This is a genomic window from Corallococcus sp. EGB (genome assembly GCF_019968905.1).
GTDB lineage: Bacteria > Myxococcota > Myxococcia > Myxococcales > Myxococcaceae > Corallococcus.
This window is the reverse complement of sequence record NZ_CP079946.1, coordinates 3,363,325-3,420,210: the sequence shown is the minus strand read 5'-3', so window position 1 is coordinate 3,420,210 and position 56,886 is coordinate 3,363,325. Positions and strand designations below refer to the sequence as shown.

51 protein-coding genes and 1 pseudogene (2 of these 52 cut by a window edge) are annotated in these 56,886 nt (G+C 70.8%); 6 read left to right on the top strand and 46 right to left on the bottom strand.

Going from position 1 to position 56,886, the window contains the following annotated elements:
• The 4 genes in view from KYK13_RS14355 to KYK13_RS14340 are tightly spaced (at most 20 nt apart) and all read right to left on the bottom strand, a layout consistent with a single transcriptional unit that may run on beyond the window.
• Positions 1-404, bottom strand: the start of a protein-coding gene (locus KYK13_RS14355) for a 3-deoxy-D-manno-octulosonic acid transferase (RefSeq protein ID WP_223645005.1). It extends 880 nt beyond the left edge of the window; 404 of the gene's 1,284 nt are visible here — the first part of the coding sequence; its start codon is at positions 402-404; its stop codon lies beyond the left edge, outside the window.
• A gap of 20 nt (positions 405-424) precedes the next feature.
• Positions 425-1,600 carry a PHP domain-containing protein gene (locus KYK13_RS14350; RefSeq protein ID WP_223645004.1) on the bottom strand — a complete coding sequence of 392 codons (1,176 nt, stop codon included), beginning with the start codon at positions 1,598-1,600 and terminating at the stop codon, positions 425-427.
• A complete protein-coding gene (locus KYK13_RS14345) occupies positions 1,597-3,381 on the bottom strand; it encodes an ABC transporter ATP-binding protein (RefSeq protein WP_223645003.1) in 1,785 nt (594 codons plus the stop codon). Before KYK13_RS14345 ends, KYK13_RS14350 begins: the two co-directional genes overlap by 4 nt.
• 2 nt (positions 3,382-3,383) lie before the next feature.
• Complete coding sequence (locus KYK13_RS14340; protein ID WP_223645002.1) at positions 3,384-5,270, bottom strand: DUF4388 domain-containing protein; 1,887 nt, start codon at positions 5,268-5,270, stop codon at positions 3,384-3,386.
• Between the two features lie 63 nt (positions 5,271-5,333).
• Between KYK13_RS14340 and lpxB the strand changes: the two genes are divergently transcribed.
• From lpxB to KYK13_RS14325, 3 genes are all read left to right on the top strand, one after another.
• Entirely contained in the window at positions 5,334-6,494 is a 1,161-nt protein-coding gene (gene lpxB, locus KYK13_RS14335; RefSeq protein ID WP_223645001.1) for a lipid-A-disaccharide synthase, read from the top strand.
• A gap of 71 nt (positions 6,495-6,565) precedes the next feature.
• Positions 6,566-7,273 carry a polyprenol monophosphomannose synthase gene (locus tag KYK13_RS14330; protein WP_223645000.1) on the top strand — a complete coding sequence of 236 codons (708 nt, stop codon included), beginning with the start codon at positions 6,566-6,568 and terminating at the stop codon, positions 7,271-7,273.
• A 12-nt stretch (positions 7,274-7,285) separates the two neighbouring features.
• Entirely contained in the window at positions 7,286-7,915 is a 630-nt protein-coding gene (locus tag KYK13_RS14325; protein ID WP_223646618.1) for a MarC family protein, read from the top strand.
• On the opposite strand, the gene KYK13_RS14320 is transcribed toward KYK13_RS14325, so the two are convergent.
• From KYK13_RS14320 to KYK13_RS14225, 20 genes are all read right to left on the bottom strand, one after another.
• The gene (locus KYK13_RS14320) at positions 7,908-8,378 is read right to left on the bottom strand and encodes a hypothetical protein (RefSeq protein ID WP_223644999.1); all 471 of its coding nucleotides are present in this window, start codon (positions 8,376-8,378) and stop codon (positions 7,908-7,910) included. The two genes, KYK13_RS14325 and KYK13_RS14320, sit on opposite strands and share 8 nt — an antisense overlap.
• Positions 8,379-8,386: 8 nt before the next feature.
• A complete protein-coding gene (locus KYK13_RS14315) occupies positions 8,387-9,412 on the bottom strand; it encodes an OmpA family protein (RefSeq protein WP_223644998.1) in 1,026 nt (341 codons plus the stop codon).
• 73 nt (positions 9,413-9,485) lie between these two features.
• A complete protein-coding gene (locus KYK13_RS14310; protein ID WP_223644997.1) occupies positions 9,486-10,289 on the bottom strand; it encodes an LpxI family protein in 804 nt (267 codons plus the stop codon).
• A gap of 33 nt (positions 10,290-10,322) precedes the next feature.
• Entirely contained in the window at positions 10,323-11,099 is a 777-nt protein-coding gene (lpxA, locus tag KYK13_RS14305) for an acyl-ACP--UDP-N-acetylglucosamine O-acyltransferase (protein ID WP_223644996.1), read from the bottom strand.
• Positions 11,100-11,133: 34 nt separating this feature from the next.
• Positions 11,134-11,604 (bottom strand): 3-hydroxyacyl-ACP dehydratase FabZ, encoded by a 471-nt coding sequence (fabZ, locus tag KYK13_RS14300; RefSeq protein WP_370645354.1) that lies wholly within the window; start codon positions 11,602-11,604, stop codon positions 11,134-11,136.
• Positions 11,601-12,665, bottom strand: coding sequence for a UDP-3-O-(3-hydroxymyristoyl)glucosamine N-acyltransferase (gene lpxD / locus KYK13_RS14295; RefSeq protein WP_223644995.1), 1,065 nt, complete (start codon positions 12,663-12,665; stop codon positions 11,601-11,603). Before lpxD ends, fabZ begins: the two co-directional genes overlap by 4 nt.
• Before the next feature lie 15 nt (positions 12,666-12,680).
• On the bottom strand, positions 12,681-13,250 hold the full coding sequence (locus KYK13_RS14290; RefSeq protein ID WP_223644994.1) for an OmpH family outer membrane protein: 570 nt from the start codon (positions 13,248-13,250) through the stop codon (positions 12,681-12,683).
• Between the two features lie 119 nt (positions 13,251-13,369).
• Complete coding sequence (gene bamA, locus KYK13_RS14285) at positions 13,370-15,835, bottom strand: outer membrane protein assembly factor BamA (RefSeq protein WP_223644993.1); 2,466 nt, start codon at positions 15,833-15,835, stop codon at positions 13,370-13,372.
• 76 nt (positions 15,836-15,911) lie between these two features.
• Positions 15,912-16,586 carry an ABC transporter ATP-binding protein gene (locus KYK13_RS14280; RefSeq protein ID WP_223644992.1) on the bottom strand — a complete coding sequence of 225 codons (675 nt, stop codon included), beginning with the start codon at positions 16,584-16,586 and terminating at the stop codon, positions 15,912-15,914.
• A gap of 2 nt (positions 16,587-16,588) precedes the next feature.
• Entirely contained in the window at positions 16,589-18,955 is a 2,367-nt protein-coding gene (locus tag KYK13_RS14275; RefSeq protein WP_223644991.1) for an ABC transporter permease, read from the bottom strand.
• 12 nt (positions 18,956-18,967) lie between these two features.
• A complete protein-coding gene (gene lysS / locus KYK13_RS14270) occupies positions 18,968-20,527 on the bottom strand; it encodes a lysine--tRNA ligase (RefSeq protein WP_223644990.1) in 1,560 nt (519 codons plus the stop codon).
• A 72-nt stretch (positions 20,528-20,599) separates the two neighbouring features.
• Complete coding sequence (locus tag KYK13_RS14265) at positions 20,600-20,980, bottom strand: anti-sigma factor (protein WP_370645353.1); 381 nt, start codon at positions 20,978-20,980, stop codon at positions 20,600-20,602.
• Entirely contained in the window at positions 20,977-21,624 is a 648-nt protein-coding gene (locus KYK13_RS14260; protein ID WP_223644988.1) for an RNA polymerase sigma factor, read from the bottom strand. Before KYK13_RS14260 ends, KYK13_RS14265 begins: the two co-directional genes overlap by 4 nt.
• 155 nt (positions 21,625-21,779) lie before the next feature.
• Positions 21,780-22,902, bottom strand: a protein-coding gene (gene prfB, locus KYK13_RS14255) for a peptide chain release factor 2 (protein ID WP_223644987.1) whose coding sequence is annotated in 2 segments (ribosomal slippage) — positions 21,780-22,832 and positions 22,834-22,902 — 1,122 coding nt in all. Because the reading frame shifts where the segments join, the coding sequence is not laid out codon by codon here.
• A 49-nt stretch (positions 22,903-22,951) separates the two neighbouring features.
• Positions 22,952-24,274 (bottom strand): DUF4105 domain-containing protein, encoded by a 1,323-nt coding sequence (locus tag KYK13_RS14250; RefSeq protein WP_223644986.1) that lies wholly within the window; start codon positions 24,272-24,274, stop codon positions 22,952-22,954.
• A gap of 132 nt (positions 24,275-24,406) precedes the next feature.
• A complete protein-coding gene (gene ybeY / locus KYK13_RS14245) occupies positions 24,407-25,288 on the bottom strand; it encodes an rRNA maturation RNase YbeY (protein WP_223644985.1) in 882 nt (293 codons plus the stop codon).
• Positions 25,285-27,798, bottom strand: coding sequence for an HD family phosphohydrolase (locus tag KYK13_RS14240; RefSeq protein WP_223644984.1), 2,514 nt, complete (start codon positions 27,796-27,798; stop codon positions 25,285-25,287). The genes ybeY and KYK13_RS14240 overlap by 4 nt, the downstream gene beginning before the upstream one ends.
• Positions 27,799-28,012: 214 nt before the next feature.
• Entirely contained in the window at positions 28,013-29,092 is a 1,080-nt protein-coding gene (locus KYK13_RS14235; RefSeq protein WP_223644983.1) for a PhoH family protein, read from the bottom strand.
• A gap of 96 nt (positions 29,093-29,188) precedes the next feature.
• A complete protein-coding gene (locus KYK13_RS14230) occupies positions 29,189-30,307 on the bottom strand; it encodes a DUF4388 domain-containing protein (protein ID WP_223644982.1) in 1,119 nt (372 codons plus the stop codon).
• A gap of 3 nt (positions 30,308-30,310) precedes the next feature.
• Complete coding sequence (locus KYK13_RS14225) at positions 30,311-32,461, bottom strand: tetratricopeptide repeat protein (protein ID WP_223644981.1); 2,151 nt, start codon at positions 32,459-32,461, stop codon at positions 30,311-30,313.
• Positions 32,462-32,568: 107 nt separating this feature from the next.
• Here KYK13_RS14225 and mazG point away from each other — a divergent pair, with 107 nt between their 5' ends.
• Together mazG and rpsT are read left to right on the top strand one after the other, a co-directional pair.
• Positions 32,569-33,753 (top strand): nucleoside triphosphate pyrophosphohydrolase, encoded by a 1,185-nt coding sequence (gene mazG, locus KYK13_RS14220; protein WP_223644980.1) that lies wholly within the window; start codon positions 32,569-32,571, stop codon positions 33,751-33,753.
• A 172-nt stretch (positions 33,754-33,925) separates the two neighbouring features.
• Positions 33,926-34,192 (top strand): 30S ribosomal protein S20, encoded by a 267-nt coding sequence (gene rpsT / locus KYK13_RS14215; RefSeq protein WP_223644978.1) that lies wholly within the window; start codon positions 33,926-33,928, stop codon positions 34,190-34,192.
• Between the two features lie 48 nt (positions 34,193-34,240).
• Here rpsT and lptE read toward each other — a convergent pair whose 3' ends face one another.
• The 3 genes from lptE to leuS are packed head-to-tail and all read right to left on the bottom strand — an operon-like array spanning position 34,241 to position 37,933.
• Positions 34,241-34,762, bottom strand: a complete 522-nt coding sequence (gene lptE / locus KYK13_RS14210; RefSeq protein ID WP_223644976.1) for an LPS assembly lipoprotein LptE — start codon at positions 34,760-34,762, stop codon at positions 34,241-34,243.
• Between the two features lie 57 nt (positions 34,763-34,819).
• Positions 34,820-35,410: a hypothetical protein gene (locus KYK13_RS14205; protein WP_223644974.1), complete on the bottom strand. Its 591-nt coding sequence runs from the start codon at positions 35,408-35,410 to the stop codon at positions 34,820-34,822.
• 21 nt (positions 35,411-35,431) lie between these two features.
• The gene (gene leuS, locus KYK13_RS14200; RefSeq protein ID WP_223644973.1) at positions 35,432-37,933 is read right to left on the bottom strand and encodes a leucine--tRNA ligase; all 2,502 of its coding nucleotides are present in this window, start codon (positions 37,931-37,933) and stop codon (positions 35,432-35,434) included.
• A gap of 220 nt (positions 37,934-38,153) precedes the next feature.
• Here leuS and asnS point away from each other — a divergent pair, with 220 nt between their 5' ends.
• Positions 38,154-39,554: an asparagine--tRNA ligase gene (asnS, locus tag KYK13_RS14195; protein ID WP_223644971.1), complete on the top strand. Its 1,401-nt coding sequence runs from the start codon at positions 38,154-38,156 to the stop codon at positions 39,552-39,554.
• A gap of 65 nt (positions 39,555-39,619) precedes the next feature.
• On the opposite strand, the gene KYK13_RS14190 is transcribed toward asnS, so the two are convergent.
• The 19 genes and pseudogenes from KYK13_RS14190 to glyA form a co-directional block, all read right to left on the bottom strand.
• Complete coding sequence (locus KYK13_RS14190) at positions 39,620-40,510, bottom strand: NAD(P)-dependent oxidoreductase (protein ID WP_370645352.1); 891 nt, start codon at positions 40,508-40,510, stop codon at positions 39,620-39,622.
• Between the two features lie 25 nt (positions 40,511-40,535).
• Positions 40,536-42,257 (bottom strand): putative ABC exporter domain-containing protein, encoded by a 1,722-nt coding sequence (locus KYK13_RS14185; protein WP_223644967.1) that lies wholly within the window; start codon positions 42,255-42,257, stop codon positions 40,536-40,538.
• Entirely contained in the window at positions 42,254-43,024 is a 771-nt protein-coding gene (locus KYK13_RS14180; RefSeq protein ID WP_223644965.1) for an ABC transporter ATP-binding protein, read from the bottom strand. The genes KYK13_RS14185 and KYK13_RS14180 overlap by 4 nt, the downstream gene beginning before the upstream one ends.
• Positions 43,025-43,051: 27 nt before the next feature.
• The gene (locus KYK13_RS14175) at positions 43,052-43,438 is read right to left on the bottom strand and encodes a response regulator (protein WP_223644963.1); all 387 of its coding nucleotides are present in this window, start codon (positions 43,436-43,438) and stop codon (positions 43,052-43,054) included.
• A gap of 69 nt (positions 43,439-43,507) precedes the next feature.
• Positions 43,508-44,551 (bottom strand): chemotaxis-specific protein-glutamate methyltransferase CheB, encoded by a 1,044-nt coding sequence (gene cheB / locus KYK13_RS14170; protein WP_223644961.1) that lies wholly within the window; start codon positions 44,549-44,551, stop codon positions 43,508-43,510.
• The gene (locus KYK13_RS14165; protein ID WP_223644959.1) at positions 44,551-45,423 is read right to left on the bottom strand and encodes a protein-glutamate O-methyltransferase CheR; all 873 of its coding nucleotides are present in this window, start codon (positions 45,421-45,423) and stop codon (positions 44,551-44,553) included. Before KYK13_RS14165 ends, cheB begins: the two co-directional genes overlap by 1 nt.
• Positions 45,424-45,436: 13 nt before the next feature.
• On the bottom strand, positions 45,437-47,428 hold the full coding sequence (locus tag KYK13_RS14160; protein ID WP_223644957.1) for a HEAT repeat domain-containing protein: 1,992 nt from the start codon (positions 47,426-47,428) through the stop codon (positions 45,437-45,439).
• Positions 47,429-47,584: 156 nt separating this feature from the next.
• Complete coding sequence (locus KYK13_RS14155; protein WP_223644955.1) at positions 47,585-47,974, bottom strand: hypothetical protein; 390 nt, start codon at positions 47,972-47,974, stop codon at positions 47,585-47,587.
• Between the two features lie 46 nt (positions 47,975-48,020).
• Positions 48,021-48,548, bottom strand: a complete 528-nt coding sequence (locus tag KYK13_RS14150; RefSeq protein WP_223644953.1) for a chemotaxis protein CheW — start codon at positions 48,546-48,548, stop codon at positions 48,021-48,023.
• On the bottom strand, positions 48,545-49,108 hold the full coding sequence (locus KYK13_RS14145) for a chemotaxis protein CheW (protein WP_223644951.1): 564 nt from the start codon (positions 49,106-49,108) through the stop codon (positions 48,545-48,547). The genes KYK13_RS14150 and KYK13_RS14145 overlap by 4 nt, the downstream gene beginning before the upstream one ends.
• Positions 49,109-49,142: 34 nt before the next feature.
• Positions 49,143-51,371, bottom strand: coding sequence for a chemotaxis protein CheA (locus tag KYK13_RS14140; protein ID WP_223644949.1), 2,229 nt, complete (start codon positions 51,369-51,371; stop codon positions 49,143-49,145).
• On the bottom strand, positions 51,368-51,742 hold the full coding sequence (locus tag KYK13_RS14135) for a response regulator (protein ID WP_223644947.1): 375 nt from the start codon (positions 51,740-51,742) through the stop codon (positions 51,368-51,370). Before KYK13_RS14135 ends, KYK13_RS14140 begins: the two co-directional genes overlap by 4 nt.
• A gap of 54 nt (positions 51,743-51,796) precedes the next feature.
• Positions 51,797-52,288 carry a M17 family peptidase N-terminal domain-containing protein gene (locus KYK13_RS14130; protein ID WP_223644945.1) on the bottom strand — a complete coding sequence of 164 codons (492 nt, stop codon included), beginning with the start codon at positions 52,286-52,288 and terminating at the stop codon, positions 51,797-51,799.
• Positions 52,285-52,710, bottom strand: a complete 426-nt coding sequence (gene nusB, locus KYK13_RS14125; protein WP_223644943.1) for a transcription antitermination factor NusB — start codon at positions 52,708-52,710, stop codon at positions 52,285-52,287. Before nusB ends, KYK13_RS14130 begins: the two co-directional genes overlap by 4 nt.
• 5 nt (positions 52,711-52,715) lie before the next feature.
• Positions 52,716-53,216 carry a 6,7-dimethyl-8-ribityllumazine synthase gene (ribE, locus tag KYK13_RS14120; protein ID WP_223644941.1) on the bottom strand — a complete coding sequence of 167 codons (501 nt, stop codon included), beginning with the start codon at positions 53,214-53,216 and terminating at the stop codon, positions 52,716-52,718.
• Positions 53,217-53,242: 26 nt separating this feature from the next.
• Positions 53,243-53,908: a riboflavin synthase gene (locus tag KYK13_RS14115; RefSeq protein WP_223644939.1), complete on the bottom strand. Its 666-nt coding sequence runs from the start codon at positions 53,906-53,908 to the stop codon at positions 53,243-53,245.
• 39 nt (positions 53,909-53,947) lie between these two features.
• The gene (ribD, locus tag KYK13_RS14110) at positions 53,948-55,111 is read right to left on the bottom strand and encodes a bifunctional diaminohydroxyphosphoribosylaminopyrimidine deaminase/5-amino-6-(5-phosphoribosylamino)uracil reductase RibD (RefSeq protein WP_223644937.1); all 1,164 of its coding nucleotides are present in this window, start codon (positions 55,109-55,111) and stop codon (positions 53,948-53,950) included.
• 10 nt (positions 55,112-55,121) lie between these two features.
• Positions 55,122-55,616: pseudogene (gene nrdR / locus KYK13_RS14105) on the bottom strand (transcriptional regulator NrdR); the annotation flags it as partial.
• A gap of 17 nt (positions 55,617-55,633) precedes the next feature.
• Positions 55,634-56,886 carry the 3' portion of a serine hydroxymethyltransferase gene (gene glyA / locus KYK13_RS14100; protein ID WP_223644935.1) on the bottom strand. The gene runs 4 nt beyond the window's last position, so the window shows 1,253 of its 1,257 coding nt (coding positions 5-1,257); its start codon lies off the right edge, out of view; the stop codon is at positions 55,634-55,636.

The following is a 56,886-nucleotide window of genomic DNA, read 5'->3' as shown; positions in this document are numbered from 1 at the left end:
GGCCAGACCTCCGTGTACTCGAGGACCAGGAGGTCCGGCCGGAGGGCCCGCACCGCCCTTCGCGTCGCGCCCCAGAGGTCATAGGGCGCGTACACGACTCCGTCGATCTGCTTCGCCAGGCGGTCCCTTGCCATCGCGTGGCCGCTGTCCGTCATGGTCGAAAGCACGATGCGGCAGCCGGGGAAGCGCTTGCGCAAGGGGCCGAGCATGGGCGCCAGGGCCAGCAGGTCTCCCGCGCTGGCCCCGTGCAACCAGAGCAGCGGGCCCTCTCCCTTCGGGAGGTCTCCCGGCCCATAGAAGCCCAGCCGCTGCTTCAGCCCGTGACGCGTCTTCCGGTGCACGCAGAGCACCGGGAACAGCAGCGCGAAGAGGACGTAGGTGGCGACGACGTAGAGCAGGCGCATGGGCGACGTCCCGCGCTCTATCAGATGCCCGGCGGTCTCGGCACCACTCGCACCGGGCTGGGGACCAGCCAGGGCCGCCACTCGTGACCGAAGAAGCGGCCCGGCGCGTGGGCCCAGACCTCCACCTGGACCACTCCGGGTCCGGTCAGCTCGACGTGCCGCCCGTCGGGTTGCAGGCGGCCTTCCCCCCACACCCGGACCTCGATGCTCCCCGGGGTGTGCTCCGGGAGGCGGACCGTCAGCACCGTGCCCGTGGGGGCTTCCCTCGTGTTCGCTTCGTAGCCCTCCAGGGCGAAGCCATCGGGGGCGCCCAGCGCTCGGAAGACGCAGAGGGCCCGGCCGCTCGCGAGGGCCTGCGTGACCTGGGCCGCGGCTGCTCGCGCGTCCCTGGACAGAGGGCCTGGCAGCACGTCCGGTGGAAGCTCCATGTCGAGCGCATTGAAGATGTCCTCGTATGCGGGCACGCCATGCGCGTCGTTGCCGCAGAGGGCGATGCGCTTGCGCTCCCGCGCCAGTTCCAGGAAGCGCTCCGCCGGGCGCGGCTCCGGCACCGCGAGCAGCATCACTCCGTGCACCGGGTTCACCAGGGATGCACCGAGCGCGGGGAGGAGCCGGCTCACGGGGCTTCGCAGCGCCTGCCGGAAGAAGGTATCCGCCGAGTACAGCTCGAAGCCCGGGACCTGGTGCGCCGTCGCTTCGTCCGTCCATGGGTTCTTCGTCTGGACCGGATGCGCGAGGACCGCCGTTCCGCCGGCGGCGTCAACCGCCGCCACGGCTTGCTCAGGTGGTCCCCAGGGCTTCACGCCTTCGATGGGCCGCTGCATGCCGAACGCGGCCAGATGGCCCGCGCTCGTGGAGAGCTCCACCCCGGGGATGAGCAGCACGCCGTCCACCCAGGTCGCGGCTGGCGCCTTCACGTCGTTGTGGTCGGTGAGCACCACGAAGTCCAGGCCCGCGGCCTTCGCCGCCTGGGCGACCTTCGCGGGCGTCCCGTTCCCATCCGAGCGCGTGGTGTGCACGTGGTACGCGCCTCGGATCCAGGGCTTCGCGTCTGGCACGGGTGCGACCACCGGGTAGTCCGCGAAGGCCGCCGCGAAGGCGAAGAAACCCGCGACGCCCAGGAGCAGGAGCAGCACGCCGAACATGGCTCGGAACGCCAGGGCGAGGGGCCGCTTCGCCGTGCCTGCCTTGCTCACGCGGCGCCCCGCTCAACGGGCCCTGACGTCTGCAGGCGCCACATGGCGGCGTAGCGGCCTTCCTTCTGGAGCAGGTCCTCGTGGCTGCCGCTCTCCACGATGCGGCCTGCCTCCACCACGTGGATGACATCCGCGTTCGTCACCGTCGACAGGCGATGCGCGATGACCAGCGCCGTGCGGCCGGGGAGCACCCTCGCCAGGGCGGCCTGCACCTCGCGCTCGTTCTCTGGATCCAGGCTGCTCGTCGCTTCGTCCAGCACCAGCACCGGGGCCTTCGACAGCACCGCCCGCGCGATGCAAAGGCGCTGACGCTGGCCTCCGCTCAGGATGACGCCCCGCTCGCCGATGCGCGTGTCGTAGCCTTGGGGCAGTTCCCGGATGAAGGCGTCCGCGTTCGCCACCTTCGCCGCGGCCTCCACTTCCTCTCGCGTTGCGCCGGGCCTCGCGTGCCTCAGGTTCTCCAGCACCGTGCCGTGGAAGAGCAGTGGCTCCTGCGTCACCAGCGCGAACTGACTCCGGACGCTCGCGGCCGTGTACGTGTCCGCGTCCACGCCATCCAGGTGGATGCGGCCCTGCTGGGGACGCTCGAAGCGCAGGAGCATTGAAGTCACCGTGCTCTTGCCCCCGCCGCTGCCTCCCACCAGCGCCGCCACCTGCCCCACCTTCAGGTCCAGCGTCAGCCCGTCCAGGGCCCGGCGCTCGCCGTAGAAGAAGCGCACGTCCTCCATCCGCAGCGACTCGCGCAGCGCTGGCGCTTGCACCGCACCGGGGGCGTCCTCCACGGGGTGCTTCAGGTCGAGCAGCGCGAAGAGGCGCTCACCCGCCGCTCCCGCCTGCACCGCGAACTGCGTCACGCGGCCCAGGTCCTTCACCGGCTGGTACACCAGGATGACCGCCGTGAGCAGCGACAGGAGCGCCTCCGGCTCCATCGCTCGCGTCGCCGCCGCGTAGCCCAGCGCTCCCGCGAGCGCCGCCGCCGCGAGGACCTCCATCAATCCCGGCACGCCGCCTCGCGCCCAGGCCGCGCCCACCACTGCTTCCTCGTGGGCCTTCGCGTAGGACTCGAAGCGCGCCAGCTCCGCCTGCTGACCGTTGAAGGCCTGGATGGTGCGCAGCCCTCCCAACCCCTCATGCAGCTGGCCCGCGAGCTGCCCCAGGTGGGCCTGCCCCTCGCGCGTGCCCTTCAACACCTTGCGCGTGAGCCTGGACGCGGGCAGCGCCGCCAGCGGAATCACCGCCAGCATCAGCCCTCCGAGCAGCGGGCTCATCGCCAGCGCCACGCCCGCGAGGATCAGCACCTGGATGGAGTCGCGCAGGTACGAGCCCACCGTGTACATGGCGGCCATCTCCACCGCCATCACGTCCGAGGTGAAGCGGCTGAGCAGGTCCCCGGTCCGTTCCTTCGACAGCTGCGACGGCGACAGCGCCGTGAGCCGCAGGAACAGGTCGCGCCGCAGGTCCTTCACCACGCGCTGCGCGAACAGGCCCATGAAGTAGAACTGGCCCAGGTAGCCCACTCCCTTCACCGCGCCCACGCCCAGCACCACCACCGGGAAGCCCCAGAGCGCCGCCTCGCGCGGCAGGTTCGCAAGCCAGGGCACCCGGTGCGCGCTCGAGAAGCCCTCTTCACCTCCCGACAACAGGAAGCGCAGCGCCGGGCCCAACAGGTACGCGTACGCGCCCGTGGCGAGCCCCAACACCGCCATGCACACGAAGGCCAGGACGAGGATTCCCGCGTGCGGCTTCGCGTAGCGCAGCAACCGCCAGAGCGCGCGATGCATGTCTACTTCACCACCTTCTGCAACGCCGCCCTCGCGAGCACCGAATACGGGTTCAGCTCCAGCACCTTCATCAGCTTCTTTCGCGCGAGCGGTACGTCGTCCAGGTCGATTTCGATGATGGCCGCGATGATCTGCGCCCGCTCCAGGTACGGATCCAACGTGAGCGCCTGCTTGAGCACCTTGCGCGCCGCGAGCGCCCGCTGCATCAGCGGCCCGGGCGAACCCCGGTACTTCGCCCAGGCGAGGTACGAGTAGTACTCGGGCTCGCTGCCGTTGAGCGCCACCGCCTCCTCGAAGCCCTGGATGGCGGCCTTGTAGTCGCCGCGCTTCAGCGCGGACTCGCCCCGGCGCAGCGCCAGCTCCGCGTCCACGTTGATGGCGGTCGCCCGGCCCACCACCTCCTGCCGGCTGAAGAAGTACTGGAGGTAGGCGCGGCGCTTCTCGTCCACGCTCAGCACGCGGTACGCGGCGGACAGCTTCTCCTGCACCTGCTCCAAGAGGTCGCGCAGGTCGGAGATGTCGAACTCCGCGTAGGTGTCCGGGTGAAAGCGCATCGCCGTCTCGTGATACGCGCGCTCCACCGCTTCCTTGTCCGCCGCGAGGTCCAGCCCCAGCCCGCCGAAGTAGCTGCGCGTGATGATGCGCACCGCCTCCTCGCGCAGCGCCGCCGCCGTCTCCGGAGGCAGGCTCTTGCGCTTGCGCGGCGCGATGACGTCCGGCACCGCCGCCGCGCTCAGCACGTCCGTCCCCGTCGCCACCGGCGTCGTGGAGAACGTCACGCCGCCCGTCAGCTTGAGGAACCACATCAGCGTGTACGCGGCGCGCAGCTCCGCGCGCCCGTGCGCCAGCAGGTCCTTCAGCACGATGCGGCCATTGACCTGCATGGCCAGCTTCAGGTCCTCCGTGTCCAGCGCCATCGCCTGGAGGTCCCGCCCGAAGTCCGCCGAGCGCACCGGGTACTCGTTCACGTGCGCCTTGAGCGCGCCCGCCACCACCCGCAGCGGCATGCGCCGTCGCGCGGCCTCCAGCAACGGCGCCAGGGCGGGCTGCTCCACGGCGGCCACTTCGGAGGAGAACTCATCACCCGCGTAGAACGCGTAGCGGCCCTCGTGCATGGCCAGCACGCGCCCGAGCCGGTCCCTCGTGAAGTCGCGCAGCAGCGCCAGCAGCTCCTCGCCCACCACCTCCACGCCCACGTCCGCCAGCGCCGCGCCGATTCGCAGGCCGGAGGCGAGCGCCTCCACCATCGGCTGCTCCTGCGCCTCCGTGAGGACCCGTCTCTCGCGCAGGTAGCGCGGCAGCGCGTCCTCCTTCGCGGAGGAGTCGAAGTTCACCGGTCCTCCGCGCAGGAAGAACACCCGGCGGCACAGGCCCCGGTGGGCCACCACCAGCACGCCGTCGCGGCGCAGCCGGTAGAGCGAGTGCAGGAGCGCTGGAAGCGGGAAGGCCTTGAGCTCCCCCGCCGCCACCGCGGGCCTCGACAGCGTGGCGGCCAGGCCCGTCAGCGTGATGGCCTGGGCGGCCTTCACCAGCGCCTCCAGGCGGGGCACCAACTCGCCGGGCTTGAGCGGATCCGGGATGTACGCGTTGACCTTCAGGTCCAACACCGAGCCCACGCCCTTCGCCCGGCCCAGGTGCCCCTTGTCGATGGCCACGATGGGCACCCGCCCCCCCTGGCTGTGCCCGCGGATGAGGTGCACCACGTGCTGCCCTTCCACGCGCGGCAGGTCCACGCCCAGCACCACCACGTCCGGGTTGTCCGCCGAGAAGTGCTCCAACGCCATCACGGCGTCATTCACCGCCCGGACGGTGTACCCGGCCTGCGAGAGCAGGCCCGTCAGGTGCTCGAGGGTCGGGGGGTGGCTCTCGGCGAGCAGAAGCGTCTTCAAGGGGGCCGCAGTCTACAACCTCCCTCCCTCCGCGCATCAGCTACGATGAGGGTCTTGCCGCCCATGACGCAGCCATCCTCCCCCCGCATCCTCGTCGTGGCCGGAGAGGCCTCCGGCGACACCCACGCCTCGGAGCTCGTCGCCGCCCTCCAGGCCCTGCGCCCCGACCTCACCTTCTTCGGCATGGGAGGCGCCCGCCTGGCCGCCCGGGGGGTCGAGCTCATTCACGATGCCCGGGAAGTTTCCGTCATGGGCATCACCGAGGTGCTCCCCCGCATCCCGCGCATCCTGCGGATCATGAAGGACCTGGCCCGGGCGGCCGAGGAGCGCCGTCCGGACTGCGCCATCCTCGTGGACATCCCGGACTTCAACCTGCGGCTGGCCAAGAAGCTCAAGGCGCTGGGCATCCCGGTGGCCTACTACGTGTCCCCGATGATCTGGGCCTGGCGCCGGGGCCGCGTGCGCACCATCCAGCGGCTGGTGGACCGGATGCTCTGCATCCTGCCCTTCGAGGAGGACTTCTACCGGGAGGCCGGTGTGCCCGCACGCTACGTGGGCAGTCCCGTCCTGGAGCAGATGCCCAAGGCCGCCAGCGCCCGCGAGTTCCGGCAGCGCCTGGGCCTGTCGCAGGACGCCCCCACGCTCGCGCTGCTGCCCGGCAGCCGGATGAGTGAGATCCGCCGCATCCTCCCCACCCTGGTGGGCGCCGCGAAGCAGTTGGCCTCTGAACGTCCGGGGCTGCAGGTGGTGGTGCCGGTGGCGCCCACCATCGCGAAGGAGGAGATCACCTCCCGCTTCGAGGGCAGCGGCGTGACGCCGGTGCTGGTGGACGGACGCGCCCCGGAGGTGGTGGGCGCGAGCGACGCCGCGGTGGTGGCCTCCGGCACGGCGGTGCTGGAGGCGGGGCTGATGGAGCGCCCGCTCGTCGTCGTGTACCGCGTGTCGATGGTGACGTACTGGGTGGGCCGGCTGATGCTGAAGGTGGCCTTCGTGTCGCTCATCAACCTGCTGGCGGGCCGGCGCGTGGTGCCGGAGCTGCTCCAGGGGGACATGACGCCGGAGAACGTCGCCTCCGAGGTGCGGCGCGTGTGGCTGCCGGGGGAGCCCCGCGACGCCATGGTCCAGGGCCTGGCGGAGGTGCGCGGGCGGCTGGGCGAGGTGGGTGCGGCCCACCGTGCGGCCCAGACGGTGCTGGAGCTGCTGCCCCCGCGTGCTGTCACCTGAGCGGGAGAACCGACCGGGTTGGCGCCGGTTCTGCTGTTCCGGCGCCGGGTTTGGGGTATGTCCGCCGAGCCATGAAGAACCGTGCGCTGGTCTGCATCCCCACCTACAACGAGCGGGACAACATCGGCCCCATCACCCAGGCGGTGCTGGCGGCGGACCCCCGTGTGGACATCCTCGTCGTCGACGACAACTCGCCCGACGGGACGGGGCAGTTGGCGGATGAGCTGGCCACGAAGAACCCGCGAGTGCGGGTGCTCCACCGCGAGAAGAAGGAGGGCCTGGGCCGCGCGTACCTGGCCGCCTTCCGGTGGGCCCTGGCCGAGGGCTACACGTACATCCTGGAGATGGACGCGGACTTCAGCCACGACCCGCGCTATCTGCCCACCTTCCTGGACGCCGCGGAGGGCGGCGCGGACCTGGTGCTGGGCTCGCGCTACGTGGACGGCGGCGGCACGGTGAACTGGGGCGTGGGCCGCAAGGTCATCAGCCGCGGCGGTTCGCTCTACGCGCGCAGCATCCTGGGTGTGGGCGTGAGAGACCTCACCGGCGGCTTCAAGTGCTTCAACCGCCGGGTGCTGGAGAGCATCGACCTGGATGAGGTGCGCAGCACCGGGTACGCGTTCCAGATCGAGCTGACCTACCGCACCCTGCGCAAGGGCTTCACCGTGCGCGAGGTCCCCATCGTGTTCGAGGACCGGCGCGTGGGGCATTCCAAGATGAACAAGAAGATCTTCATCGAAGCGCTCGGCATGGTCTGGAAGCTGCGCTTCACGGTCTAGGGCGCCATGTCGATGTCCGGAGTCGTGTCCACCTTCCTCGTGTCGCTGTCCGCCATCTTCTTCGTGGTGGACCCGATTGGCGTCGTGCCGCTGTTCCTGGCGATGACGGCGGGGGACTCCAAGCAGCAGATCCGCAGCACCGCCCTGCGCGCCTGTCTGGTGGCGTGCGGGCTGATGCTCTTCTTCGCCGTCTTCGGCCGCCTCATCTTCCAGGTGTTCGCGGTGTCGCTGGGCGCCTTCCGCGTGGCGGGCGGCATCCTGCTCCTCATCACCTCCCTGGACATGCTGCGCGCCCGTCCGTCCTCCACGCGCACCAGCCCCACGGAGGAGGAAGAAGGCGTGGTGAAGGAGGACGTGGCCATCGTCCCGCTGGCCATTCCGCTGCTCGCGGGGCCGGGCGCCATCGCCACCGCCATGGTGCTGATGGCGCGCTCGGGGACGTCCCTGGCGTCCGCGCTGCCGGTGGTCGCGGCGGTGGTGCTGACCTTCACGTCCACCTACTTCATCCTCAACGCGTCCAGCCTGGTGCAGCGGGTGCTGCGTCAGTCCGGGGTGGCCATCCTGGAGCGCGTGTCCGGCCTCATCCTGGCCGCCATCGCGGTGCAGTTCATCGCGGACGGGGCGAAGGACCTGCTCAAATAGCGTCCGCGCCCGCCACCCAGATGGCGCCGTCCTTGCGCACGGTGCCCTGGGGGTGGCCGTCCATGGTGAGGTGCTCCGGGCTGGAGCGCTGCGCGTCGTAGGTGTAGCCGCCCTGCACCTCCTGCAGGTACACGACCACGGCGTCCATGACGTTCTCCTGCACGACCTTGAACGTGTCGGCCGTGCAGCGGGTCTCACCGGTGAAGAAGCGCTCCAGCGCGCCCTCCTCCGGGCGGCGCACGTAGACGACCACGGGGGCCTTCTCCTCCTTGCCCTCGGCGACGAACTGCTGGATGGCCTTCGCCGGCGCGGGCTGGCGCATCAGCGCCTGGAGGAGCGTGCACTTCTCATCCTCCACCTCCACCCGCTGGGCGAGGGGGACCGAGTGCGCGCAGCCCACCGTCCCCAGCAAGCCCAGGCCCGCCGCGGCGAGCGCCCGACGGATGCGAGGAAGTTCCACCATGTGACACCTCAAGGCTTGCGCCAGCGAGGGGCGAAGGGCGCGTTCGTCAGGGACGGGTCCTCCACCGCGATGATGTATTCGGCGCGACGGTTGGCCGCCTCCGCCGTCTCGTCCGGCGTGGGCACCGCCGGGGACTGCTCACCAAAGCCCTCGTAGAACACTGGTACCTTCAGGCCGCGCTGGCGGAAGTAGGAGGCGATGCTCCTCGCCCGCTTGAGCGACAGCTCGCGGTTGTCGTCCCTGCTGCCCACCGTGTCGGTGTGGCCGAGCACGTACAGGCGCAGCGACGCCCAGCGGCCGTATTTATTCAGCGCGTCCGTGATGCTCCTGTAGCTGGCGTCCAGCTTGCCCTTCTCCGACGGCGGGATGTCCGAGCGGCCAGACGCGAAGCCCACCTCCTCGTGCGGGATGTCCACCTGCCACGGGTAGAGGTCCACGCCGGTGTAGAAGTCGGAGGTGTCGTAGGCGCGCAGGCGGATGCGCATCACCTTGCCCTCCGCCGGCAGCCACTTCACCTCCAGGGGCGTGCCCGCGGGCGCGCCCTTGAAGTCCACGTCGCCCGCGAAGGCCGTCTTGCCGGTGTCCATCATCACGGTGACCTCCGTCTTCGCGGCCGGGCGGGACAGCGTGAAGCGCAGCTTGCGGCCGGGCACGTCCACGTCCTCCGGGCGCACCTCCATCTTCAGCGGGCCGTTGAGCTCCGTGTCGAAGGCGAGCGGCATGGAGCCCGCCTCCGCGCCGTCCGGGAAGCGCACGATGAGCTCGCCCTCGTAGTGGAACCTCCCCTCCGGCTGCTCCAGGGCGACGCGGCGGGTGATGCCCGGCTTGCCGCCCCCCTTGAGCTCCACCGCCTTGCCATCGCTGCGCTTGAGCTTCACCTCGAAGCCGTCGATGGGCTCCTCGATGTGGATGAGCAGCGCGGGCACACCCTCGCCCAGCGCCGCCTTGCCCTCCAGCGACACCCGGATGGCCTCCGCGGAGGCAGGCAACGGCAGGCCCAGCAGGAGGGCGAAAGGTAGGACTCGAACGGACATGCGGCGTCAACCTCGGCGTCGCGGGGGAGTGGAGACGCAACTCCAGCCCGGGGGAGTGGATTCCCGCCGGAGCCTACCGCACGCCCACCAGGGTGATGCCTCGCGCGGTGGCCCCCGCGAAGAGTGCGGGTGCGTCCAGCAGCACCGTGCGCCCCACCTCCAGCGCCAGCACCCGGGCGCCCACCTCCGCCATGACCTCCAGCGTGCGGGGGCCCGCGGCGGGCAGGTCGAAGCGCAGGTCCTGCCCCGGCTTGCAGCGCTTCACCACCACCGCGCCGGGTCCGCCCAGCTTCGCGCCCCGGCGGATGGTCTCATCCGTGCCTTCCACGGCCTCCAGGGCGAGCACGTGGCCGTCGCGCACCACCACCGTCTGGCCCACGTCCGCCTGCCCCAGGAGCACCGCCACCTCGCGGCCCAGGGCCACGTCCTTCTCCTGCGCGGGCTTGAGCGCGGGGCCGGCCAGGTGGCCTTCGGGGCAGAGCACCTCTCCCAGGAAGTCCGTGGGCGCGATGATGGTGATGCCCTGCGACTCGAAGTCCGCGGCCACCGCGCGCAGGAGCGCGTCGTCCCGGAAGCTGCGCAGGCGGGAGATGATGCGCACCGCGCCCAGGTCCGGCCGGGCCTCCGCCAGCGCGCGCACGCGGCCAATGCCGCCCGCCATGGCCGCGCGGGTGACGCCCGCCTGCCGGAACACCTTCTGGATGCGGCCCACCTGCCCCACACGCACCCAGGCGAGGTGGCCGACCTCCTGCTCCAGCGCCGGGTCCGTCTCTCCCCGGTGCGCCGCCACGACGACCTCCAGGCCGCGCGCACGGGCGGCCCGGGCGAAGAGGAAGGGAAGCTGGCCGTTGCCCGCGATGAGCCCGATGCGCTCCACCCGCTCGACTCCGTTTCCCAAAGCCGAAAGGGCCTAGCGCGTGACGCCGCGCTTGCTCGTCTCCACGAACCGCACCAGGTGCTCCACTTCCGGGTGGTTGGAGAGCTCCGCGCGCAGCTGCGCGAGCGCCTCCTGCAGCCCCAGCTTGGAGCGGAAGAGGATGCGGTAGGCCTCCTTCACACGGCCAATCTGCTCCTCGGTGAAGCCGCCGCGCTCCAGGCCCACGGTGTTGAGGCCCACCAGCGTGGCCCGGTCCCCCTGCACGGTGCAGTACGGGGGCACGTCCATGGTGACCATGGAGCCGCCGGAGATGAACGCGTAGCGCCCCAGCCGGGTGAACTGGTGCACCGCGACCAGCCCCGAAATCTTCACCGCGTCCTCCACCACCACGTGGCCCGCGAGCGCGGCCCCGTTGGCGAGGAGGACTTCATTGCCCACGATGCAGTCGTGCGCGACGTGGCTGTTGGCGAGCAGCAGGTTGCGGTGGCCCAGCCGCGTGGCGCCGCCGCCGGACACCGTGCCCAGGTTCACCGTGACGAACTCGCGGATCTGGTTCTCGTCACCGATGACGAGCTCCGTGTCCTCGCCCGCGTACTTCAGGTCCTGGGGCGCCGCACCCACGGAACAGAACTGGAAGAGGTGGTTGCGCTCGCCCAGCGTGGTGCGGCCCTCGATGACGACGTGCGGCCCGATGCGGGTGCCCGCGCCAATGACGACCTGGGGCCCGATGACCGAGAACGGCCCCACCTCCACGGTGTCGTGGAGCCGGGCTCCCGGATGGACGACCGCGGTGGGATGAACCTGCGCCATGTCCTTCTCTCCTCAGCAGCGCGCGTGACACGCCTTACGGCGCCGCGCCCTCGTCGCCCTTGGCGGCCTTGTTCTTGTCCACCACGGTGGCGAGGAACTCCCCTTCCGCCACCCTGGCGCCATCCACCGACGCCACACCCTTGGTCTTCCAGATGGCGCCCTTGTGGCGGATGACTTCGATGTCCAGTTGGAGCCGGTCCCCGGGCACCACCGGCTTGCGGAAGCGCGCGTTGTCGATGCCCATGAGGTACGTCACGAGCCGGGTCGGGTCCATGCTTTCCGTCTTATACGCAAGGATGGCCGTGGCCTGGGCGAGCGCCTCCAGGATGAGCACGCCCGGCATCACCGGGTGCCCCGGGAAGTGGCCGTTGAAGAAGGGCTCGTTGATGGTGACGCTCTTGTACGCCGTGAGCTTCTGGCCCGGCACGATTTCCACCACCCGGTCCACCAGGAGGAACGGGTAGCGGTGCGGCAGCAGCGCCTGGATCTCGCCAATGTCCATCATCCGCCCTTCTCCTTCTCCAACGTCTCCACCCTCTTGCGAAGGGCACGCACTTCCTTCAGCAGGTCCGCCAACTGACCGGACGCGGCGCTGGCGCGCAGCCAGTCCTTGTGCGGGATGGCGGGGCTGCCGCTGACCACCTGGCCGTCTGGGACGTCATGGGCGACGCCGGACTGGGCGCCCACCTTGGCCAGGTCTCCCACACGGATGTGGCCCACCACGCCCACCTGCCCCGCCAGCACCACGCCGGTGCCCACCTCCGCCGAACCCGAAACGCCCGCCTGCGCGCAGATGAGCGACAGCGGCCCCACGCGCACGTTGTGGGCGATCTGCACCAGGTTGTCGAGCTTCGTCCCCTGGCCCACCACCGTCTCACCCACCGTCGCGCGGTCGATGCAGGTGCAGGCCCCCACCTCCACGTCGTCCTCGATGCGGACGATGCCCACCTGGGGAATCTTGAAGTGGCGGGGGCCGTCCTCGCCCTCCGCGTCGAAGGCGAAGCCGAAGCCGTCCGCGCCCACCACCGACGAGGCATGGAGGATGACGCGCGAGCCCACCCGGCACCCTTCGCGCACCGTGGCGTGCGGGTAGAGCACGCAGTCGTCGCCGACGCGCGCGTCCTCGCCCACGTAGGCGCCGGGGTGCAGCACGGTGCGGGCGCCGACGTGGGCGCCCTTCTCCACCACCGCTCCGGCCTTCACCGTGGCCTCCGGGTGCACCGTGGCCTCCGGATGCACGTGGGCGGCCGGGTGGATGCCCGCGGGCGGCCGGGTGGCCGGGTGGAACAGGGTGAGGAGCTTCGCGTAGGCCAGGTGCGGGTTCGCCACCCGCACGAGGGCCACCCCGTCGCGAGCGGGGGCATCCCGCCCCACCAGCACCGCCGAGGCGCGGGTGGCCTCGAACTGCCGGCGGTAGCGGGGGTTGCCGTAGAACGACACCTCCCCGGCAGAGGCCTCCTCCAGGCCGTTCAGGCCGTGGACGAGCAGTCCGGGGTCGCCAAGGAGCTCACCCCGGACGTGGGCGGCGATGTCCCCCAGCCGGTGCGCGTTGGATGCGGAAGGCACGGGGGAGTCCGACGCCTACTTCTTGACCGGGGCGTCCTTGGCCGCCGGCGCCGCGGGCTTCTTGGCGGCGCTGTTGTTGTAGTTGCGGACGACCTCGTTGGAGATGTCGTACTGGGACAGCGCGTAGACGATGCCCGAGTCACGCTTGTCCAGCACGATGCCCAGCCCGTCCCGCTCCGCGATGGACGCGATGACCTGGTCGATGCGGCTGACGATGGGCTCCATCTCCTGCCGCTCCTTGTTGGCGGCCTCGGCGCGGCTGCGCTCGTACTTCTGCGCCAGCTCCATCACCTTCTTCTGGAGCTCGGTGGCCTTCTGGGTGCGCGTGGCCTCGCTCATGGCGCTGGCCTGCTTGTCCAGGGTCTCCTTCTCCTTGCGGAGCGTCTCCTGCTCCTTGTCGATCTCCTTCTGGCGGTCCTCCAGCCACTTCTGGAGACGGGCCTTGGCGGCCTTGCCGTCGTCCACCTCCAGCAGCACGCGCTGCAGGTCGACGTAGGCCACCTTGAGCTCGGCGGCCGAAGCGGCCACCGGAAGGGCAAGCGACAGGACAGCGGCGGTGGCCGCCAGGGTGCTTCGAAGCGACATGGGTTACGGCTCCTCGGAAAGGGTGCTGCAGGCTCCGACGTCCACCCTCCCGGCCTGTTCACTTCCACCCGGGAGGGGTGGAGGTGGGAGGGCCGGGAGGGCCTGGGGGTCAATGCCTATCAGAAGAAGTTACCGATGGTGAACTCGAACAGGATGGGGTCGTCCGAAGGCCGCTTGGTCAGCGGGATGCCCCACTCGAAGCGCAGGGGCCCGATGGGCGAGAACCAGCGGAAGCCGAAGCCCGCCGAGTGGAAGAGGCCCAGGGGCAGCTTGTCCTGGCGGTCCTGGAAGAACTTCTCGTTGGCGGCGAAGGCATTGCCCGCGTCGTAGAAGAGCACGCCGCGCAGGCCGGCCTTCTCGAAGATGGGGAACTCCAGCTCGAAGTTGAAGATGAGCTGCTTGTTGCCGCCCACCCGGAACTCGGTGACGTTGGCGTCCGGGTTGTCCGCGCGCGGCACGAGCAGCGTGGGGCTGATGCTGCGCAGGTAGTAGCCGCGGATCGTGTTGATGCCGCCCACATAGTAGAGCTCGCTGATGGGCAGCGGCTTGCTGGAGTCCAGCTGCTGCACGTAGCCCAGCGTGGCGTTCGTCTTGAAGACGAAGCCCAGCGGCAGGGGGAAGTACAGGCGCGAGTAGGCGGTGTAGCGGTTGAAGAGGAACGTGCCGCCCAGGAACGAGGGCGCCGTCTCCACCGAGCCGTAGTGGATGAAGCCGCGCGACGGGAAGAGGCGGTTGTCGCGCCGGTCCCAGGACACCGACAGCCGCAGCGCGCTGGTGACGCCGGACTGGAACTGGTTGGCGAGCAGCACCGCGCCAATGCCCTGCCCCGCCTGCACGTTCACGTACTCACGCGAGTAGCCCACGGTGGCGAGCACGTCGTCCACCAGCTGGCGGCCCAGGGAGATGGTGCCGCCCGTGGAGTTGCGGATGAAGCCCTCGTAGTCCGCCTGCACGCGGAAGAACTCCGCGGACAGCAGGTAGTTCGTGTCCAGGAAGTACGGGTCGTAGAACGACAGCTGGACCAAGGAGCGCAGGCCCGAAATCTGCGCGGACGCGGACACGCTCTGGCCCCAGCCGAGGAAGTTGTTCTGCGACACCTGGGCCGTGAAGATGAAGTTCTCCACGTTGGAGAAGCCGAGGCCCACCTGGAAGGTACCGGTGGCCTTCTCCTTCACCTCCACCTGCAACACGATGGCGTTGTCGGAGCTGCCCGGGTGCTGGGTGATTTCGACGGTCTCGAAGAAGCCCAGCGCGGTGACGCGCTCGCGGCTGCGCTTCACGCCGGTGCCGTTGTAGAGCTCGCCTTCGTAGACGCGCAGCTCGCGGCGGATGACCTTGTCGCGCGTCTTCGTGTTGCCGACGACGTCGATGCGCTCGATGTTGACGAGCGGGCCCTTCTGGATGTCGAAGGTGAGGTCCACCGTGCGGTCTTCCGCGTTCACGGAAGTCACGGGGTTGATGTTGGCGTAGGCGTACCCCTTGTCGAAGTACACGTCGGAGATGGCGGAGATGTCCGTGGAGAGCTGGCCGCGGTTGAAGCGCTCCTTGGGGCGCGACTTCATCAGCTTCAGCAGCTCTTCCGGCGGGCGCTCCAGGTCACCCGAGAAGTCGATCTTCCCGATGTCGTACGGCTCACCCTCGGTGATGTGCAGGGTGATGAAGATGTCGCGCTTGTCCGCGGACAGCTGCACGGTGGGCTTGTCCACGCGCACGTTGATGAAGCCGCGGTCGTAGTAGGCGATCTGGATGACGGCGAGGTCGCGCTGGAAGGCCTCCTCGCGGTAGGTGCCCTCGCCGGTGAAGAAGGACAGGAAGCCGCCCTCCTTGGTGATCATCACCGCCTTGAGCTCTTCCGGGGACACCTTCTCCGCGCCCTGGAGGGTGATCTGCCGCACCATCACCTTCGAGTGCTCGTTGATGACGTAGACGACGTTGACCGCGGCGCCGCCCTCCACCGGATCCAACCGGTAGTTCACCTCCGCCAGGAAGTAGCCCTTTTCGACGTACTTCTCCTGGATCTTCTTCTGCGTGGCGCGCACGGCCTCGATGTCGAGGATGGTGCCGGCCTTGAGCTCCAGCTGTTCCTTCAGGTCGTCCGCGCTGAGCTCCTCGTTGCCCTGCAGCTTCACGGAGCGGATGACGGGGCGCTCCACCACGCGCACCACGTAGGCGATGCCGTTGGCCATCCGCTGCGCGAGCAGCTGCACGTCGGAGAAGTAGCCCAGGGCCCAGATGGCGCGGAGGTCCTCCGCCGAGCGCGTGAGCGGGTCACCGACCTGCGTGCGCAGCACGCGGCGGATGGCCTCCGACTCCACGCGGCGGTTGCCCTCGATGCGGATCTCCACCACGCGGTCCGAGGGGGAGACCTCCGAGCCCTCCGGAGACTCGGCGAATGGCACGTCCGCCCCGGTGGGGGTGCCCGCGTCCGCAGGGGGCACGGACGTGGCGGCGGGGACGGACGGCGGTACGACGGCGGGCGAGCCCGCGTCCACGTCCACCTGGGCGTACGCGGCAACGGGCCCGAGCGCCCAGAGGGCGACCGCCAGCAGCGGGAGCAATGACTTGCGCAGAACGGTGAGCCTCAAGTGCAGTCCGGCCAGGAAAAGGCGGGGCAATGTACGGGATGGGGGGAGGCCCCCTCAATCCAAAAGCGAGTGGCCATCAGGCCTCCGACACCTGCCCGCCGGCGAGTCTCAGACGGCGGGGCATGGAGCGAGCAAGCGTCTCGTTGTGCGTGACGACGACGGCGGTGATTCCCAGGTCCCGGTTGACGTCCCGGAGCAGCTGGTGGATGCCCTCGCCTGTCGTGGGATCCAGGTTGCCCGTGGGTTCGTCCGCGAGCAGCACCGCGGGCTTGAGCACCAGCGCGCGCGCCAGGGCCACGCGCTGGGCCTCGCCGCCGGACAGCTCCCCGGGGCGGTGATCCACGCGGCTGCCCAGGCCCACGCGCTCCAGGAGCTCGCGGGCGTAGGCGTAGGCGGGGCCGCGGTCCCTGCGCTGGATGAGCGCGGGCATGGCCACGTTCTCCAGCGCGGTGAACTCCGGCAGCAGGTAGTGGCTCTGGAAGACGAACCCGATGGTGCGGTTGCGGAACTCGGCGATCTCCGCGTCGTTCATGGAGAAGACGGACTTGCCATCGAAGAGGACTTCACCGGCGGCGGGGGCGTCCAGCGTGCCCAGCACGTGCAGGAAGGTGCTCTTGCCCGCGCCGGACGCGCCAATCATGGAGACGAGCTCGCCGGCGTTGATGTCCAGCGACACGCCGCGCAGCACGTCAATGCGCTTGCCGTGCAGGAAGTAGCTCTTGAAGACGTTGCGGATGGACAACAGCGCCATGGCTACTCCGCCTTCAGACCTTCCACCGGTTCCACGCTGCTCGCCTTGAGGGCCGGGTAGATGGACGCCAGGTAGGTGACGAGCACCGCGATGACCACCGCCAGCGCCGTCTGCACCGGTTCGATGCGCACCGGCAGCGCGGGGATGTAATAGACCTCCGGATCCAGCTTGATGCCGACCTTCTCGATGAAGAGGCACCACGCGAGGCCGGAGAACAGGCCCAGGAAGCCGCCGGCCACGCCAATCTGGAGCCCTTCCGCGAGGAAGATCTTCACGATGCCGCCGTCCGGGACGCCCAGCGCCTTGAGGACGGAGATCTCCTTGCGCTTCTCCAGCACCAGCATGATGACCGTGGCGACGATGAGGCCCGCGGCGACGATGATGATGATGGACAGGATGATGCCCATCACCAGCTTCTCCAGGCGCAGCGCGGAGAAGAGGTTCTTGTTCATCTCGCCCCAGTCGCGCGCGCGGTAGGGGTAGCCGCCGAGCACGCGCACCACCTGGTTGGCGATGCGGCGCGCGTCGTCGATGTCCGCCACCTTCAGCTCGATGCCGGTGGCGCCCTTCACCGCGAAGAAGTCCTGCGCCTCCTTGAGCAGGATGTAGACGAACTTGGAGTCGTACTCGTACATGCCCGAGTAGAAGACGCCCGCCACCCGGAACGCGCGGCTCTTGGGGATGGGCCCGGACGGCCCCAGCTCCGTCCCCAGGGGCGAGACGACGTTCACCCGGTCCCCCACCACCACGCGCAGCGACGCCGCCAGCTCCCGGCCGATGATGATGCCCGGCAGCACCGCGGGCTTCGCCGGCTTGGAGGGCTTGCCGATGATGGGGTCTTCCTCTTCCGCGCCCTTCTTCTCCACGTCCTCCACCGCGCTGCTGGGGAGGATGTTCGCGGGGTGCTCCAGGTGGTCCAGGTCGCCGCCGGGCAGGATGTTCTGGGGCAGGTCCGTCACCGAGCCGACCGTCTTCGGGTCGATGCCCTTGATGATGACGCCGTCGACGTTGCCCTCGGAGGCGATCATCACCTGGTTGATGATGAAGGGCGTCTCGCCCACCACGCCGGGCACGCGCTTCACCTGCTGCATCACCTTGTCGTAGTCCGGCAGGTCGCCCGCGTAGCGGGACACCACCGCGTGCGCGTTGGTGCCCAGAATCTTCTGCTGGAGGTCGGCCTCGAAGCCGCTCATCACGCTGAGCACGATGATGAGCGCCATCACGCCCACGCCCACGCCGCCCACCGACAGCGCGGTCATCATCATGGTGGGCGACTGCTCATGCAGCTTCATCCGGTGCTGCGCGGACGCGGCGGCGAGCGGATCCGCCAGGCCCAGGGCCCGGACGCGCGTGCGCTCCACGGCGGCCTCCGCCCCGCGGATGATGAAGTAGACGATGAGGGGCGGGATGATGCCGAACATCAGCACCGCGAGCGCGCCCAGCAGCAGCGACGGGCGGAACACCGCCACGTGCCGGCGTGCGACGAAGAGCTCGAAGCCCAGCCGCAGGTCCACCCGGCCACTGCCCGCCGCGATGAAGCCCGTGTTGATGCCCAGCACCAGCGCCAGCACCAACGCGGCGAAGACGAGCCAGTACGCCAGCTCCGGCCGGCCGATGAGCCCCGCGACGTACGTCACCTCGCGCAGCCGGTAGCCCAGCGACAGCTGCAGGGACGGCACGCGCTCCATCAGCGACAGGAGGATGGGCACCGGCAGGCCCAGGTAGAACACGCCGATGGTGGCTTCCGGGAACGACAGCCGCTGCGCCCGGGACGCGCCCACGAAGCCGGACGCGAACGCCACACCCATGCTCACGATGAACGCGATGGCGAAGGCGATGGTGGGGGGCAGCGTCAGCCCCCCGCTCGCCTCGCGCGCCGCGCCGCTCAGGTCCGACGGCACGCCGCTGGAGAGGACCGTCTGCAGGAGCAGCAGCACCAGCTCCGCCAGGAGGATGCCGCCGCCATAGGCGCCCAGGGTGCTCCAGTAGAAGTCCCGGTAGCGCGCCAGGCGCGGATACAAAGGTGCACCCGCGGCGGGGCTGGGCCCTTCCGCGGAGGCCGGCGCGCGGCGGATGCCGGCTGCGATGAGCCCCCAGCCGGCCAGCCAGACGAGCGTCCCCGCGACCAGCGCCTTGGGGCCGGCCACGGCCACGGCCTTCTGGGCGCCCAGGGCGAGCGCCCCGGCGTCGAAGGACTGGACGAGCCCGCCCCACCCCACGAAGGAGAGGCCCAGGGCGCCGGCCACCTCGGCCCACGCCTCGGACTCGGAGATGGCCACCCCCAGGAGGATGGCTCCCACGAGGGCCACGAGGGCACCGGCCCACAGGAGGGGCCAGCGATAATCGGTCTGCCGTTCGGCGGGATGCACGAGGCCTCGTGGCTACTTCGCCAGCGGCTTGAGAAGGGGGAAGAGAATCACGTCACGAATGCTGGCTGCGTCCGTGAACAACATGGCGACGCGATCAATCCCGATGCCCTCACCGGCCGTGGGCGGCATGCCCTGTTCGAGGGCGCGGATGTAGTCCTCGTCGTAGTCCATGGTCTCCTGCTGGCCCCGCTGCTTCGCGTCCAGCTGGGCCTGGAAGCGGCCCTTCTGGTCCAGGGGATCGTTCAGCTCGGAGAAGGCGTTGGCGATCTCCCGGCCCGCGACGAAGAGCTCGAACCGGTCCGTGATTTCCGGGTTCTGGTCGTTGCGGCGGGCGAGCGGGGAGACGGCGGTGGGATACTGGGTGATGAAGGTGGGATGGATGAGCGTGTGCTCGACGTGGGCCTCGAAGAGGGCGCCTACCAGCTCGCCGTGGTTCATGGCGTCCACGGCGCGGCGCTCCACCTCCGAGTGGACCGTCTTGAGCAGTTCCTGGCGCAGGCGGTCCGCGTCCACCATGTCCTTGTCGGACAGGCCGGGGACGGCCTCGCGGATGGCCTCCGTCATGGGGATGCGCTTCCAGCCCTTGCCGAAGTCGATGACGTGCTCGCCGTACTTCACCTTGGAGTCGCCGGTGACGTGGCGGGCGGCCTCGGAGAGCATCTCCTCCGTGAGGTTCATCAGGTCCTCGTACGTGGCGTACGCCTGATAGAACTCCAGCATCGTGAACTCCGGGTTGTGCCGGGTGCTCACGCCCTCGTTGCGGAAGTTGCGGTTGATTTCGTAGACGCGCTCCATGCCGCCCACCACGAGCCGCTTCAGGTAGAGCTCGGGCGCGATGCGCATGTAGAGGTCGACGTCGTACGTGTTGTGGTGCGTGATGAAGGGCCGCGCCGCCGCGCCCGACACCAGCGGGTGCATCATCGGGGTCTCCACCTCGACGAAGTCCCGGCCGTCGAGGAAGTTCCGGATGAAGCTCACCAGCTTGCTGCGCTTCAGGAAGACCTGCTTCACGTCCGGGTTGGAGATGAGGTCCAGGTAGCGCTGGCGGTAGCGGATCTCCACGTCCGTCAGGCCGTGCCACTTCTCCGGCATGGGCCGCAGGGACTTGGTGAGGGGCACGAACTTCGTGGCGGACAGGGACAGCTCGCCCGTCTTGCTGCGGAAGATGGGGCCCTCCACCGCGACGAAGTCGCCCAGGTCCACCTGCTTGAAGACCTCATAGAGGTCCCCGAGCGCGTCCTTCTTCACGTGCGCCTGGATTTCGCCGGTGCGGTCGCGCAGCTTGATGAAGGCGGCCTTGCCGAACGAGCGCATGGCCACGATGCGGCCGGCGACGTCGTAGACGGGGGCGTCCTTCTCCAGGTCCTCCGTGGAGTGGTTCGCGTGCGTCGCCAGGATGTCCGCGGCCCGGTGCTTGGGCGTGTAGCCGTTGCCGTAGGGGTTGAAGCCGGCCGCGCGCCACTTCTCGGCCTTGTCCAACCGCTGCTGGAAGATCTCCTGCTCCTTGGAGCCGAGATCCGCCGCTTCACCGCTCTTCTCACCTGGGGGGGTCTTGTTATCGCTCTCGGCCATGACGCGCTCTTGTGAAAGGCGCGGCACGCTAGCCAAGCGGCCCCCGGTACGCAACGCATCAGGGAGGGTGCATCAGGAAGACATCAAAAGAAATGCCCCTACGGCCGCGGCCAGGAGCAGGGGGATGAGGATCTCCACCGGGAAGCGGTGCTGGGCATGGGCCAGGTGGAGGCCCTTCAGGCCGAAGCGGCGCTGGCGCCGCACACGGGCGGCCACGAGCGAGGCGAGCGCGGGCGGGGCCTTCTCCCGCTCCACCGAGCGCACGCGCTCCACGGTGCTTGCGTACCGGTCCCACCCCTGGCGGCACTCCTCGCAGCCGTCCAGGTGGCTGCGCACCGCCTGCTCCTGGGGGGCCGGCAGTTCCTGGTCGGCGAGCGCCAGGAACAGGGCTTGCGTCTCGCGGTGATCCAATCGGGGTTGCACGTCCATTGACCTCCACCCGCCGCCGCTCATGGTTCGAAGCGCCCCAGCAGGTCCGCCAGCTTCTCGCGTGCCCGGTGGAGCCGGCTCTTCACGGTTCCCTCGGGCAGCTCGGTGATGTCGACAATCTCGTCGTAGCTCAGGCCCTCGATGTCTCGCAGCGCCACCAGCATGCGCGCATCAGGGTCCAGTTGGGAAATGGCCCGCTGCACCCGGGCCCGCTCACGCGCCGCGTCCAGGGCGGCGTCCGGCTGTACCGGCGCGCCTCCTCCTTGCGCGATGGCGGCGGCGTTCACCTCGTCAAAGGCCTCCGAGCGGCCCCGCCCCCGGCGCTGGAGGTACTTCAGCCGGTTGAGGCAGTGGTTCTTGGAGATGCGGAACAGCCACGTGGACAGCCGCGCATCCGCGCGGAAGCGGCGGACGTTCTGGTGCACGCTGACAAAGACCTCCTGCACCAGGTCGTGGGCCTCCTCGCGGTCGCCCAGCATGCGGAAGCAGAAGTCATAGAGCCGGTCCTGGTGCTGGTGGACCAGGGATTCGAAGGCCTCCGGGTCCCCGCTCCGCAGCCGGACGAGCAGCGCCTGTTCCTCGCGGCGGGTGTCGTCAGGGCGCGCGTCGGGACCGGCCCCGGGGGCCACGGCCTGCTGTCCGACGTCGAGCACTCCGCCCGGTGACACCCGCGCCTCCCGTTTCAGGCCTGGCCCATCCTACCGCACCACCCTGCCCCGCCCCCTGACACCGGCCCCGGAAAAAAGGTTCCCGGGCATGAGAAAACCCTCCCGGTCCTGAAGCGCCCGGGAGGGTTTGGAAGTGTCCGGGAGGGGACGGGGCGTCAGTCCGCGGAGGCGTTGCGGTTGGGGTTCTTCACGCCCAGGAGCTGCGCGGTGACGAACTCGTCCAAATCACCATCCAGCACCTTGTCCACGTTGCCCGTCTCCACGCCGGTGCGCAGGTCCTTGACCATGCGGTACGGCGCCAGCACGTAGCTGCGGATCTGCGAGCCGAAGGAGATGTCCTTCTTCGCCGCCTCGGCCGCGTCGCGCTCGGCTTCGCGCTTCTTCATCTCCAGCTCATACAGGCGGCCGCGCAGGATCTTGAAGGCCATGTCCTTGTTGGCCGACTGCGAGCGCTCCGTCTGGCAGGTGATGATGATGCCCGTGGGCAGGTGGCGCAGCTGGGCCGTGGATGACGTCTTGTTGACCTTCTGTCCACCGGCGCCGCCGCCGCGGATGAACTTCAGCTCGATGTCCTTCTCCGGCAGGTCGATCTGGATGCTGTCGTCGACCTCCGGGTACACGTCCACGGACGCGAACGCCGTCTGCCGGCGCGCGTTGGCGTCGAAGGGGCTGATGCGCACCAGCCGGTGCACGCCCACCTCCGCCTTGAGGTAGCCGTAGGCGTTCTCACCCTCGATGCGCAGGGAGACGTTCTTGAAGCCCGCCTCTTCGCCCGGCACCTCGTCGCTGAGCTCGACCTTCCAGCCCTTGGTCTCGCCGTAGCGCGTGTACATGCGCAGGAGCATGGCGGCCCAGTCCATGGAGTCCGTGCCCCCCGCGCCCGCGTTGATGTCCATGAAGCAGTTGCTGCGGTCCTGCGGCCCGGAGAGCATCCGCGCCAGCTCCAGCTTCGCGACCTCCGCCTCCAGCGACGCGAGCGTGCCCTCGGCCTCCTCCGCGCTCGCCGGGTCGTTCATCTCCGCCGCCAGCTCCAGCAGCGTCTGCGCGTCATCCAGCCCGCGCATCGTCTTGTCGAAGGCCCCCACGCTGGCCTCCAGCGTGGACTTCTCCTTCAAGAGACCCTGGGCCTTGGTGTTGTCGTTCCAGAAGTCGGGCTGCGTGGAGTCGCGTTCGATCAGCGCGATGCGGGACCGCTTGCGGTCGAGGTCAAAGATGCCCCCGGAGCGCGTTGAGGCGCTCCTTCAGGGCCTGGATCTTCTCCATCGAATCGTTGGCCATGGTGGTGTTGTCTCCTTCGTTTCGAAACAGGTGGGAATGCCAGGGTGTTTCAGGAGGCCTTGAGCGAGGTCACCGATGCATCCTGACGCGGCGGCGTGCGCGCCGTTCCTGACACGAGCGCCCGGAGCCGGTCCAGCCAGAAGGCGCCGGCCATGCCCAGGGAGATGGGCAGGATGAGCGCGATGGCGCGCCAGTTGTCCTGGTCGAACCAGGGCAGCACCTTCAGCAGGAGCCCCAGCGCGCCAGTGGCCGCGAGCAGGCCCCAGGCCCACTTGAGCCGCGCCCGCGCCTTCGCGCTGTTCCAGGTGAGGCGCAGGCCATACGGCACGGCCAGCAGCGTCAGCGGGTTCGCGAGGAAGAGGTTCTCATTGTGGTGCGTCACGACATGGTTCGTGCCCACCCACATGACGACGAGCGCCAGTCCCGGGATGCCCAGCACCAGGCCCACCACCACGTTCTCCAGGCCCAGGAGGATGCGCGCGGCGCGGCTGCCCTTGCGCTCCCACGCGGCCAGGCCCAGCGCGGCGCCGCCCAGGAGCACGCCCAGCGCGAGGATGTACGGGCCGAAGGCGGGCGGCTGCGCGGGAGGCCTCGGACGCGTGGGCGACGCGTAGTAGTCCCATTGCTTCTCCACCAGCGACACCGGCTGCCCGTCCGGGCCCGGCACCTTCAGCTCCGCCACCTGCTGCTCCAGTTCGTCCGGGAGGAAGGCCTCCTCCTTCCGGGTGATGGGCTTGTCGATGGAGTCGTTCATCATGAAGTCGAGCAGGAAGCTCATGGGCGGGCTCACCGCCGTGTAGCGCCGCGTGTGCTCGCGCAGCGTCATGCGGGCCGGGGCCTTCTCCGCCTCCGCCAGCCGGCCGCCCACGGCCACGTCGATCATGTCTCGCAGGCGCGTGACGCAGTTGTCGCTGTAGTGCTCGTAGAGGTAGTCGCGGTTCTCCGGCAGCACGTTGTCCGCCAGCTTCTTCGCCACCACCACGCGCTGCTCGGGCGTGAGGTTGAGCTCCTGCACGCGCACGTCGCGGTCCAGCGACTTGTAGAAGCGGAAGGTGCCGTTGACGCTCGACTCGCCCACCCAGAACTCCAGGCGGCCCTTGGCGAAGTGGACGACCGTCTGGTCGTCGAACGAGTACATCCCGTAGTTGTAGAGCCGCTGCATCTGCTTCGCGCGGTCCTCCACCACCAGCGAGCCGTGGCCCCACCACGAGAAGACGTCGTCACCGGGGCTGAAGGTCACCAGCCAGATGGACAGGTCCTCGCCCCGGCTCTCGCCCGTGCCCCACGGCGGCACGGACGCGGCGCGCGCGGAGGACGTGGTCAGCAGGAGACCCAACAGGCTTGCGATGATGAGCGACGACAGGCGGGGCATCGTTCCATCCAACACACGGAAGGCGGGCGCCACTACCTATCACGCACAGCCCCCGACTCAACGGTGGGGCCGGACGGGTGTCGGCCACCCGGAAGGAGGCACGGGGGGCCGCAAGCCCCCCAGCCCATGACGTCAGATGAGCTTCGCGCGGCGGGCGCGCGAGTCGATGGTCAGCGAGTCCGCCACCATGCCCCGCTCGCCCAACAGCTGCTCCTCCAGGGCCGCCATGCGCTTCGCGTCGCGGGGCTTCTCATGGTCGTGCCCCAACAGGTGCAACAGGCCGTGCGCGAGGTAGCGGGCCATCTCCGACTCCAGCGTGCGGCCGTACTCCTTCGCCTGCCGCTTCGCCGTGTCCAGGGAGATGACCACGTCCCCCAGCGGCCGAGGGCCCGGGGTGCCCTTGGGCAGGTCCCCCGCGGGGAAGGACAGCACGTCCGTGGCCTTGTCCTTCTGGCGCCAGGTGCGGTTGAGCCGACGGATGGCCCGGTCCCCTACGAGCGACAGCGACAGCTCGCAGCCGGTGAGGCCCAGGCGCTTCAAGTAGTCGCGGGCCCAGGCGGTGAGCAGCCGCTCGTAGTCAGCGCCCTGCCCGTGGGCCACCTGCACGGTCACCTGGTTGTCCGCGGCCTTCTTCACGGGCTCCGGCTTCTCGATGTGGGCCAGCTCCACGCGGAACGCCGGCGCGCAGATGGACCAGTAGTCGCACGCGCCCTGTGAATCATTGCGGTACACCACCCGCCTGCCGCGCGGCACCAGGCCCACCTCGCCCGCGCCAATGCGTTCGCGCCTGCCGTCCACCACGAGGGTGAGCTCGCCCGTGAGGACGAGCACCACTTCGTCGAACTCCGGCGTCTGCGCGGGTTCGCTCCAGCCCGGGGGGGCCCGCATGCGCGCCACGGACGCGGACTCCGTCTGCGTGCTGGCCACGCCGACGAACTCCTCGATGCGCTTGCCGTCGTCGCGCGGAATCACCTTGCCCTTGCGCAGCTTCACGCCCTCCACCTTGCGGCTCATGACATGCCCGCAGTTCGCACCTTCGAGTCCTTCGCGTCAGCCTTCGCGGGCGCGGGCGCCATCATCAGCGGCGCGCCCCCGGCCTTGCCCCCGCCCACCGCGCCCGCCGGGTAGACGGGACGCGTGTGGTAGATGCCCTCCAGCGTGTGCAGGAAGGACTGGGCGATGAGGTTCAGGTCCTTGAGCGTCAGGTCGCACTCGTCCAGCTGGCCCTCGGAGAAGATGATGTTGATGATCTTCTGCACCTGCGCCTGGAGCTTCGCGCTGGTGGGCTCCGGCATGGAGCGCGTGGAGGCCTCCACCGCGTCGGCGATCATCACCAGCGCCGCCTCGCGGAACTGCGGCTTGGGGCCCGGGTAGCGGTAGATGCTCTCGTCGATGGGGGGCGCGCCTTCCTTGCCCTCCTGTTCCTTCAGGGCCTTGTGGAAGAAGAAGCCCACCGTGCGCGTGCCGTGGTGCTGCGGGATGGCGTCCGCCACCAGCTTGGGCAGGCGGTACTGCCGGGCCATCTCCAGGCCTTCCGTCACGTGGCGCTTGATGATGACCGCGCTCATCGCGGGCGCGAGGCCGTCATGCCGGTTCTCCCCCTTCTGGTTCTCCCCGAAGTAGAGCGGGTTCCGGCCCTTTCCGATGTCGTGGTAGTACGCGCACGAGCGCGCCAGGAGCGGGTTGGCGCCGATCGCCTCCGCCGCGTTCTCCACCAGCGTGCCGATGATGATGGAGTGGTGGTACGTGCCGGGCGCCTGGACGATGAGCTCCTTGAGCGCCGGGTGGTTGAGGTTCGCCAGCTCCAGGAGCTTGATGTCCGACGCGTAGCCGAACGTGGCCTCGATGAGCGGCGTGAGCGCCATCACCATCACCGGCACCGCCAGCGCGGTGCCGAAGAACGCGCACACCGCGGTGATGAGCGTGTCCCCGGCCAGGCCCTTGCCCTCCACGAGGAACAGGAACAGCACCGCGATGAGGTTGGCGATGCCCGTGACGAGGCCCGCGCGGAAGATGCCCACGCGGTCCTTCGCCTTGACGATGCGGTCCGCCGCCACCAGCGAGCCCAGCAGCGTGTAGATGCCGAACGCCAGCGAGTTGCCCAGCATCACGCCCGCCAGGCACGCGAACACCATGGCGAAGAACAGCGCCAGCTCCTGCGTCAGGATGAAGCGCACCAGCATGGCGCCCGCCGCCACCGGGAAGGCGTAATAGAAGGCTTCAATGGGCAGCGCCGTGTAGCGGTCCTGCACCGCGTCCGCGATGGACACCCAGACCTGGAGCAGGCCCAACAGGCCCACGAGCAACAGGCCCAGGAGCACGCCGTCCTTGCGCGTGGGGCGGAAGCGGCGGAAGGCCGCGTGGCAGAAGCCGTAGAAGGCCACCACCAGCAGGGCCACCAGGCCCGTGCCGCCCACCTGGAGCTGGAGCAGGTCCAGGCGGTCCGTCTGCGCGCGCATGCCGCGCAGCATGACGAGGTGCGTCTCGTTGACGAGCTCGCCGTCGCCGATGACGCGCTGGCCCTTCTTGATGGCGATGACGGCGTCCTTCACCGCGTCGGCCGCGAGACGGCGGCGCAGGTCCGTCTCCGCGATGTTGATGGTCAGGCTGGGGCGCACCAGCCGCTTGGCGATGCGCAGCACCGCGCGGCGCTGCACCGCCGGGGCCTCCGGCAGCACGTTGCCGGGCACGGAGGCGAAGCGGTCCATCTCCTGGTGGGCCTCGCGCATGTCCACCACCTGGGCGGCGCCCGCGGGCAGCGTCTCTTCATTCTTGTGCTGCACGTCGCGCACGGTGAGGCCCTGGGGGGCCTCCCGCACCAGCTCATCGCGCGAGCCGGCCACGTACACCGGGCCGCCATCCGCGCGGTAGGCGCGGTCGAGCAGCACCAGCGTGGCGGTCTCGGCCTCCTCGGAGAAGCCGTTGGCGAAGAGCGCCTGGAAGTCCTCGGGCTCCAGCCCCGCGTCCCGCTGGCCGAAGAGCTGCTCCTGGAAGCGGGCCTGCATCTCCTCGCGGTCGCGGCGCTGACGCTCCAGGGCCTCCGGCGTGAGCGGAGAGGGGCGGCGGCGCCGGACCTGGGCCTCTTCTTGCGGGGACTCCTCGGCGCGGGCCTCCTTCTCCTCCTCCAGGTGCTCGCGAGCGCTGGCGAAGGCGGCGCGCACGGACGCGCGCAGGTTGCCCACCACGGCCGGGTTGAGGTCGTACACCGGGCGCACGGCGCTCCGGGCCTCGCGGCGGCGCTGCTCCGTCATCGCCTGGTGGACGATGTCGTAGTCGCGCGCGGCCTTGAACCCGGCGGGCGAGTTGGCCCGGAAGGGCTTGCCCAGGTTTTCCTGGGTGAGCGCCGGGATCTGCTGGCTGTAGAGGCCCGGGGAGATGACGAAGCCCGCGCCCACCGAGGCGACGAGCAGCAGCAGGCCCTGCACGACGCGCCGGCCCCACGCCCCACGCCGCCCGAGCCCCAGGCGGGCCGCGAGCGCGTCCAGCGGACTGGGTCCGGGCGTTGGTGATTCAGGATCGGCCATGGGGGAACTCCTCACCCTGCGAAGACGTCAGGCTCCCTACAAGGAAGCAGCGACGGGGAAAATTCGTGAGGGTGGGACAGCCGCCGCCCGGACGCCAGTTCGCTCTGCGAAAAATGCGGGTAAGCCAACAGGCAGCCGTGTACGCCACTCAGCGACTCCACCCCCGTCCCTGCGCATGGCTGGGAGCGGGGGTGGCGGGTGCGGCGTCACAAGGTCAGGACTCTTCCGCGCCGTCGGCGGGAGCCGCGCCTTCAGGGGCCGCGGCGGCTTCGCGGGCGGCCTGGGCCTCCTTCTGGGCGGCCTCGGAGCGCTCGTAGGCGCGGATGACCTCCTGCACCAGCGGGTGGCGCACGACGTCCACGTCGGAGAACTCCGAGAAGTGGATGCCTTCGATGTTCCGCAGCACGGAGCGCGCGTGGTTCAGGCCGGACATCTTGCCCGTGGGCAGGTCCACCTGGGTCACGTCGCCCGTGATGACCGCCTTGCTGTTGTAGCCCAGGCGGGTGAGGAACATCTTCATCTGCTCCACGGTGGTGTTCTGCGCCTCGTCGAGGATGACGAAGGCGTCATTGAGGGTGCGGCCGCGCATGAACGCGAGCGGCGCCACCTCCACCACCCCCTGCTCCACCAGGTGCTGGGCGCGCTCCACGGCCATCATGTCGTGCAGCGCGTCGTAGAGCGGGCGCAGGTACGGGTTCACCTTCTCCGCCAGGTCGCCGGGCAGGAAGCCGAGCTTCTCACCGGCCTCCACGGCGGGGCGTGCCAGGACGATGCGCTTGACCTTGCGCTCCTGGAGGAAGGCGACCGCCATGGCCATGGCGAGGTACGTCTTGCCGGTGCCGGCGGGGCCCACGCCGAAGACGATGTCGTGGGAGCGGATGGCGTCCACGTAGCGCTTCTGCGCGATGCTCTTGGGGGCGATCTGCCGGTTGCCGGAGCTCTTGAGGACGGTGCCGAGCATGACCTCCTGCAGCGACTCCGTGCCGCGGCCGAGGACCTTGATGGCCTGCTCCACGTCCTCGCGGTAGACGGGGCGTCCGGCGCGGATCATCCCCTCCAGGTTCTCCACGAGGCGCACGGCGAAGGCGACGGCGTCCGCCGGGCCCGACAGGAGCAGCTCCGTCCCCCGCTGCCCCACCCGGACCCCCAGGCGCCGCTCCATCAGCTTGAGGTTTTCATTCTGGTTTCCGCACAGGGCCTGGGTCGTCTCGTTGTCACGGACGTCCACCTTGGCGGAGGTGGGAGTGGATTCAGCGCGGGCTGCGGGCACTTCCAGCGTGGCGGGGTTTCGCAATGCGCGTCGTTCCTCGTTCAGTGATCGCTCGCCCTCAAGTTAACGCCGCCCGTCCCCCCACGCCCGCCATCCCTTCGGACAGGGCGTGCCCGCAGGCTAGCGCACGGGCGGTAGGAGGATGAACTGCCGGGCGGCCGTGCGGCGGTAATAGTACTCCTCCCGCCACGGGTAGCGCAGTTCTTCAGGACTCAACAATCCGGCATCGACCAAAGCATCCAACCGCTCCGGGAGGGAGCCCTTCTCCAACTGGAACACCTCCAGCGCGGCCTCGATGCGGACGCGCTGCGCGTGGGCGATCTGACGCTGGGCGGCGGGGTCCCCCAACCGGGAGGCTCCTGTCTCCGGGCCCTGGCCCCCGACCCAGCGGGACGCGATGAAGGCCAGCCCCGCGATGACCGCCATGGTCACGGCGATGCGGCCCAGCGGGCCCGCCACCCGGGCGACGAGGCCGGTGGCCTCCGGTGCGGGCGCGCGGCCCTCCGGGTCGATGGCGCGCACGTAGTCGCCCTGGACCAGGTTGTAGAGCGCCTTGCAGGTCTCGAACTCGCCCAGGCCGCAGAGGTCCACCATGCGGCGCAGGTCGCGCCCCACGGCGATCTCCTCGTAGATGTGGCGCTCCGAGGGACCGATGGCGCCCAGCCCCGCGGTCTCTTCGCCGTTGGCGCGGGGGGGCGGGAGCGCCTTGACGCGCTCGAAGGTCATGTCGTCGCGGTGGATGCGCTTCCGGATGACGGGCCACTCGTCCACCATGCGGAAGCCCTCCATGAGGACCGTCTCCGCGCGCAGCGGGGTGATGGCGTCCGGGCCGGGCTCCACGGGCTCCTGGATGAATTCGTAGGTCCCCGCCTTCCAGGTGAACAGGCGGTAGAGCGTCTCCGTCACCTGGAGCTGGGCCATGTGCTGGAAGCGCTCCGCGGTGAGGGCGTGGCTCTGCACCAGCACGTCGCCCAGCCGCTTGAGGGTGCGCTTCTGGACCTCCAGCGCCGCCTCCAGCTGCGTCTCCGTGATGATTTCGGCGCGCACCAGCATGGCGCCGATGAGCTCCTTGCGCTTCCGGGTGAGGCTTTCGGCCTTGATGATGTGGCCGTCCTGGAAGCCGACGCGCACCTCCTGGTCCTTGTTGCGCAGGTGGAGCGTGCCCGTCTTCTGCTGCTGGCCGATGAGCTGCAGGATGTCGCCGATGCCGAAGTCCTTGAGGGTGCCCTTGAGGGACATGGCTCAGGCCTCCCCCCGCTGGTGGCGGCGCAGGCCGCGCAGGGTCAGCAGGTAGACGAAGAAGAGGACCGTGCCCGCGGGCACGAGCTTGAGGTACAGCGGCGCGTCTCCGTACGGGGTGCGGACGAGGCCCCGGTGGAGCACCAGCGCGGCCAGGGCGAAGCTGAACACGAAGGCATAGAGGGCGCCGCGCACCGGCAGGCCCGTGCCCACGTGGCCCGCGCCGGACATCAGGCTCCCCAGCGCGTACGTCACCCGCGTCGTCCACGCCTTGTGGCGGTCCACCTCACCCTGCTTGCGCGAGCGGAACTCCTTGGGCACCTGGCTCTTGCGCGCGAAGACGTGGACGCACTGGCCGCACATCGCGCTGCCCACGGACAGGTCCTTGTCGCAGCGCAGGCAGACCGCCTGGCCGCACCGTTCGCAGCCGCGCGACGCCTTCATGCGCCAGGCGGCTTCACCGAAGACGGCGGCGAGGGCCGCGAGCGCCGCGGTCAGCCCCCAGCCCACCGGGCCCGCCGGCAGGACGGGCGACAGCCACCGGCCCACCTGGGACTCCACGCGGGCGCCCTCCTCGGTGCCGTCCGCCAGGGCCATCCAGGCGCTCTCCGGCACCGTGGGCGACAGCAGGAGGAGGTTGAGGACGGGGCGATCCTCCGGTGGCGGTTCGCGGCGGATCAGCTCCTTGTCCAGGGCCTGCGCCTGGGCGATGGCGGAGGTGGAGCGGTCCAGCTCCTTGCCCACCTGATCATCTGGCAGGAGCCGCGCCCGGCGCCGGTACACCTGCCCCAGGTTGTAGTGCGGCGCCGCCATGGACGGGTCCGCCCTGGACGCCTGCGTGTAGAGGAGCACCGCGCCTTCCTCGTCGCCCAGGCCCAGGAGCGCGTTGCCGAAGCGCGTGAGCATCCGCGCGTCGCCCTCCTTCAGGGCGGTGGCGGCCTTGAAGGCCGTCCGGGCCTCTTCCAGAAGGCCCCGGCGCGACTCGTAGTAGGCGAGCGCCCCCAGCTCCTGGAACCGCGCGGTGCGCGCCTGCGCCCGGGCGCGCACGCGGGCCGCCGCGCCCTCCGCTGACAGGCCTCCACGCTCCAGGAGGTAGACGTCCTCCGCGGGCGTGCCGGCGAAGACGGTCAAGCGCGCCAATGTCCCCGCGGCGAGCGGCATCACGCCCAGGCCCATGAGGAGCACCGCGGCCACCCAGCGCTCGGCGCGGCCCACGTACAGCGCGACCGAGGCGAAGAGCACGAGCAGCACCGGCACCAGGCCCGCGCCCAGCACCGCGGGCAGCGCCAGGAGCACGAGGCCCAGGAGCCCCGACTGCCAGCGCGTCACGGCCCGGGGGAAGAAGTGGTGGAAGTCGTGCAGCGCGTAGCGGATCCGCCGCAGGAAGAGCACCGCGACCACCGCCACCGCCGTGGCCGCCCACGCCGCGAGCACCAGCGCGCCCAGGTCCGTGAGCGCGGGCCGGCGGTAGCGCGCATCCCCGGCCAGCGTCACGAGCGCGTCCTTCCACTCGCCCACCGCGCGCGGGACGTTCAGCGGATCCTCCACCACGTACGTCTCCGCCCTGGCGAAGCGCGCGGCGGGCAGCCCCGGCGACAGGGTCACGGCCACGTCCAGGAGCGCGAGCGCTCCCGCCAGGTCACCCGCGCGGCGGCGGACCGCGGCCTCGCGCACGAAGCCCATGCTCAGGGGCTCCAGGTCGGTGGCGAGCACCTCCTGACGCAGCGTGAGCAGCTCCTTCTGGGCGGCCTCCGCCGCGGCGAGGTCGTTGCGCGAGCGGGCCGCCTTCCACCGCTCCCAGACGCCGAGCAGGTCCGCGTCCGTCACCTTCGGCGCCATCACCGGCGTGACGGCGGGGCGGGGCGGGACGACGACGGGCGGCGCTTCGGGGGTGACGGGGGCGGCGGGCTTGACGGGCGGCGGGGCGATGACGCGGCGCCGGGTATCGGGGCGGGGCTCGGGCTCCGGTTCGTGGGCGTCCTCGGCGGTGTCCGTCTCCGGATCCTCCTCCGTGGCCTGGAAGGTGCTGGGGTCCGGCTCCGGCTCGATGACCTTCTCCTCGATGCGCAGGAGCGGCTCCTGCGTCAACGCAGGGGCGCGCGCGGGGACAAGCAGCACGAGGCTGCAACACAGGCCGAGGATCGAGCGGAGCATCCGGGCGTCCGATGATAGGCGACAGGCCGGACGATCCGAAATCATGTGGCGCCCGGCGCCCGTGCTACAGGGACTCGCGGCGGGGGGATTTGCTCGGGAGTGAATGAATGGCGGCGCCTGGAACAGAGCTGGAACGACTGGTGGAGATCATGCGGCGCCTGCGGGCCGAGGGCGGCTGCCCGTGGGACCGCGAGCAGGACCTGCGCTCGCTGCGCCCCTACCTGACCGAGGAGGCGTTCGAGGTCCTGGACGAGATGGACCGCGTGGCCGACGGCGGCCCCTGGCGCCCGCTGTGTGAAGAGCTGGGGGATCTGCTCTTCCAGATTGTCTTCCACGCGCAGCTGGCCGCGGAGCTGGGCGAGTTCACGATGGCGGACGTGTGCGCGGCGATCAGCGACAAGATCACCAGCCGGCACCCGCACGTGTTCGGAGATCAGCAGGTGAAGGGCGCCGAGCAGGTGCTGGCGAACTGGGCGCAGCTGAAGGCGGAGGAGCGCAAGAAAAAGACGGGCCGCGCGGGCTCCGTGCTGGACGGCGTGCCCACCGCGGCCCCGTCCCTCCTGCGCGCCGAGCGCCTCACGGAGAAGGCCAGCCGCATCGGCTTCGACTGGCCGGACCTGGCCGGCGTGCGCGGCAAGCTGGACGAGGAGCTGCGCGAGTTGGACGAGGCCATCGCGTCCGGCGGCCGGGACGCCATCGAGCACGAGTTGGGGGACGTCCTGTTCTCGCTCGCGAACCTCGCCCGCTTCGTGAAGACGCCCGCGGAGGACGCGCTGCGCATGGCCACGCGCCGCTTCACCACGCGCTTCCAGCACATCGAGGCGAAGCTGAACGAGGAGCAGGTCCCCTTCGGCGGCGCCACCCTGGAGCACATGGAGCGCCACTGGCAGGGCGCCAAGGCCGTGGAGAAGGCGCTGCCGCCCCCCAGCCACCCGCCGCGCGCGTCCGTGGCGACCCTGCGCCTGGCCGTGCCGGACGTGGCGGCCCAGCGGGCCTTCTGGGACGGCGTGGCCTCCTGGCTGGGCTGGGCCCCCACCCGGTCGCGGGAAGGCACGGCGGCCTACACGGGCGCGGGCCTGGGGCTCGTGTTCACGCCGGGCGCACAGGCCCCGGCAGGCTCCCCGGTGACCCTCACGCTGGAGGCCCCTTCCCCGGCGGCCGTCACCCGGCTCCTGGAGCTGTTCCGGGCCCACCATCCGGAGCGCCTGGTGCCGTCCGTCACCTCCGACGCGGGCTTCCAGTTCGTGGATCCGGCCGGGCTGCGGTGGGAATACGCCGCCCCGCCGGCTTGATTCTTCCCGCACGCAGCGTCAGACGGCCCCCGGGCGGCATTCCGGGGGCCTCCCAGGGGTTCCGGAACAGGAAATCCTGATCGCGATCGCACGCGTGCCTTGACGCCACCGGGGGTCCGAAGTAAGGACGGCCCCTCTTTTTCCTTGCCTTGCCTTCCGCTGGAGCATTGCCTTGGCGAACACCAAGTCCGCAGAGAAGCGTTACCGTCAGTCCCAGAAGCGCCGCGCCCGGAACGTGAACGTCCGGACCACCGTGAAGGACGCCGTCAAGTCCGCCCGCGAGGCCATTGCCTCCAAGGATGGTGCGAAGACGACGGACGCGCTGAAGGCGGCTTCCAAGACCCTCAACAAGGCGGCCAGCAAGGGCGTCCTGCACAAGCGCACCGCCGCGCGCCGCATCTCCCGGCTGGCCAAGGCCGCCGCGAAGGCGAAGGCCTAGTCGTCGTCCCGTTGCACCACCGTGAGCGAGGACCGGACGCTTCGGTCCTCACCAGGTGCTGGCCAATCGATCGTATCCGTCGCGCATGAGCGTCTCAGCCAGACGCGAGAGCGCGGCCTGCCGGTTGGCCTCGGCTTCCAGGACGTTGCCGCGTCCCTGGAGGTAGTCCTCCGTCCCCGAGATCACCGTCTCCCCGAGCAGCTGCCCGTTCTTCACGAGGCGCAGCCGCACGGTGGTGGAGACGCGGTAGTTGTTGGCGATGATGGTCGGGGACGCCCAGACGTTGAGCACCGCCCCTTCAATGGTGGACGTGCAGCCCGGAGCGTCGGCCAGCCGGCCCGCCTGGATGAGCTGCTGCCGCAGGTAGCGGGTGAAGAGGTTCTCCAGCGCGGGCTCCGGCGTCTCGTTGGCGAAGATGGGCGCGCACACCTGCCCCGCCCCCTCCGGCAGCGCCGCGCCCCACGGCGTGAAGCGGTAGCCGCACCCGGCACCCAGCATCGCCGCCGCCCACACGCCCCAGCGGAACGCCTTCACCGCACCTGTCCGCACCACGTTCCCGGAGGGCCACATGGGCGCGCACCCTACCCGGCCGCGATCCTCCGTCAAGCGTTGGGGCCGGACCGGGGATCAGGCGTCGGGGCCGGTCAGCGGCACGCCGCGCACGCGCCCCGTTTCCGCCAGCGCCGCGCGGGCCGCGGAGAGTCGCGCCTCCCGGGCCGAGCCTCTCAGCGCCATGCCCAGCGGCCACTCCATCCGCGTGCCGTCATCCAGCTCCACGGAGAGGCCATGGTGGCGGTAGAGCGCCACGAGCCCCAGGCCGATGACGCCCGCCACCAGGGCCATGAGCCGCACCGCCTGCGTCGGCGCCCACAGGAGGCCCAGCGCGGTGAAGGCGAGCAGCCCCAGCGCTTCGAGGTACGGGCGCGTGCGCCACTCCAGCCGCCGCACCCTCGTCCATGGCACGTCGAGCGCTGGACCGCCGCCCGGGCGCCCCTGGAACGACAGCTGCGCGTCGTTCACCGACAGGGCGCGCCGGTTGCCCAGGTCCAGCACCCGCGGGGGGAGGCCCGGTGACTGCGGGGGAGCCTCCGACGCCTCGGGAGACCGGAGCGGCAGGGGCGCCTCCGGCAGCTCCGCGTTGCAGAAGGCACAGCGGCGCCGGGCCGCCGACTGGGGGCGCCCGCAGGCGGAGCACATGACGAGCACTTCCGCGGGCACCGCCCCTCCCCTCTCCCGCCGTCAGCCGACGACGAAGTTCACCAGCCGCTTGGGCACGAAGACGAACTTGCGCAGCGTCTTGCCCTCGAGGGCGGCCTTCACCTTGTCGTCCGCCTCCACCGCCGAGCGCACCGCCGCCTCGTCCGCGTCCGCCGCCACGCGCACCTCCGCGCGCAGCTTGCCGTTCACCTGCACGGCGTACGGAATCACGTCATCCACCACGAGCGACGGGTCGAACTCCGGCCAGGCATCCGTCACGGTGGACGCCTTCGCGCCGTAGGCCTCCGCCACCTCGTCCGCGATGTGGGGCGCGATGGGCGTGAGGATGCGCGCGAGCAGGCGCACCGCCTCGCCCATGGCCGCCTTCTCCGCGGGCGTCTCCGGCGTGCCCACCGCGTAGAGCGCGTTCACGCACTCCATGATGCCGGCCACCGCCGTGTTGAAGGACAGGCGCTCAATCGCCTCGGTCACGCGCTTGACGCACTTGTGCGCCGCGCGGCGCGTCTCCAGAGCCTTGCCCTCGTACGGGCCCGAGTGCGTGGCGTCCGCGGCCACGGCCTGGTGCGTGGCGGCGAGCGTCCACACGCGCTTGAGGAAGCGGAACACGCCCTCCACCTGCTCGTGGGACCAGTCGAAGTCGCGCTCCGGCGGACCCGCGAAGAGCACGTAGGTGCGCGCGGTGTCCGCGCCGTACTTCTGCACGATGGTGTTGGGCGCAACGCCGTTGCCGTAGCGCTTGCCCATCTTCCGGCCGTCCGCGCCGTTGACGATGCCCTGCGTGATCAGCCGCGTGACGGGCTCATCCACCGGCGACAACCCGAGCAGCTTCATCACCCGGGTCCAGAACCGGAAGTAGAGCAGGTGCATCACGGCGTGCTCGGGGCCGCCCACGTAGATGTCCACCGGGAGCCAGTGCTTGCCCTCCTTCGGATCGAAGGGCGCGGCGTCGTAGTGCGGCGACAGGTAGCGCGCGAAGTACCAGGTGGAGTCGACGAACGTGTCCATCGTCTCCGTCTCCCGGCGCGCGGGGCCACCGCACTTCGGGCACGTGGTGTTGACGAAGGACGCCACCTTCGCGAGCGGCGGCTCACCCTTGCCGGTGAGCACCTCCTGCGTGTCGATGTCCGGCAGCCGCACCGGGAGCTGCTCCATCGGGACGGGGATGCCCTTGCGCTCCGGGTCGCACTTCTCGCAGTAGACGATGGGGATGGGCGTGCCCCAGTAGCGCTGGCGGCTGAAGCCCCAGTCCTTCTGGCGGTACGTCACCGTCGCCTTGCCCTGCCCCTGCGCCTCCAGCTTCGCCGTGAGCTTCGTGCGCGCCTCGGCGGAGGACAGCCCGGAGAAGTCACCGGAGTCCACGAGCACGCCGTCGTCCGTGTAGGCCTCCTTGAGCGTGTCACCCGCGCCCAGCTTCTCACCGGAAGCCGGCTGGATGACCACACGCACGGGGAGCGCGTACTTGCGCGCGAAGGAGAAGTCGCGCGCGTCATGCGCCGGCACGCTCATCACCGCGCCGGTGCCGTAGTCGCTCACCACGAAGTTGGCGATCCAGATGGGCACCGGCTGGCCCGTCACCGGGTTGAGCGCGTAGCCGCCGGTGAAGACGCCCTCCTTCTCCGCGTCCTCGCCCAGGCGCTCCGTCTTGCTCTGGCTGGCCATCTTCTTCGCGAAGGCCTCCACGTCCGCGCGGCGGTCCGCCGTGGTCACCTGGGCCACGAGCTTGTGGTCCGGCGCGAGCACCACGTAGGTGCAGCCGAAGAGCGTGTCCACGCGGGTGGTGAAGACGCGCAGCGCGGCGTCATGCCCCTGCACGCGGAAGTCCACCTCCGCCCCGTCCGAGCGGCCAATCCAGTGGCGCTGGAGGGTGGTGATGCGGTCCGGCCATTCTTTCAGCGTGTCGAGCGCGTCGAGCAGGTCCTGCGAGAACTTCGTGATGCGGAACGCCCACTCGGGCATCTCCTTGTCCTGCACCGGCGAGTTGCAGCGCTCGCAGTGGCCTTCCTTCACCTGCTCGTTGGCGATGACGGTGAGGCAGCCGGTACACCAGTTCACCTTGCTGAAGCGGCGATAGACGAGGCCGCGCTCGAGCATCTGGAGGAAGAACCACTGGTTCCAGCGGTAGTACTCGGGCTGGCTGGTGTTGACCTCGCGCGTCCAGTCATAGCTGTAGCCGAGCGTCTTGATCTCCGCCTTGAACGACTCGATGTTCTCGCGGGTGCGGATGGCCGGGTGGACGCCGTCCTTGATGGCCGCGTTCTCCGCCGGCAGGCCGAAGGCGTCCCAGCCCATGGGGTGCAGCACGTCGAAGCCGCGCATCTGGAAGTAGCGCGCGTAGACGTCCCCGATGAGGTAGTTGCGCACGTGCCCCATGTGCATCTGGCCGCTGGGGTACGGCAGCATCTCCAGGACGTACTTCTTGGGAGCCCCCGGGCGCCTGCCTGCCCGGAAGAGGCCCTCCTCTTCCCAGCGGGTCTGCCACTTTCCTTCAATCGACTGCGGCTCGTAACGCTCGTTCATCGCCATGGCTTCTCGGTCTCTTAGCGGGAGGTAGGACACGCGGGCAACAAGTCTTGGCGCGTCGAAGGCCTGGACGGCTGGCGCCCCGGGGCCCCTGACCGGGTAAGCCGGGTGGGCAGGGGCCCGGGCGTGGCCCCAGGCCAGGAGGCGGACTCGCTCGGTGCTTGCCCTCGGGCCCGGGCGCGACTAACTCGCCTTCCCGGTCTGGAGCACGAGGGAGAGCACCATGCAGGTCGTGAGTGTGAAGAAGGCCCTGTCGGGGGCCGTCGAAGCGGGCTCGAAGGTGGAGGTGCGCGGCTGGGTGCGGACGCGCCGCGACTCCAAGGCGGGCATCAGCTTCGTCAACGTGAGCGACGGGTCGGTCTTCGACCCCATCCAGGTCGTCGCGCCCAATACGCTGCCCAACTACGAGAAGGAGGTCCTGCACCTCACCGCGGGCGCCTCCGTCATCTGCCGGGGCACGCTGGTGCAGTCCCAGGGCAAGGGGCAGGCCTTCGAGCTGCAGGCGGACGAGGTGCAGGTCCTGGGGCTGGTGGACGACCCGGACACCTACCCCATCCAGCCGAAGCAGCACTCGCTGGAGTTCCTGCGGGAGGTGGCGCACCTGCGCGTGCGCACCAACACCTTCGGGGCCATCACCCGCGTGCGCAACGCGGCGGCGCAGGCGGTGCACCGCTTCTTCCACGGCGAGGGCTTCTGCTGGGTGAACACGCCCATCATCACCGCGAGCGACGCGGAGGGCGCCGGGCAGATGTTCCGCGTGTCCACGCTGGACGCGCACAACCCGCCGCGCGGTCAGGACGGCAAGATTGACTGGGGCAAGGACTTCTTCGGCAAGGAGGCCTACCTCACCGTGTCCGGGCAGCTGAACGTGGAGGCGTACTGCCTGGCCATGTCCAAGGTCTACACGTTCGGCCCCACGTTCCGCGCGGAGAACAGCAACACCACGCGGCACCTGGCCGAGTTCTGGATGATTGAGCCGGAGATCGCCTTCGCGGACCTCAACGAGGACGCGGCGCTGGCGGAGCGGTTCCTCAAGTACGTGTTCCGGGCCGTGCTGGACGAGTGCGGGCCGGACATGAAGTTCTTCGAGGAGCGCCAGCAGAAGGGCGTCACGGAGCGGATGGAGAAGTTCATCGGCTCCAGCTTCGAGCGCATCGACTACACGGAGGCCGTCTCCATCCTCCAGAAGGCGAAGAAGAAGTTCGAGTACGCGCCGGAGTGGGGCAAGGACCTCCAGACGGAGCACGAGCGCTACCTCACCGAGGAGCACGTGGGCCGGCCCGTGGTGGTGATGAACTACCCGGAGGCCATCAAGGCCTTCTACATGCGCATCAACGAGGACGGGAAGACCGTGGCCGCCATGGACGTGCTCGCCCCGGGCATCGGCGAAATCATCGGCGGCAGCCAGCGCGAGGAGCGCCTGGACGTGCTGGACGCGCGCATGAAGAAGTTCGGCCTCGATCCCGCGCACTACCAGTGGTACCGCGACCTGCGCCGCTACGGCACGGTGCCGCACGCGGGCTTCGGCCTGGGGTTCGAGCGGCTCATCGTCTACATGTGCGGCCTGCAGAACATCCGCGACGCCATCCCCTACCCGCGCGTGCCGGGCTCCGCCACGTTCTAGTGCGCGCCGCGGCGCACTGACGTCAGCGAGGGCCTCCCGTGTATTCCCGGGAGGCCCTTCGTGTTTCAGGCCTTCTTCTTGATGCCGGCCCGCTCCTGGGCGAGCGCGCCGAGCGCGGACCAGTCCTCGTCACCGCGCCCCTGCGCGACGCCGGTGAGGAAGTGGTCGCGAAGGAGGCTGGCCAGCGGGAGAGGCACCTCCGCGGCCCGGCCCGCTTCGAGCGCCAGCGATACGTCCTTGAGCCCCAGGCGCAGCGCGAAGCCCGCGGGCGTGTACTGGCCCCGGGCGATGGTGCCCGCGTAGTTCTCGAAGATGGGGGCCTTGGCGAAGACGGACTTGAAGGCGTCCAGGAACGCCGCGCGCTCCACGCCGCACTTCTCCGCGAGCGCGAAGGCCTCCGACAGGGCCTCCATCATCGACGCGATGAGGAAGTTGCCGGACAGCTTCACCGTGTTCGCGGCGGCGGGCCGCTCCCCCAGCTCCGTGAGGCCGCGCCCCAGCGCCGTGAGCAGCGGCCGCACCTTCTCCACCTGCGCCTTCGGGCCGGCGGCGACCACCCAGAGCTGCCTGCCCGCCGCGGCCTCGGGGCGGCCGAAGACGGGGGCGGAGACGTAGCCCTGCCCCGCGTCCGCGTGCGCCTTCGTCAGGCGCTCCGACAGCGCGACGGAGATGGTGCTGGAGGAGACGTGGATGGCGTTCTTCGGCAGGGCGCTGACGACGCCGTCCTTCCCCAGCACGGCGGCTTCCGCGGCGTGGTCGTCCGCGAGCATGGACACGACGACCTCCGCGTCGCGGGCGGCCTCCGCGGGCGTCTTCGCCACGCGCGCGCCCTGCTGCTTCAGCGGCTCCGCCTTGGACTCGGTGCGGTTCCAGACGACGAGCTGATGGCCCGCGCCCACCAGGCTCGCCGCCATCGGCGTGCCCATGTTCCCCAACCCGATGAAACCGACCTTCATGGAGATGCTCCTCGCGCGCTCGCGCTCACGCTTCGTTCGACTGTTCTTCCGACACGTCCAGCCGCTCGAAGGCACGGCCCAGGACGGCGACGCCCAGCGCCACCTCCGCGAAGAGTGCTCCGGCCGCCGCCAGCCCCGCGAGCGGAACCGCCCAGCGCCCCATGACAGTGAACAGCGGATAGCCCACGAGGAGGGCCACCACCGCGGCAGGCAACAGTCCCAGGAACGTCACCACCAGCGTGCCCACCAGCGTGAGCAGCCGCTGCCCCAGCGCCTCCACGCCGCGCGCCCGCTCGGCGTCGGCCGGAATCCACGCGGGCAGCAGCACCACCGCCGCGTTCTGAACGAAGAGCCCCGCCAGGCCCAGCGCCGGCAAGACGGCCATGAGCCCCAGCACCACCGGCGTGGACCACGGCGCGAGCGTCGCGTCGTCCCTTCCCACGCCCAGCACCAGCGCCACGAGCAACATCACCCCCTGCGCCCCCCCCAACACCAGCGCGGAGGCCGCCAGCTCCGCGCCCACCACCTGCCGCCCCGTGAGCGGCAGCGCGCGCAGGAGCTCCAGCTTCGGCAGGTCCATGCGCAGGTCGGTGCGGAACGCGCTGGGGCCAATCACGGCCATGGCCACCGCGACCATCAGGGCCATGGGGCCCAGGAACTCGCGGCTGTTGGAGAACAGCCGCGTGTCCCCCATCAGCAGCGCGAACACGGCGCCCAGCACTCCGAAGGCCAGCAGCAACACCAGCCCGCTGCCCATGCGCCGGCGCGCGACGAGGTTCTTCCACAGGATCGCCACCTCTGGACGCCCCCGGGCCTCGAGCACGAAGGGCACCCGGCCCACGCGCAGCGTGCCCGTGCGCGAGGCCCGCCGTGCCCGCCGCCGCGACCGCTCCTCCGCCCCGGCCACCGCCGAGTCCTCGAAGGGCACCTCCACCGCCAGCACCCAGGCGTAATGCGCCACCAGCAGCGCCAGCGACGCGGGCAGGTAGCGCAGGAAGTCCGGCCAGGTGCGCGCCATCGACGGGGCCACCAGCGCCCGGCCCGGCCAGAGCACCGCGCGGGGGCCGGGGGCATCGAGCACATCGCTCAGCCACTCGCGCACGGCGAAGGGCGCGGCAAGGTTCTCCGGCAGCGGGTGCTCTCGCAGCGTGGACAGGACCAGGGCCAAGGCCGCCACCAGGACGCCGGCCACCACCGCCCAGCGCACCCCGCTGCCCCAGCGCCCTCGCGACGCGAGCCACACGCGCACGAAGGACGCCGCCGTGCCGTGCAGGTAGAGCGTGCCCATGGCCAGCGCCGCGCCCAGGAAGAAGAGCACCGGCCGGGGGTTGGTGAAGCGCCCCACGAAGAGCGTCGCCGCCAGCGCCGCGAGCGTCGCGCTCAGGAGGCCTCTCAAGAGCTTGTAGTGCAGCAGCGCCTTGCGCGTGACGGGCGCGGAGAAGAAGGTCTGCACCTCCGTCTGCGTGAAGGTCAGCGCGGGGCGGTCCGCGCCCAGCACCCACGCCGTCACCAGCGTGCCCAGCACGGACATCTCCAGCGAGAACTCCGCGAACAGCCTCGCGTTGGGGGACACCCCGCGGCCCGTGCCCTGGACGAACACGCTGCGCCCCACCAGCGAGTACAGGTACGCGAGCCCCACCAGCGCGCCCAGCAGGTAGCGCGGACGCTTCAGCCGCTGCACCTGGCGCACCGCCCGGTTGCGCCAGCTCCTCACCCAGAGGAACGCCACCGCGCTCGGAAGGCTCACGCCGGTTCGTTCCTCCGTGCCGCCGTCTCCTCCGCCGCGCTGGTGATGCGCACGAACAGCTCCTCCAGCGACGCGCCGTCCCCGGCTCCGCCCGCCAGCTGCTCGCGGATCTCCGGCAGCGAGCCCAGCGCCACCGCGCGTCCTCCGGCGATGATCAGCAGCCGGTGGCACAGCTCCTCCACCAGCGGCAGCAGGTGCGACGACAGCACCAGGGCCGTGCCCTCTTCCGCGCGGCGGCGCAGGGAGGCCTTCATGCGGCGGATGCCCAGCGGATCCAACCCCGTCAGCGGTTCATCCAGGAGGATGAGCCGGGGCTGGTGCAGGAAGCCGCACGCGATGGACAGCTTCTGCTTCATGCCGCGCGACAGCTCGCCCGGCAGCGATCTCTCCCGGCCCGTGAGCGCCATCTCCTCCAGGAGCGCGCGGCCCCGTTCCTCCCAGCCCTCCACGCCGTAGAGCCGCGCGGTGAAGTTCAGGTGCTCCCAGACGGTGAGGTACTCGAAGAAGCGCGGCTCGTCCGGGAGGAAGGCCAGCTGCCGCTTCGCCTCCACCGGCGCCTGGGCCACGTCGAATCCGGCCACGCGCACGCGCCCCGCGGACGCCGGGAGGATGCCGGCCAGGCACCGGAGCGTGGACGTCTTGCCCGCGCCGTTGGGCCCCACCAGGCCCAGCACCTCGCCCGGCGCCACCTGGAAGGACAGCCCGCGCACCGCCCGCACCGCGCCGTACGTCTTCTCCAGTCCCTCGACGTCCAACGCCGGTTCCATGCGTGCCCTTGGGATGTCCGCCGAAGCTCAGCCGAGCTTCAGCAGCTCCTTCACCGTGTCCAGCACCACGCGGGCCTGCACGGGCTTCACCAGGTAGGCCGTGGCCCCCAGCGCCATGGCCCGCTCCCGGTCCGCGGCCGCGCCCTCCGTCGTCACCACGACGATGGGCACCGCCCGGTGCTCTTGCGTCTGGCGGATGTGGTGGATGAGCTTCAGCCCGTCCATCAACGGCATGTTGATGTCCGTCATCACCAGGTCGAAGCGCCCCTGCGTGGTGAGCTTCTTGAGCCCCTCCACGCCGTCCTGCGCCTCGATGCAGACCACGTCCGTCAGACGCTGGAGCGCGTACATGATGCTGCGGCGCATGGCCTGCGAGTCATCCACCACCAGCGCGCGGATCGGCTGCTGCGACATGGCCCTCAGCCTACCATCCGCGCGCCCCCTGGCCCCGGAATGTGCGGCGGCTGTCATGCAGCCAGCGATTCACGGCCCGGCGGACGGGCGACGGCGGCGCACCAGCATGGCCAGCTCCGAGCCGATGTCGTCCAGGGGAAGCACCCGGCACACCGCCCCGGTGGCGATGGCCTCCTTGGGCATGCCGTACACCACCGCCGTGTCCTCGGACTCGGCCCAGGTCTCGCCGCCCCCGCGGCGGACGGCGCGCACGCCCTGGGCCCCGTCCGCGCCCATGCCCGTCAGCACCACCGCCACCGCGCGCGGGCCCAGCACCTCCGCCACGCTCTCGAAGAGGCGGTCCACCGACGGGGCGTACTTGTCCGCGGGCACGGGGGACGGCGTGCGCAGCTCCAGGCGCCCGGTGCGGTCCGACAGCACCAGATGCCGCCCGCCCGGCGCGATGTAGACGTGGCCCGGCGCCACCACGTCGCCCTCGCGCGCCTCCCTCACCGTGAAGGGCCCGATGCGGTCCAGCCGCTCCGCGAAGGCGCGGGTGAACTGCGAGGGCATGTGCTGGCCCACCAGCACGCTGACGTTCGGCTCGGAGGCCAGCCCCTCCAACAGCCGCTGCACCGCGGGGGGCCCCCCCGTGGACGCGCCCACGGCGATGACCTGCGGCGCTTCCCCCGCCAGCACGGCGCCGCGCAACGCGGCCCCGTGGCGGCCCCCGGACTTCACGTGGCGCGCCGCGAGCACCTTGTCGAGCAGCTCGCGCCGCAGCCGCTCCAGCGCCGCCGGCGTGCCCTGGGGCGGCTTGGCGATGAAGTCGAACGCCCCCAGCTCCAGCGCCTTGAACACGTCCGACCGGTGCGAATAGCTGGAGATGACGATGACGGGCGTGGGCGCCGCGCGCATGAGCAGCCGCAGGAAGGTGTGGCCGCCCAGCCGGGGCATCTCCAGGTCCACCGTCACCACGTCGGGCTTCAGGTCCAGGACCTTCTTGAGCCCCTCCTCGCCGTCGTGGGCCCAGCCCAGCACCCGCACCTCCTCGGAGGACTCCAGGAGCGTGGTGAGCGTGCGGCGGTTGGTGGCCGAGTCGTCGATGACGAGCACCGTGAGCGGACGTCCCATCAGCGGCCCTCCCCGCCCGGAAGCTCGGGCCGGCGGTAGACGAGGTCGCCCTTCAGGTGCACCAGCTCGAAGTCCGCGCCCAGGCTGAGCAGGTTCTCCGCGTGGCCCAGCAGCAGGTAGCCCCCGGGACAGAGCCGGTCGCGGATGACGCCCAGCACGCGGCGGCGCGCGGCCAGGTCGAAGTAGATCATCACGTTGCGGCAGAAGACGACGTCCGAGCGCGGCACCAGCTGGCTGCCCGCCACGTCCGACAGGTTGTGGTGGCCGAAGCTCACCCACGCCCGCACGTCGTCGCGCACGCGCACGCGGTTCACCCCCGCGGGCACGAAGTAGCGCTCCAGCAGGTCCGGCGGCGTCGCGCGCAGGGCGCTGGGGCCGTACTCGGCGCGGCGGGCCACGGTCAGCACGCGGCGCGACAGGTCCGTCCCCAGCACCTCCACGTCCCAGTCGTCGAAGCGGCCGCTCTCCTTCAGGAGCATGGCCAGCGTGTACGCCTCCTCGCCGGAGGAGCACCCCGCGGACCACAGCCGCAGACGCCGCGTGTGCGCGTTGCGCTTCTCCAGGACGGGGAGCAGCTCCTCGCGGAAGGCCTTGAGCTGCGCGGGCTCGCGGAAGAAGTACGTCTCATGCGTGGTGAGCGACTCGACGGCCGCCTCCAGCTCCGCGCTGCGCTGGGCGTCGTAGCGCAGGTAGCGGTGGTAGGAGCCGAAGTCCTGGATCCCCAGCGCCTCCAGCCGGGGCCACAGCCGCCGCTCCATCACGAACTTCATGTTCTCGTGGATGAGGATTCCGCAGTGCGCGTAGACGTGGTCGCGCAGCAGCCGGAACTCCTCCGGCGTCATCTCCGGGCGGCCCTCGTCGAAGCGTGGCATCCGAGTCCTCCCCTCACCGCCCCGATAACCGGTGCACCGCGTCCGACAACGCCACCCGGGCCAGCGCGTCCTGCTCCACCGTCAGCGCATGTCCGAGCGCGGGCAGGCACTCCGGCCGCCCCAGTCCCCCCAACACGCGCGCCGCCGCCACCCGCACGTCCCAGCGGGGATGGCCCAACAGCGACACCGCCAGCGCCGCCCCGTCCGCCGAGGCCTCCGCCGACGACAGCGCCGCCAGCGCGGCCTTCACCACCTCCGCGTCCGGGTGGCCGAGCGCGTCCCAGAGGACGCCCGCGCCCACCGTCCCCAGCTTCGTGAGGGCCCGCACCGCCAGCATCGCGAGCGCGCCATCCCCGTGGCGCACCAGCGCCTCCAGGTCCGGCGAGCGCTCCTTCGCGCCCGCCACGCCCACCGCCTCCACCGCGGCCACGCGCACGCCGCGGTCCTCGTCCTTCAGGGCGAGCCCGAGGAACGTCGCGGCCTCCTTGCCGCCCTGCTGCCCCAGGGAGCGCACCGCGGCGATGCGCACCTTCGGGGACTCATCCGCCAGCGCGCCGCGCGCCAGCTCCAGGCCCGCCTCGCCGTCCGCCCGGCCCGCGGCCTCCACCGCCGCCGCGCGCCAGGACGCGTCCTCGTCGCGGGCAATCCGCCGCAACGTGGGCAGCACCCGGGCGCGGCCCAGCCGGCCCAGCACCGCCACCGCCGCGGGCGTCGAGCGCTGCTCCACCGCCGCTTCCAGCGCGGTGAGCGCCGCCATCGGGTGGGCCACGGACAGCTGCTCCAGCGCTCGCGCCGCCATGCTGGACAGGGACGGATCCGCGAGCAGCTCCACCAGCGGCGCCACGGCCTCCGGCGAGCGCGTGCGCCCCAGCGCCCGCACCACCACCGCGCGCAGGTCGTCCTCCGCCCACTCCAAGAGCGCGCACAGCTCCGCGACCGACGTGGAGTCCACCAGCAGCACCAGCGCCTCCGCCGCGACGGTGCGAGCAGGCAGCGACAGCGTGCCCATGCTCCCGAGCAGCAGGCGCCGTCCCTCCGGCCCCAGCTGTCCCAGCGTGAAGAGCACCTCGCGCAACAGCCGGTCCTCGCGCGCCACCTCCGCCACCGCCACCGCGAGCGACGCCGCGCCCAGGGCCCCGGCGGCCACCAGCGCGCCGGCCCGCACCTGGACGTCCTCGCCGTCCAGCGCCTGAGCCACGTACTCCGTCACGCCCGGGATGCCGCTCAGCACCGAGCGAGCCACCGCGTCCAGCTCGCCGCGCTCGTACGGCCCCAGTCCCGAGGCCTGGGCTCCCAGCGCGACGAGCGCCGCCTCACGCACCGACCGCACCGGCGACGCCAGGGCCCGGCAGATGCGCTCCGTGGCCACGCCCGGCGGGTACAGGCCCAGCAGCCGCAGGGCGCTGCGCTGCACTCCCGGGTCCTCCACCAGGGCCATCACCCGCTCCAGCGGCGGCGCGCGCTTGAGCGACGCCAGGCCCTCCAGCGCGGCCAGCCTCAAGAGGGGCGTGGGCACGTTCAGCAGGTCTTGCAGGGCCCGGGCGGCGGCGTCCCCGCCCATCCGGCCCAGCGCCTCCGCGGCCGACACGCGCACGTTGAGGTCTTCGTCGGAGAGCGCTCGGAGGAGCACGTCCTCCACCTGCGGCTGCCCCAGCTGCCCCAGGATGTCCGCCGCCAGCTTGCGTTGATCCGGATCCTCGTGCTCCAGCAGCCGCACCAGCGGAGCGACGGCCACCGGTCCCATTCCGGCCAGCGCTTCCGCCGCCGCGTTGCGCGCGCCCGTCTCACCGCGCTCTCCCAGGACAGAGACGAGCCGCGCGGTGACGCCCTGCGCGTCCGGCACGTGGCGGAGGCCCTCCGCCGCCGCGTGACGTACGCGCCAGCTCTCGTCATGCAGGCCGGTGGTGAAGGTCTCCAGCGCTCCGGGCCCGCGCGGATCCACCGCCTGCAGCGCCCGGTACCGCGCCTCCTCCTGCCCCGCGGGGGACCGCACCGTGTCGCTCATCCGCCGTCCTCCTTCGGGGCCTTCGTTCCTCGGGATGGCCCCATCCTGCTCGAAGCCGACGAAGGAGTCGCGTCCCCCGAGGCCGGACAGGCGGCGGGTGCCAACGCCCACCTTCCCCCTTCACGTCCGGGCAGGAAGGAGGCGCGCGGCCGCCACTCAGGCCGCCTGTGGTTCCGCGTCCCACCCCTCCTGGCCGAAGAACCAGAGGGAGTACACGCCCAGCACCGTGCCGAGCGGGAAGTTGGGCAGCGCCAGGATGGCGAGCAGCGTCGCCATGCCCCGGGACACGGGACTGCCCCGCACCAGCCCCAGGCCCAGGGAGATTCCCGCGAAGCCCAGCGCCACGAGCAGCACGACGAAGGCCATCATCCCGAGGACCATGGGATTGTCCAGGGCGCGCACGGACGGCGCGGAGTGGCCGGTGGCGGCGATGCGCGCCACAAGCCAGGTGGCGTAGCCCATGCCCGCCGCTCCCACCAGCACCAGCAGGTGCACGAACACGTACAGAATCCCCAACGACTTCCGGTGCGCGCTCAGGTCTCGCATGACGTCCCCCTTCAAATGCGGGGCGCGCGCGGCGAAAGCGGTGCGCTCAGCCGGTTGACGGCGGGCGGGCGTCGCGCTCCAGCTCCGCGCGCAGGAGCGCCTTCAGGTCCAGGAGCAGGCGCAGCCGCGCTGGCGGTCCACACACGCCCACGACGAACGGCGTGCGCCCTCCAGCCATGAGCGCCGGTGCGGGCTTGATGTCGCAGCGGCGCACGCGCAGCACCTCCGCCACACGGTCCACCCGCGCCACCACGCGGCGCGTCCCCAGCCGGCACACCAGCATCCGCGTGCGCCGCGTCTCCGGCGAGGGCTCTCCCAACAGACGCCGCCGCAGGTCCACCACGGGCAGCATCACGCCTCGCAGGTGCAGCACGCCCTCCACGAAGGCGGGCGCATGCGGGATGGGAATCACGCGCTGGGGCGGGAGGATCTCCTCCACGCGCATGATGTCCAGCACGTACTCCTCGTTGCCCACGAAGAAGGCGCACAGCTGCACCTCGGCCTCGGCCGCGGCCGTCTCCGGGAGCCGCTCGCCGCGCGGGCGACGGGCCAGCAGGTTCACGGGGTCCGTCATGGGGCGAGCACCTGCTCCGGATCCAACAGGATGTAGAGCTGCGAGCCCTTGCGCCCCAGCCCCGCCACGCAGTCCCGGTCCCCGCGCAGCCCCGCGGGCGACAGCTCCACCATGGACGGCTTGAGCCGCACCACCCCCGCCACCGAGTCCACCCACACGCCCGCGGGCCCGTCCTCCGTCTTGAGCACCAGGATGCGCGCGGCCCTCGGCGGCAGGCCCGCGTCCGGCCCCGCCACCACCGGCGGCGCGTCCGCCAGCCGCAGCCGCAGCTTCACGTCGTAGACGGGCAGCAGCTCCCCGCGCAGGTTCATCACGCCCAGCAGCTGCGGCTCCGCGCGCGGAATCTCCGTGAGCAGCGGCACCTTGCAGATCTCCCTCACCGCGAGGATGGGCACCGCGTAGCACTCCGCCTCCAGGCGGAAGGCCAGGTACTCGGTGGGCTCCTCCTCCAGGAGCGGCTGCGCCAGGTCATCACTGCCCGCGGCGAAGTCCAACAGCCCCCCGACGTCCTCGTCCGGGCGGTAGAAGAACGCGTCGAGCAGGGCTTCGAAACGGGACACGCCCCGGAGGATAGCAGCCCCCGGCGCGGGCGCCTCAAGCGCGGCGCCGCTCCTGCGCGATGCCCTCTTCCAGGAGCTCCGCGACATCCAGGACCAGCACGGTGCGGCGGTTGCCCAGGTCCGTCGCGCCGGAGATGCCCTTCACGCGGCTCAGCCGGCCGCCCAGGGGCTTGGTGACGATGTCCTGCTGACCGAACAGCTCGTCCACCGCGATGCCCAGCCGCTGCTGCGCCAGGCCCACCACGATGACGAAGTGGCGGCTCACCTCGTGCTCCGGCAGGTGGAACAGGCGCCCGAGCCGCAGGAAGGGCAGCGTCTGGCCGCGCAGGTCCAACACCTCGCGGCGCTCCACGGTGCGGATGTCGCGCGGCTGCACGGAGAGGATTTCGAGCACGCTGTTGAGCGGCACCGCGTAGGTGCGCCCGCTGACGCCCACCACCAGCGCGCGCACGATGGCCAGCGTCACCGGCAGGGTCAGGTGGAAGGCCGTGCCCCGGCCGCGCTCGCTCCACACGTCGATGATGCCGGACAGGTTGCCCAGGTTGTTCTTCACCACGTCCAGGCCCACGCCCCGTCCGGAGAGCGCGCTGACGCTGGAGCGGGTGGAGAAGCCCGGCAGGAAGATGAGGTTGAGCAGCTCGCGCCGCGTCATCTCGCTCACCTGCGACGGGGTGACGAGCCCGCGCGACAGCGCGACCTCGCGCACGCGCACCTCGTCGATGCCCGAGCCGTCGTCGGACACGCTGATGACGACGTGGTTGCCCTTCTGCTCCGCGCGCAGCCGCACCACCGCGCGCCGGGGCTTGCCCTCGGCCAGCCGCGCCTCCGGGCCCTCCGCGCCATGGTCGATGGCGTTGCGGATGAGGTGCATCAGCGGATCGCTGAGCTCCTCAACGATGAGCTTGTCCAGCTCCACCTCGCCGCCGGAGCTGACGAAGTCGATCTCCTTGCCGGCCTCGCGGGCAATCTTGCGCACCAGCCGCGCCAGCTTGTCGAAGACCTGGCCCACGGGGACCATGCGCGCCTCGAGCAGCCCCTCCTGGAGCGCCTCCAGCTTGCGCTCCAGCTGCCGCGTCTCGCGCGAGAGCTCCTGGCCGAAGAGCTTGGACAGCGCGACGGTGCCGTCCTGCCGGGACGTCTCCGCCAGCCGCTGGAGGTTGGCCTTGATGAGCAGGAGCTCGCCCACCATGTTGATGAGCCCGTCCAGCCGCCCGATGTCCACGCGCACCGTCTGCGTGAGCGAGCGCAGGGACGTCTCCTCCGCCTTGGGACGGCCCGCGGGGATGGGCGCGGACGCGGCGGCCTTGAGGCCCACCACCGTGGCCGGAGGCGCCACCGCGTGCATGCGCGGAGGACCTCCCCCCGGGCTCACGGGCACGGTCGCGAGGGTGGTCTCCACCGGCGCCTCGGCGTCCTCGTCGGGCTCCTGCTCGTCGTCGGGGAGCAGCACCTCGGCGTCCTGGCGCACGGGCCGAGGCGCGTCGAGCGCGACCTGCGTCGAGCCCGCTTCGGGCGGACGCACGGACAGCGGCGCCAGCTCCGCGGGCGTGCCCTTGAGGCCGTCCTCCAGGGCCCGCGCGCCCACCTTCGCGCCGAAGATGAGGTCGAACGCGATGCCGTTGGCGCCGCCCGGCCGCGAAGAGGGCAGCGTGCTGATGACCTCGCCCAGGGGCTTGAGGCGCGCGTTCAGGTCCGCCAGGCCCTGGTCGAAGTCCGTGAGGTCGAACGCCGCGCGCACCCGCCACAGCGCCACCCCGCGCCGCACGTTCTCGCGCAGCCGGTGCTCCTCGTACTCGGTGAAGACGGCGCGCACCGTCGCGTCCAGCTCCAGCCGCTCCAGCGGATCCTCCTCCACGGCGGGCGGGGGAGAACCCAGCCGCGCCATGCGGTCCTCCATGGCCCGGGTGCGCAGGGTGAGCTCCGGCCCCTCCTCGCTCCGGGACGCCTCCCCGAGCAGCGCCTGGAACGTGTCCAGCGCGTCCACCAGCGTGTCCAGGACCTGCTCATCCAGCGTCAGCCGGCCCAGGCGCAGGCGGTCCAGCAGGTCCTCCGCCGCGTGCGCCAGCTGGCTGATGCGCTCCTGGCCGAAGAGCCCCGACAGGCCCTTGAGCGAGTGCGCCGCGCGGAAGATGCCGTTGATGTGCTCCGGATCCGCCTCCTGGCCCCGCGCCTCGTCCAGGGCCAGGAGGTCGCGGCCCAGCGCATCCAGGATTTCGGTGGCCTCGGCGACGAACTCCGCCAGCGCCTTGCCTCCGGGCGTCACAGCGGCTTCAGGAAGCGCCGCAGGAGCGCCTCCAGTTCTTCCGGCTGGAAGGGCTTCACCAGGTAACCGGCGGCGCCCAGCGCCATGCCCCGCGAGCGGTCCTGCTCACGCCCCTCGGTGGTGACGATGATGAGCGGCACGTCCCGGTAGTTGGGGTTCTTCTTGACGAAGTTGATGAGCTCCAGCCCGTTGATGTCGGGCATGTTGATGTCGGTGATGATGAGGTCGAAGCGCTGACGCGGCAGCAGCTTCAGCGCCTCGAAGCCGCTGGCGGTGGTAACGGCTTCGACGCCTTCCACGGCCTCCACGGTCGCGGCGATGTGCTCGCGCGACACCTTGGAGTCCTCGACGATCAACACCTTGAACTTCATCGCGCGCGCCTCGAGGGCCGGATGCTAGCAGAACCCCCGCCGGGCCGCCGAGCGTCAGCCCTTCCGGGATGACAGCGACCCGACAAGCCCCTTGTCCGCGAGGAGCGACACCCGTCCCCCCTTGAACGCAGGCAGGAACTGCCGCTGGTACGCCTCCGCTCGGGCGGAGTCGCTCAAGGAAGACCCCTGGGGCACCTCCAAGGCCACCGACTCCACCTTCGCGCGGGAGAGCACCCTCGCCGCGCCCGCCAGCGCCTCGCCCAGCGAGGCCGCGTCCAGGCGCTTCCGGGAGCCCAGCCCCACCACGAAGATGCGCGGCACGGTCAGCTTCCCGTCCGACGGCAGCAGGAGCCAGTCGTCCTTCACGCCGGTGAAGAACCCGCCCTGGAGCACGCGGGACAGGGCGCCGCACAGCCGCCAGTCCACGAAGCCGGCGGAGGACGGCAGGGGGCGGTCGTCCTCGGCCACGAAGAGGCAGAGGGCGTCCACCCCCGTCAGCGCGTCCAGGCCCTCCAGGCCCACGTCCAGGGTCTGCGTCTGGCTCACGGCTTCCCGAGCGCCACCGCGACGCGGTCCAAGAGGCCGTTGACGAAGGCGCTCGACTCCTCGTTGCCGAAGTTCTTCCCCAGCTCCACCGCCTCGTTGATGGTCACCTTGCGGGGGATGTCCGGGCGGTACTTCAGCTCGAAGATGCCCACCCGGAGGACGTTGCGGTCGATGCGGGACATGCGGTCCAGGCGCCAGTTGTGGCTGTGGCGCTCAATCAGCGCGTCAATCTCCGCGCGGTGCGACTCCACGCCCTCCACCAGCTCCCTGGCGAACTTCACCGCGTCCGGCTCCGGCTTTCCGTCCTCCGCGGAGGCGGCCCACGCCGAATCCAGGGCCTCCCGCGTGGTGGCACCCTGGGTCATCTCCATCTGGTAGAGCGCCTGCAGCGCCCGCTCCCGTGCCGTTCTGCGCGCGCCCATCGCGGCTACCCCTTTCGCTCCGCGCCCGTCATGCGCGCGAAGAGGTTGACCATCTCGATGCAGGCCAGCGTGGCCTCCGCGCCCTTGTTGCCCGCCTTCACGCCCGCCCGGTCGATGGCCTGCTCCACGGTATCGCACGTGAGCACGCCGAACGTCACCGCCGCCGGCTTCGCCCCGGACGCCGCGCTGAACGCCACCGAACCAATGCCCTTGGCGCACTCGCCGGCCACGTAGTCGAAGTGGGGGGTGCCGCCGCGGATGACCGCCCCCAGGACGATGATGCCCGAGTACTGGCCCCCCTCGGACACGCGCCGGGTGAGGCCGGGCAGCTCATAGGTGCCGGGGCAGCGGTACACGTCGATGGCGTCGTCCTTCACGCCATGGCGCACCAGGGTGTCCACGGCGCCCTTCAAGAGCTCCTCCGTGATGAAGCTGTTGAACCGGGAGACGCAGATGGCGAACCGGCCCTGGGGGGGGAGGAAGTCCCCTTCGAAATAGCGAGGCATGGCGCGCTCCTTACACCACCTGCCCCCTACCCGCGAGGGCTGAAACCCGCCGCCCGCACCACCGCCTCCGTCAGCCCCGCGCCCTGGGCGGCGGCCTCCGGGGCCCCCCGAAGGGCGTACAGCCGGGCCACGTACTTGCCAATGAGGTCGCCCTCCAGGTTCACCTTCGCCCCGGGGCCCTTGCCGTGCAGCGTGGTGCGCTGTTGCGTCTCCGGAATCAGCTGCACCTGGAAGCGGTCCGTCTCCACCGCGTTCACCGTGAGGCTGATGCCGTCGATGGTGACGGAGCCCTTTTCGATGAAGCAGGGCGCCAGCTCCGGGGGCAGCCGGAACACCATCACCCACGAGCCGCCCTCCGCGTACGTCTCCAGCACCTCGCTGACGGCGTCCACGTGGCCCGACACCAGGTGCCCGCCCAGCCGGTCCCCCAGGGCGAGCGCGCGCTCCAGGTTCACCCTGTCCCCCGCCTTCCGGGCCCCCAGGGTGGTGCGCCGCAGCGTCTCCGGGGCCGCCTGGACGCGGAAGGTGTCCCCGCCCTTCTCCACCACGGTGAGGCAGGCGCCGTCCACGGCGATGGATTCCCCCAGGGCGAAGGCTTCCGCGCCCAGCGAGGTGCGAATCCAGTAGTCGGTCATCGCGCCAGAGGTGACGCGGGTGATGGTGCCAGTGTCCTGGATGAGGCCGGTGAACATGGCCGGACTCTAACGGATGCCCCGGCGGGGCGCTGGCCTTCAGAGCAGGGCGCGCAGGAGGACGTCGTCCCCCACCTTCTCCATCGTCAGGTCCTTCACGGCCAGGGCGTGGGCCATGTCCTTCACGCCCAGTTCTCCCGCCCACGTCAGCCCCCCCGCCCCCACCAGCTTGGGGGCGAGGAACAGGGCGAGCGCATCCGCCAGGTGCTCGCGGAGCAGCGTGCCGTACAGGCCCGCGCCGCCCTCCACGAGCACGTGGTTGAGCCCCTCCTTCGCCACGCGCTTGAGCAGGGCCTTCAGGTCCACGCGGTCCTGCTTCGCGCGCACGTTCCACACCTCCACCCCCTGGGCCAGGAAGCGCCGGGCGCGCCGGCCCTCCGGGTCCTCCAGCGTGGCGATGACGGTGCGCGCCGGGCTGCGCTGGGTGAAGACGGTGTGCCCCGGGGACAGCCTGAGGTGCGAGTCCACCACCACGCGCACCGCGTCCTTGCCCCCGCCGCCGGGCAGCCGCGTGGTGAGCTGCGGGTCATCCATGCGCACGGTGTTGGCGCCCACGAGGATGGCGTCCACCTGGTCGCGCAGCCGGTGCACCCACGCGCGAGACGCTTCGCCCGTCACCCACCGCGAGTCCCCCGAGGGCGCGGCGATCTTCCCGTCCAGCGTCACCGCCGCCTTGAGCGTCACCCAGGGCAGGCCCGTGCGCATCATCTTGAAGAAGGGCCGGTTGAGCGCGTCCGCCTCGTCCTTGAGGACGTGCGGCACCACCGCCACGCCGCCGCGCTTGAGCCGGTTGAGCCCCTTGCCGCTGACCAGCGGGTTGGGGTCCGCCGACGCGCTGAACACGCGCCGCACGCCGGCCTCCAGCACCGCCAGGCTGCATGGCGGGGTGCGCCCGTAGTGGTCGCATGGCTCCAGCGTGGTGTAGAGGTCCGCGCCGCGCGCCTTGGAGCCCGCGGCCTCCAGCGCGACGACCTCCGCGTGCGCCGTGCCGGCCTTCTTGTGGTGGCCACGCGCGATGATGCGCCCGCCCTTCACCAGCACCGCGCCCACGACGGGGTTCGGGCTGGTGCGGCCCAGGCCCTTGGCGGCCTCCTCCAGCGCGATGCGCATGAAGAACTCGGCCACCGCGCGGTCGAAGTCCGCCGCGCGCTTGGAGCGGGGGGCCTTCTCCGCCTGCAACCGTGAGCGCGTGAGCAAGCGCATACCGCCCTTCCTAACCGTCCTTGGGCGGAGTCACAGGCGGCTTCGCCTTGCGCTCACGCTCCTGGTCCTCGAGCAGGTCCTTCAGCTCGTGCATGAACTCGGAGATGTCGCGGAAGCTTCGGTACACGGACGCGAAGCGCACGTACGCCACCTCGTCCAGTTGCTGTAACCGCCGCATCACGTGCTCGCCAATGGATGAGGAGGGCACCTCCTTCTCCCCCATCCCCTGGAGCAGCCGCTCGATGTCCTCCACCGTCGCCTCCAGCTGCGCGGCGGACACCGGGCGCTTCTCGCACGCCTTCTTCAGGCCGTTGAGGATCTTCTCGCGGTCGAAGGCCTCGCGCCGCCCGTCCTTCTTCACGATGAGCGGGTAGAGCTCCTCCACCCGCTCGTACGTGGTGAAGCGGCGCTTGCAGGTCAGGCACTCGCGGCGCCGCCGGATGACGGAGCCCTCGTGCGACTCGCGCGAGTCGATGACCTTGTTCTCCGGGTCCTGGCAGAAGGGGGCAGCGCACGGGCGGCTTACTTGAGGCGCGAGGCGTACAGCGGGAAGCCCTGGGCCAGCTCCTTCACCTGCCCCTTCACCCGCGCGAGCGCCGCGTCGTCCTGCGCGGCGTCCAGCGCCTGGCCGATGAGCCGGCCCACCACCGCCATCTCCGCCTCGCGCATGCCGCGCGTGGTGATGGCCGGGGTGCCCACCCGGATGCCGGAGGTCGTCGTGGGCTTCTCCGGGTCGAAGGGGATCATGTTCTTGTTGACCGTGATGCCCGCCTTGCCCAGCACGTCCTCGGCCACCTTGCCGGTGAGCTTCTTGGCGCGCAGGTCCACCAGCATCAGGTGGTTGTCCGTGCCGCCCGAGCACAGCCGCAGGCCCGCGGACTTCAGCGCCTCCGCCAGCGCCTGCGCGTTGGCGACAATCTGCTTCTGGTACGCCTTGAACTCCGGCGACAGCGCCTCCTTGAGGGCCACCGCCTTGCCCGCGATGGCGTGCATCAGCGGGCCGCCCTGGATGCCGGGGAAGATCTGGCTGTTGAGGGTCTTCGCGTACGCCTCGCGCGACAGCACCATGCCGCCGCGCGGGCCGCGCAGCGTCTTGTGCGTGGTGGTGGTGACGATTTCGGCGAAGGGCACCGGCGACGGGTGCACGCCCGCGGCCACCAGGCCCGCGATGTGGGCCATGTCCACCAGCATGGCGGCGCCCGCCTTGTCGGCGATCTCCCGGAACTTCGCGAAGTCGAGCGTGCGCGGGTACGCGCTCGCGCCCACCACCAGCACCTTGGGCTTGTGCTCCAGGGCCAGCGACTCCACCTGCGCGAAGTCGATGGTCTCCGTGTCGCGGGACAGGCCGTAGTGGACGACCTTGTAGAGCTTGCCGGAGAAGTTGAACGACGCGCCGTGGGTCAGGTGGCCGCCGGAGTTCAGGTCCAGCGACAGCATGGTGTCGCCCGGCTTCATCAGCGCCATGAAGGCGCCCATGTTGGCCTGGCTGCCGGAGTGCGCCTGCACGTTCACCGCGTCCGCGCCGAACAGCTCCTTCGCGCGGGCGATGGCCAGGTTCTCCGCCACGTCCACCACCTCGCAGCCGCCGTAGTAGCGCTTGCCGGGGTAGCCTTCCGCGTACTTGTTGGTGAGCACGGAGCCCACCGCCTCCATCACCGCCGGGCTGACGAAGTTCTCCGAGGCGATGAGCTCCAGCCCCTCCTCCTGACGCTCCGTCTCGTGCCGGAGCACCTGGGCGATTTCAGGATCCACCTGGGACAGCGTGCGGGTGTTCT

Excerpts from the sequence above, each read along its gene's own strand:
- ybeY (WP_223644985.1), bottom strand. The coding sequence starts at position 25,288 with ATGAGCCGCAAGGTGGAGGGCGTGAAGCTGCGCAAGGGCAAGGTGATT.
- KYK13_RS14175 (WP_223644963.1), bottom strand. The coding sequence starts at position 43,438 with ATGTCGCAGCAGCCGATCCGCGCGCTGGTGGTGGATGACTCGCAGGCC.
- leuS (WP_223644973.1), bottom strand. The coding sequence starts at position 37,933 with ATGGCGATGAACGAGCGTTACGAGCCGCAGTCGATTGAAGGAAAGTGG.
- lptE (WP_223644976.1), bottom strand. The coding sequence starts at position 34,762 with ATGTGGCCCTCCGGGAACGTGGTGCGGACAGGTGCGGTGAAGGCGTTC.
- mazG (WP_223644980.1), top strand. The coding sequence starts at position 32,569 with ATGGCGGCGCCTGGAACAGAGCTGGAACGACTGGTGGAGATCATGCGG.
- KYK13_RS14190 (WP_370645352.1), bottom strand. The coding sequence starts at position 40,510 with ATGAAGGTCGGTTTCATCGGGTTGGGGAACATGGGCACGCCGATGGCG.
- KYK13_RS14325 (WP_223646618.1), top strand. The coding sequence starts at position 7,286 with ATGTCCGGAGTCGTGTCCACCTTCCTCGTGTCGCTGTCCGCCATCTTC.
- lpxA (WP_223644996.1), bottom strand. The coding sequence starts at position 11,099 with ATGGCGCAGGTTCATCCCACCGCGGTCGTCCATCCGGGAGCCCGGCTC.
- KYK13_RS14165 (WP_223644959.1), bottom strand. The coding sequence starts at position 45,423 with ATGCCACGCTTCGACGAGGGCCGCCCGGAGATGACGCCGGAGGAGTTC.
- KYK13_RS14345 (WP_223645003.1), bottom strand. The coding sequence starts at position 3,381 with ATGCATCGCGCGCTCTGGCGGTTGCTGCGCTACGCGAAGCCGCACGCG.
- KYK13_RS14315 (WP_223644998.1), bottom strand. The coding sequence starts at position 9,412 with ATGTCCGTTCGAGTCCTACCTTTCGCCCTCCTGCTGGGCCTGCCGTTG.
- fabZ (WP_370645354.1), bottom strand. The coding sequence starts at position 11,604 with ATGATGGACATTGGCGAGATCCAGGCGCTGCTGCCGCACCGCTACCCG.
- KYK13_RS14280 (WP_223644992.1), bottom strand. The coding sequence starts at position 16,586 with ATGGCGCTGTTGTCCATCCGCAACGTCTTCAAGAGCTACTTCCTGCAC.
- ribD (WP_223644937.1), bottom strand. The coding sequence starts at position 55,111 with ATGCGCTTGCTCACGCGCTCACGGTTGCAGGCGGAGAAGGCCCCCCGC.
- KYK13_RS14320 (WP_223644999.1), bottom strand. The coding sequence starts at position 8,378 with ATGGTGGAACTTCCTCGCATCCGTCGGGCGCTCGCCGCGGCGGGCCTG.
- KYK13_RS14265 (WP_370645353.1), bottom strand. The coding sequence starts at position 20,980 with ATGAGCGGCGGCGGGTGGAGGTCAATGGACGTGCAACCCCGATTGGAT.
- KYK13_RS14150 (WP_223644953.1), bottom strand. The coding sequence starts at position 48,548 with ATGACGGACCCCGTGAACCTGCTGGCCCGTCGCCCGCGCGGCGAGCGG.
- asnS (WP_223644971.1), top strand. The coding sequence starts at position 38,154 with ATGCAGGTCGTGAGTGTGAAGAAGGCCCTGTCGGGGGCCGTCGAAGCG.
- KYK13_RS14330 (WP_223645000.1), top strand. The coding sequence starts at position 6,566 with ATGAAGAACCGTGCGCTGGTCTGCATCCCCACCTACAACGAGCGGGAC.
- lpxB (WP_223645001.1), top strand. The coding sequence starts at position 5,334 with ATGACGCAGCCATCCTCCCCCCGCATCCTCGTCGTGGCCGGAGAGGCC.
- cheB (WP_223644961.1), bottom strand. The coding sequence starts at position 44,551 with ATGGGACGTCCGCTCACGGTGCTCGTCATCGACGACTCGGCCACCAAC.
- KYK13_RS14225 (WP_223644981.1), bottom strand. The coding sequence starts at position 32,461 with ATGCTCCGCTCGATCCTCGGCCTGTGTTGCAGCCTCGTGCTGCTTGTC.
- KYK13_RS14250 (WP_223644986.1), bottom strand. The coding sequence starts at position 24,274 with ATGCCCCGCCTGTCGTCGCTCATCATCGCAAGCCTGTTGGGTCTCCTG.
- nusB (WP_223644943.1), bottom strand. The coding sequence starts at position 52,710 with ATGGGCGCGCGCAGAACGGCACGGGAGCGGGCGCTGCAGGCGCTCTAC.
- ribE (WP_223644941.1), bottom strand. The coding sequence starts at position 53,216 with ATGCCTCGCTATTTCGAAGGGGACTTCCTCCCCCCCCAGGGCCGGTTC.
- lysS (WP_223644990.1), bottom strand. The coding sequence starts at position 20,527 with ATGGCCGAGAGCGATAACAAGACCCCCCCAGGTGAGAAGAGCGGTGAA.
- KYK13_RS14115 (WP_223644939.1), bottom strand. The coding sequence starts at position 53,908 with ATGTTCACCGGCCTCATCCAGGACACTGGCACCATCACCCGCGTCACC.
- KYK13_RS14160 (WP_223644957.1), bottom strand. The coding sequence starts at position 47,428 with ATGAGCGACACGGTGCGGTCCCCCGCGGGGCAGGAGGAGGCGCGGTAC.
- KYK13_RS14155 (WP_223644955.1), bottom strand. The coding sequence starts at position 47,974 with ATGCGAGACCTGAGCGCGCACCGGAAGTCGTTGGGGATTCTGTACGTG.
- KYK13_RS14135 (WP_223644947.1), bottom strand. The coding sequence starts at position 51,742 with ATGAAGTTCAAGGTGTTGATCGTCGAGGACTCCAAGGTGTCGCGCGAG.
- KYK13_RS14240 (WP_223644984.1), bottom strand. The coding sequence starts at position 27,798 with ATGGCCGATCCTGAATCACCAACGCCCGGACCCAGTCCGCTGGACGCG.
- KYK13_RS14290 (WP_223644994.1), bottom strand. The coding sequence starts at position 13,250 with ATGTCGCTTCGAAGCACCCTGGCGGCCACCGCCGCTGTCCTGTCGCTT.
- KYK13_RS14180 (WP_223644965.1), bottom strand. The coding sequence starts at position 43,024 with ATGGAACCGGCGTTGGACGTCGAGGGACTGGAGAAGACGTACGGCGCG.
- KYK13_RS14230 (WP_223644982.1), bottom strand. The coding sequence starts at position 30,307 with ATGTCCCTCAAGGGCACCCTCAAGGACTTCGGCATCGGCGACATCCTG.